Genomic DNA, 48,178 nt, shown 5'->3' with positions numbered 1-48,178 from the left:
GCCCGGTTACATTCCGAACCCGGAAGCTAAGCCTCACAGCGCCGATGGTACTGCAGGGGGGACCCTGTGGGAGAGTAGGACGCCGCCGAACAATCTTTCAAGGACCCGTGGTCCAGCGTTCACGCTGGGCTACGGGTCCTTTTTGTTTTGCCCTCTATTACCCGAAGCCACCGTCCCGAAGCGCTCGTCGGCACCCCGACTGCGCGAGAATGGCTGCGGTACCCGAAGACAGGAGCCCAACCGATGTCCCCCAATTCCTCCGACGACCGTCCTGAGCGCGACCCGCGCCGCAGCGACAGCGGCGACCGGGGCGGCTTCCGTGGCGGCCGTGACGATCGCGACCGTGGACCGCGTCGCGATGACCAGCGCGGTGGCGGGTTCCGTGGTGCGCGGGACGGCCGGCCCAGCGGGCCGCGTCGCGATGACGACCGTGGCGGCCGTCCCAACTCGGGTTCCCGTTTCGGCTCCGGCTCCGGCTCTGGGTCTGGGGCCGGCGGCAGTGGCGGTGGTTACGGTCGTCGCGACGACCGTGGCGGCCGACCGGCCGGCGGTGACAACCGTGGCGGTGGCGGTTACGCACGCCGCGATGACCGCCGTGACGACCGGCCCAGTGGTCCGCGCCGTGATGACCGGTCGGGAGGTTTCCGTCGCGATGACCGGCGTGACGACCGCCCGAGCGGTCCCCGTCGCGACGACCGGCCCGGCGGCTTCCGGCGTGACGACCGGCCCTCCGGACCGCGCCGCGATGACCGTCCGGCCTTCCAGCGGGACGATCGCCGCGATGACCGGCCTTCCGGTCCGCGCCGTGACAACGACCGTGGTGACCGGGGCGGCTTCCGTCGGGACGACCGGCGCGACGACCGGCCTTCCGGTCCGCGCCGTGACGACCGGCGTGATGACCGGTCCAGTGCTCCGCGCCGTGATGACCGGTCGGGTGGTTTCCGTCGTGACGACCGGCGTGACGACCGTCCGAGCGGTCCGCGTCGCGACGACCGTCGTGACGACCGGCCCGCCTTCCAGCGGGACGACCGGGGCAGCCGTCCCAGTGGCCCCCGTCGCGATGACCGGCCTTCCGGTCCGCGCCGTGACAACGACCGTGGTGACCGGGGCGGCTTCCGTCGGGACGACCGTCGCGACGACCGGCCCTCCGGACCGCGTCGTGATGACCGCTCCGGCGCTCCGCGCCGTGACGACCGGTCGGGTGGTTTCCGTCGCGATGACCGGCGTGACGACCGTCCGAGCGGGCCCCGCCGTGACGACCGTCGTGACGATCGACCCGCCTTCCAGCGGGACGACCGGGGCGGCCGTCCCAGTGGCCCCCGTCGCGATGACCGTGGGGCCGACAGCCGTGGCGGCGGCGGCTACGGCCGACGCGACGACCGGCGCGACGATCGTGGCGGCGACCGGGGTGGATACCGCGGCCGGGACGAGAACCGCGGTGGCGGGTACGAGCGGCGTGATGACCGGGACCGGGACCGGGAGCCCATCAAGCGGCTGCCGATCCCCGACGACGTGACCGGCGACGAGATCGACAAGAGCGTGCGGCAGGAGCTGATGAGCCTGCCCAAGACGCTCGCCGAGGATGTCGCGCGCAACCTCGTCATGGTCGCCCAGCTCATCGACGAGGAGCCTGAGCAGGCGTACGCGTACTCGCGGATCGCCCTGCGGCTCGCCTCCCGTGTCGCCGCCGTGCGCGAGGCCGCCGGCTTCGCCGCGTACGCGACGCAGAAGTACGCCGAGGCGCTGGCCGAGTTCCGGGCGGCGCGGCGGATGACCGGCAGCGTGGAGCTGTGGCCCGTCATGGCCGACTGCGAGCGCGGTCTCGGCCGCCCCGAGCGGGCGATGGCCATGGCCGGCGAGCCCGAGGTGCAGAAGCTCGACAAGGCGGGACAGGTCGAGATGCGGCTCGTCGCGGCCGGTGCGCGCAGGGACATGGGGCAGATCGACGCCGCCATCGTCACCCTGCAGAGCCCCGAGCTCGCGTCCCACTCCGTACAGCCGTGGACGGCTCGGCTGCGCTACGCGTACGCCGACGCCCTGCTGTCGGCCGGGCGTGAGGACGAGGCGCGCGAGTGGTTCGGCAAGACCATCGAGGCGGACAAGGACGGGGCGACCGACGCCTCGGACCGGCTCGCCGAACTGGACGGGGTCGAGTTCGTCGACGCCATGGGCGAGGACGAGATCGAGGCCGGGAGCGAGGTCACGACCGACGCCGTGACCGACGCCGACGCCAAGGAGGAGGGAGCGGCCGAGGCCGCTGCCCCGCCCGTGGTCGACGCGGACGCGGACGCGCTCGTCGACGAGGACATCGTGGTCCTCGACGAGGACGACAAGCGCTGAGCGACGATGACAGAGATGGGCGGTATCCCGGTCGGGGTACCGCCCATCGTCATGTCAGCCGCCCGGCGAGGCGTCAGCCGAGGGTGACGCTCCGCATGACCAGACCCGTGGCCGGTTTCGGGCCGAACGACGTCGACTTGCGCGGCATCGTGACCCCTTGGCGCGCCAGGTCCCGTACGACGTCTTCGCGCACCGGGTGCAGCAGCACCGCCGTACCGCCGGTGCGCTCCGCCTGGACGACGGCCGCCTCCGTGTCGTGGATGTACGCGATGTGCTCCGGGTCGTCCGGGATCCGCCAGACCTGGTCCAGCAGCGTGGCGTGCAGGACCGTCGCGTCCAGCCGTTGCCAGGCGTCCGGGCGGTCGGTCCGTACCGTACGGGACAGCAGTCCCTGGTCCGGGCGGTCGACGAGATGGAAGCGGCCGTCCCCGGCGAGCAGGAACGCGTTGCCCGTGGCCGCCGCGTCCGCCAGCGCGCCGAGCGCCTCGGTGAGCGGTCCTTCGACCGTACGGACCCGGAACGCGCCCGCGAGCGCGTCGATCGCCCGGCCGACCGGCAGTCCGCGCAGGAGGCGGTGGATGGAGCGGACCTGGAGGGGGTAGCGGGCCGTGTCGATCAGCAGCACCAGGCCGTACCCCCACGGACCCGTCGACCCCCGCGCCGCGTGCTCGTCGCGCAGCCGCAGATAGGTCGCCCAGCGGTGGTGGCCGTCGGCGATCAGGGCCTGGCGGTGGGCGAGGTCGTCGGCGATGTGCGCGAGATCGGCGGAGTCCGTGACCGACCAGAGGCGGTGGGCGAAGCCGTCCTCCGTGGTGGTGGTGAGGAGCGGTTCGCGGCGGAGGGCACGTGCGACGACGCCTGCCGTACCGCCCGGGGCGTCCGCGTCACCGCGGTACGTCAGCAGCAGCGGTTCCAGGTTGGCGGCCGTCGTCCGCAGCAGCGCGGCGCGGTCCTCCACCACGTCCGGCATCACGTCCTCGTGCGGCAGCACGATGCCGGCGGCGGGGGAGGAGAGCGCGAGAGCGCCGATGATCCCCCGCTGGAGCACCTCGCCCCTGCGCTGCTCGTACACGTACAGCGCGGGCTCGGGGTCCGGGGCGAGTACGCCCTCCGCCTGCCATCGCGCCAGCGTCGCCGCCGCCTGGTGGTGCCGGGCCTCGGGGGTGGCGGCCTGCGGCAGGATGAGCCGGACGATGTTGTGCGGGTCCGCGGACTCCAGGTGGTGCAGTCCGTCGGGCCTGACGACGACGTCGTACGGTGGCGAGGTCACCGCGGACAGGCTGCCGACACGCTCCGGGACGTACCGGAGCCCGCGGAACGGAATCAGCCGCAGCCCCTTGTCCACAGGACCTGTTGTGTTCATCCGAGCATCGTATGTGCATCGTATGGGCGGGGTGGGCATGAGCGATGATCGGGTGATAAGTCCCGAGCGAGGAGCGTAAGCAGCATGAGCCAGCAGAGCAGGACCAGGCCGAGCGGGAGTGCGACCGCGCTGAGCGAGGCGTACGACACGGCGCTGCTCGATCTCGACGGTGTGGTGTACGCGGGCGGCGAGGCCATCGCCCACGCGGTCGAGTCGTTGTCCACGGCCCGGGACGGGGGCATGCGGCTCGCGTACGTCACCAACAACGCCCTCCGCCCGCCGGACACCGTCGCGGCCCATCTCACGGAGCTGGGCGTGCCCGCGGAGCCCGACGACGTGATCACCTCGGCGCAGGCGGTCTCCCGGCTGATCGCCGAGCAGTTCCCGGCGGGGTCGAAGGTGCTGGTCATCGGCGGTGACGGGCTGCGGATCGCGCTGCGCGAGCGCGGTCTGGAGCCGGTCGAGTCGGCCGACGACGACCCGGCCGCGGTGGTGCAGGGGTACGGCGGCCCCGATCTGCCCTGGGCGCGGCTCGCCGAGGCGTGCTATGCGATCAACCGGGGCGTGCCGTGGTTCGCGTCCAACACCGACCTGACGATCCCCAGCGCGCGCGGGATCATGCCGGGCAACGGCGCGGCGGTGGAGGTCGTACGGATCGGCACGGGCGCCGAGCCGCAGATCGCGGGCAAGCCGCTGCCCCCGATGCACCGCGAGACGATCCTGCGGACCGGGGCCAGGAAGGCGCTGGTGGTGGGGGACCGGCTGGACACCGACATCGAGGGGGCGTTCAACGGCGGCGTCGACTCGCTGCTCGTGCTGACCGGGGTGACGGACGGGGCGCGGCTGCTGGCCGCCGAGCCCCAGCACCGGCCGACGTACGTGGACGCCGACCTGCGCGGGCTGCTCACCGGGCAGCCCGAGGTGGTGGCGCGGGACGGCGGCTTCGGCTGCGGCGGCTGGACGGCCACCGCCGGCGCGGGCGAGCTGACCCTGGACGGGGACGGTACGGCGCTGGACGGGCTGCGGGCGCTGTGCGCGGCGGCCTGGACGGACGCCGGTGAGGGCGCGTGCGCGCTGGACGCGGGCAAGGCGCTGGCCCGGCTGGGGCTCTAGGCCCTGCGAGAGGCGCCGGGCGGCGCCTCTCGCAGGGTGGGCCGGGTCAGGCGCTCTCGGTCGCCTCCATCAGGTTGTCCTCGGAGGCGCCCCGGCGCCAGTAGCCGCTGAACTTCACCGCCCGGCGGTCGAAGCCGCGGTCCGCGACGAGGTGGCGGCGTACCGCCTTCACCGTCGCCGACTCCCCGGCGACCCAGGCGTACGGCGTGCCCTCCGGGAGCGCGGCGGCGCGGATGGCGTCCGGGGCTGCGGGCGAGGCGTTCTTCACGAGCCAGGTGATGTCGGCGTCCGCCTTCGTGGGGAGTTCCTGGCGGTCCGCCGGGTCGTGGACCTCGATCCAGACCCGGGCCGGGGTGCCCGGAGCCAGGGTGCCGAGGATGCCGGCGACGGCGGGGAGCGCGGACTCGTCGGCGGTCAGCAGGATCCAGTCGGTGCCGTCCGGCGGCCGGAAGTCGTACCCGGCGTTCTCCTCCTCGACCGGGGCCAGGACGCGGATCCGGTCGCCGGGCGCCGCGGACCCGGCCCAGCGCGAGGCGGGCCCCGACGCGTCGTCGGACTCCGCGTGCAGGGCGAAGTCGATGACCAACTCGTCCGGGTCGCGGCGCAGTTCGCGCACCGTGTACGTACGCATGATGCCGCGCACCGCCGGGTCGAGCGCGCGCCACGCGCCGTACCAGTCGACTGCCCCCGCCTCCTTCTCCGGCATGACCGGCTCGCTCTGGCCGGGGTGGGGCAGGAACAGTTTGACGCGCTGGTCGCGGCCCGCGGAGGCCATGCGCGCCAGGCCGGCGCCGCCGAGGACGATCCGTGCCATGGCGGGGGTGATCCGCTCCGCGCGGAGCACTTCGACGGCGAAGAACTGGAAGGGGGACGGGGAGGGAGCGGGCGACGGGGCGGGAGCGGACGGGGCGGGCGGGGCGGACGGGGCGGTCGGGGCCAGGGACGGGGAAGCGTTGGTCATACGGGGAGCCTCTTCGACTTCTCGACGGCGGCGGCGAGTTGTTCCAGGAGCGGGGCGTACCCCGCGTGACGGAGCTGTGTTTCGTTGAGCCAGGGGCGATCCGGCCCGCCTCGGCCGCGGCGGTGGGTCGGCCATGACGAGGATGTCCCTGACCGAAGCAGGATGCGAGGGTAGGCTAACCTAACCCCGTGTTGCTCGACAGTCCCCACCACCTGGTCACGGAGCGCCCGGGCGGGACGCGGGGGAACGGCAGGCATCCGGAGGACAGACATCCGCACCACACGTCAGCATCGGCAGCATCAGCGGCATTGACACCCACGCCGGTGCCGGTACCGGCAACGAACCCCGCGGACCCCAGGAGTACGACCATGCAGCGCCTCACCGCGGAATCGGTGACCCTCGGCTACGACCAGCGGGTCATCGCCCGCGATCTGTCGGTGGAGATACCCGACCACTCCTTCACGGTGATCGTCGGCCCGAACGCCTGCGGCAAGTCGACCTTGCTCCGCGCGCTCTCCCGGATGCTCAAGCCCTCCGAGGGACGCGTCCTGCTCGACGGCTCGGTCATCCACGCGATGCCCGCCAAGAAGGTCGCCAAGACCCTCGGGTTGCTTCCGCAGTCGTCCATCGCGCCCGACGGCATCACCGTCGCCGACCTGGTGGCGCGCGGCCGCTATCCGCACCAGGGGCTGCTGCGCCAGTGGTCGCCGGAGGACGAGCGGATCGTCGGGGAGTCCATGGAGGCCACCGGTGTCGGTGAACTCGCCGACCGCTATGTCGACGAGCTCTCCGGCGGCCAGCGCCAGCGCGTCTGGATCGCGATGGCCCTCGCGCAGCAGACGCCGCTGCTGCTGCTGGACGAGCCGACCACCTTCCTCGACATCCAGCACCAGATCGATGTGCTCGACCTCTGCGCCGAACTGCACGAGACCCAGGGCCGTACGCTCGTCGCCGTCCTGCACGACCTCAACCACGCCGCCCGGTACGCCACCCACCTCATCGCGATGCGCGACGGGCGGATCGTGGCGGAGGGCTCCCCGGCGGAGGTCGTGACGGCCGAGCGGGTGGAGCAGGTCTTCGGGCTGCGCTGCCAGGTCATCGACGACCCGGAGACGGGGACGCCGCTGGTGGTGCCGGCGGGGCGCCAGGCACGGCGCAAGCCCTCGCGGGAGCAGGCCCCCGAGCCGGTCGAGGACGAGGCGCAGGGCGAGGCGCCGGTCCAGGCCGAGGCCGCCGCGGTGCTAGAGAAGTGACTTCAGGCGCAGCAGGTCGCGGAAGCCCGCCTCCAGCCTGACCCGGCCGGAGCCCCACGCGCGGGCGAAGTTCAGTTCGCCGTCGACCAGCGCCACCAGATCGTCGCCCGTCATGGCCAGCCTGATCTGTGCCTTGCCGGGCGGCGGTCCGGGGACCGGGTCGGCCACCTCGATCCGGCCGTCCACCAGACGCCCGGTGAACGTGACATCCAGATCGGTGATGTGGCAGCTCAGCGAGCGGTCGAAGCCGGCCGCGCCGCCGACCTCGCCGTCCGTCCGCGCCAGATTGCCGGAGAGCTTGTCGAGTGCGCTACGGCACTCTTCCTTCGTCGCCATCGTGACCGACGGTACCGCAGCTCTTCGCGGTAGCGTTTCCGGTATGAGCGACGTGATCGCGGACCAGCCCCCCGGCGCGCCCGACCCGGCGGCGCCCCGCCCCCTCGGCGTGGCCCGCACCCCGACCGGCGACGACGGGGTGGACCGTACGCTGGCCAGGCTCGCCGACGCCGACCACCTCCCCGCCGAGGGCCACGTCGAGGTGTACGAGGATGTACACGGGGGACTGCGTGACGCGCTGACCGCGCTCGACGTACGTCCGGCACCCCCGGGACCTCCCCGGTGACCTCTCGCGTACGACCACAGGAGCTGAACCGAACGTGGCTGGACTGGCACGCCGCCGTCTCGATGCCGAGCTGGTACGCCGTAACCTCGCGCGCTCGCGCGAACACGCGAGCCAGCTCATCGCCGCGGGCCGGGTGACGGTCGGCGGCGCCACCGCGACCAAACCCGCCACGCAGGTGGAGACCAGCGCCGCCGTCGTCGTCAAGACGGACGACGGCGACCCCGACTACGTCTCGCGCGGCGGGCACAAACTCGCGGGCGCGTTCGCCGCCTTCGTACCGCTCGGCCTGGAGGTACGCGGCCGGCGGGCCCTCGACGCTGGCGCCTCCACCGGGGGGTTCACCGATGTGCTGCTGCGCGCCGGGGCCGCCCGGGTGGTCGCGGTGGACGTCGGATACGGACAACTCGCCTGGTCGCTGCGGAGCGATGAACGCGTCACCGTCAAGGACCGTACGAACGTACGTGAGTTGACGCTTGATGCGATCGAAGGGGAGCCCGTGGATCTGATCGTGGGGGATCTGTCGTTCATTCCGCTGGGGGTGGTGCTGCCGGCCCTGGTGGGCTGCGCCGCCCCCGACGCCGATCTCGTGATGATGGTCAAGCCGCAGTTCGAGGTCGGCAAGGAACGACTCGGCAGCGGCGGCGTGGTCCGCAGCCCCGAGCTGCGCGCAGAGGCCGTACGGAACGTGGCGCGCCGGGCGGGTGAACTCGGCCTCGGGGTACGGGGCGTCACCGCCAGCCCGCTGCCCGGACCCTCCGGTAACGTGGAGTACTTTCTGTGGCTCCGCTCCGGAGCTCCCGAGCTGGACCCGGCGGATGTCGACCGCGCAGTGGCGGAGGGGCCCCGGTGACGAGAGACACGGCGGAGGAACTGATGCGGGACGGGGAAAGAGCATTGAGCGAGGAACGCGCGGCGAACGCCGACCGGACTGTGTTCCTGCTGGTCCACACCGGTCGTGCGGCGGCCATCCGCAGCGCCGAACTGGTCGTGAACGGGCTGGTGCGCAGCGGTATCGGGGTACGGGTGCTGAACAGCGAGGCGCCCGATCTGCCGCTGCCCGACTCCGTCCAGACGGCCTCCGAGGCCATCCCCGACGCGCTGGAGGGGTGCGAGCTGCTGATCGTGCTCGGCGGCGACGGCACCCTGCTGCGCGGCGCCGCGTTCGCGCGCGCCTCCGGCGTGCCGATGCTCGGCGTCAACCTGGGCAGGGTCGGCTTCCTCGCGGAGGCGGAACGGGACGATCTGGACAAGGTCGTCGACCGGGTCGTCACCCGTGAGTATGAGGTCGAGGAGCGGATGACGATCGATGTCGTCGTCCACAGCAACGGCGACGTCGTCCACGAGGACTGGGCGCTCAACGAGGCGGCCGTGCAGAAGGTCTCGCCCGAGCGGATGCTCGAAGTCGTCCTGGAGATCGACGGCAGACCGGTCACCGGATTCGGCTGCGACGGCATCGTCTGCGCCACCCCCACCGGTTCGACGGCGTACGCCTTCTCGGCGGGCGGCCCGGTCGTCTGGCCGGAGGTCGAGGCGCTGCTGATGGTGCCGATCAGCGCCCACGCGCTCTTCGCGAAACCGCTGGTGACGTCGCCGACGACGGTGCTCGCGGTGGAGGTGCAGCAGGACACCCCGAACGGGGTGCTGTGGTGCGACGGACGCCGGACCATCGAGCTGCCCCCGGGCGCGCGCGTGGAGGTACGGCGCGGCTCCGTCCCGGTACGGCTGGCGCGGCTGCACCACGCGTCGTTCACCGACCGGCTGGTGGCCAAGTTCGCGCTGCCGGTCTCCGGCTGGCGCGGGGCGCCGCACTGATCCCACCCCTGTACGGTTCCGGGTGGTTTCGCCGCGTATGGGATGAAGGGCGGACCACCCGGTCGACACCCTCCCGGGAGGTCCGGGGGTGGGGTGCGTGGCGCACCGGGCGCCAGGACCTCGTATGGTCGTCACCGTGTTGGAGGAGATGCGGATACGGTCGCTCGGGGTCATCGACGACGCGGTCGTCGAGCTGTCGCCCGGCTTCACGGCGGTGACCGGCGAGACCGGCGCGGGCAAGACCATGATCGTCACCAGTCTGGGACTGCTGCTCGGCGGGCGCGCCGACGCCGCCCTGGTGCGGATCGGCGCCAAGTCGGCGGTCGTCGAGGGGCGGGTCACGCTTGCCCCCGGCGCGCCCGCGACGCTGCGCGCCGAGGAGGCGGGCGCCGAGCTGGACGAGGGCGCGCTGCTCATCAGCAGGACCGTCTCGGCGGAGGGGCGCTCACGCGCCCACCTCGGCGGACGCTCCGTGCCCGTGGGCGTGCTGGCCGAGCTGGCGGACGATCTGGTCGCCGTGCACGGCCAGACCGACCAGCAGGGCCTGCTGCGGCCCGCGCGGCAGCGCAAGGCCCTGGACCGGTACGCGGGCGCGGCGGTCTCCGTACCGCACACCGCGTACACCGCCGCGTACCGCAGGCTGCGGGCCGTGGCCACGGAACTGGACGAACTGACCACCCGGGCCAGGGAGCGGGCGCAGGAGGCCGATCTGCTGCGCTTCGGGCTGACCGAGATCGAGTCGGTCGAACCCCGGGCCGGCGAGGACACCGAACTCGCCGCCGAGGCCGAGCGGCTGGGCCACGCGGAGGCGCTCGCCTCCGCCGCCTCCCTCGCCCACGCGGCGCTCGCGGGCAACCCCGAGGACCTGGAGGCCGTCGACGCGACCACCCTCGTCGGGGGCGCGGGGCGGGCCCTTGAAGCCGTACGGTCCCACGATCCGGTGCTGGCCTCACTGGCCGACCGGATGGGGGAGGTCGCGATCCTGCTGAGCGATGTCGCGGGCGAACTCGCCGGATACGCGGACAATGTGGACGCCGATCCGCGCCGGCTGGCCGCCGTCGAGGAACGCCGGGCCGCACTCACCGGGCTGACCAGGAAGTACGGCGCGGACATCGACGCCGTACTGGCCTGGTCCGAGGAGAGCGCGGCGCGCCTCACCGAGCTGGAGGGCGACGACGAGCGGATCGGTGAGCTGACGGCCGAACGCGACGCGCTGCGCGCCGAACTCTCCGGCCTCGCCCAGGCGCTGACCGACGCCCGTACGGACGCGGCGGCGCGCTTCGCCGAGGACGTCACGGCGGAGCTGGCCTCCCTGGCCATGCCGCACGCGCGCGTCTCGTTCGACATCCGGCAGACGGAGTCGGCGGAGGCGAGCGCGGGCGTCGATGTCGGCGGGCGCCCCGTGGTCTACGGGCCGCACGGCGTCGACGAGGTCGAACTGCTGCTGGCCCCGAACCCCGGCGCCCAGCCCCGGCCGATCGCCAAGGGCGCCTCGGGCGGTGAGCTGTCGCGCGTGATGCTCGCCGTGGAGGTGGTCTTCGCCGGGTCCGACCCCGTGCCCACCTACCTCTTCGACGAGGTCGACGCGGGCGTCGGCGGCAAGGCGGCGGTCGAGGTCGGCCGCAGGCTGGCGAAGCTCGCCAGGTCGGCGCAGGTCGTGGTGGTCACCCACCTCCCCCAGGTCGCGGCCTTCGCGGACCGGCAGCTCCTGGTCGAGAAGACGGTCGACGGATCCGTGACGCGCTCCGGGGTGACGGTCCTGGAAGGTGAGGACCGGGTACGGGAGCTGTCCCGGATGCTCGCGGGTCAGGAGGACTCGGAGACGGCGCGCGCCCACGCGGAGGAACTGCTGGCGACGGCCCGTTCGGAGTGATGCGGCGCGGTTCGGGGCGGTTCGGAGTGATGCGGAGTGATCCGTACGGCTGCCGTCGGGGCGAGCGGGGCAGGGAAGGGCGGGACCGGGAAGGGCGGGGCCGGACCGCCCTCGCGCGCACTGGGAGTCGTCGCCGCGACGGCGTACGGTGGCAGGGTCGGCCCGTGCCTTCACCCGTGTGAGTGATCCGGGCGCGGAGTTGAGGCGTCGGACACCGGAACGACGCCCCGGCGGTGCCGGAACGTGCGTACGGACTGGCATCCTTGACGTACCCCCCTCACCCCCATCGCCGCCTTCTCACCCGAATCCAGGAGCCCTGCCCACGTGACACAACTGCGTACGGTCCAGGTGCTGGGCGGTGGCAGCGCGGGCAGCAGCGCGCACGTCCGTTCGCTGGCGGCGGGGCTGGTCGCCCGGGGCGTGCGTGTGACCGTGTGCGCCCCCGCCGCACTCGACCTGGCCTACGACTTCGGCGGCGCGGGGGCCTCCCACGTCCCCGTGGCCCGGCGCGGTGACCCGGCCTCGGTGGCGGCGCTCCGGGCGGCCTGCGCCGGGGCGGACGTGGTGCACGCGCACGGACTGCACGCCGCCGTACGGACCGCGCTCGCCCTCGGCGGCCTGCGGGTGCCGCTGGTCGTCACCTGGCACACGCGTACGGAGGCGGAGGGGCCCCGTGGCCGCCTGCTGCGGATGCTGGAACGGCGCGCCGTCCGCGCCGCCTCGGTGGTGCTCGGCACGACCTCCGAACTGGTCGACGGGGCGCGTGCCAGGGGCGCGCGCGACGCCCGCCTCGCGCCGGTCGCGCTGCCCGCGCCCTGCCCGGGCAGCGCGGGCGAGGAGAACAAGTCCCGCGCCGAACTCGGCGCGGTCGAGCGGCCGTTACTGATGGCCGTCGGCGCTCTCGTACCGGATCAGGGGTACGACACGCTCCTCGACGCCGTCGCCGGCTGGCGCGACCTCGACCCCACCCCGCTGCTCACCATCGCGGGCGAGGGCCGCGAACGCGGCAGACTCCAGCGCCGGATCGAGGCCGACGACCTGCCCGTACAGCTCATCGGCCGCAGGGACGACATCAGCGAACTCCTCGCATCGGCGGACGTCGCCGTGCTCGCCAGCCGCTGGGAGGCGCGCTCCGTCCTCGCACAGGAGGCGCTGCGGCTCGGCGTACCGCTGGTCGCGACGGCGGTGGGCGCCATCCCCGAACTGGTCGGCGACGCGGCGGAACTCGTCCCGTACGGCGACGCCCCGGCCCTGGCGGACGCGGTGACGCGGCTGCTCGGCGACCCGGGGCGGCGCGCCCGGCTGGCCGCCGCGGGCCGGGCGCAGGCGGCCACCTGGCCGACCGAGGACGAGACGATCGCGCAGGTGCTGTGCGTGTACGACGAACTGACGGAGCGGGGACGCCCGCAGCGCTGAATTCGTCTAGGGTCTTTCGTTTGGGTCTGGCTGGGTCAGGGAGCGCCCGCCGCGGCAGCGGCTGATGTCACTGCGGGCACGCGGGCCCAGCAAGATCCAAACGAGAGGCCCTAGGGTGGGCAGCCGGAGCGGGCTGAGGGGAGAGCGCGTGGAGAGCCGCCGCAGTGCTGAGGGAGCCGGCCACACGGTGGACAACACCGTCTCCGGCGACGCGGTGATCATGGGGCCGCTGGTGCAGGCCGGACACATCGGCTCGATCGCCCTGCCGCCCGCGCCGCCGCCGTGGACCCCTCGCCAACTCCCCGTACCGCACGGCGGATTCGTCAACCGGGACCTTGAACTCACCATCCTCAAGGGGGTACTCGCCACCCCGCAGGAACGCTGCGCCCAGGCACTGGTGACCGGCGTGGGCGGCGTCGGCAAGACCCAGCTCGTCGCCCACTGGGCCGGCCACCCCGAGGTGCACGCCCGCTACCCCGGCGGACAGCTCTACGTCGACCTGGAGGACCTGCGCCACGGCGGCGCCGTCGACATCAGCGGCGTCCTCGGCATCCTGCTGCGCTCCCTCAAGGTGCACGAGAGCTACATCCCGCCCAGCCTCGCCGAACGGTCCGCGCTGTTCCGCTCGGCCACCGCGGGCCGCCCGACGCTGGTCGTGCTCGACAACGTGCGGCACGCCGCCGAGGTCGGACCGCTGCTGCCCGCCGCCGGACTGGCCGTGGTCCTCAGCCGCACCCGGCTGGCGCCCCTGCTGCTCGACGGCGCCGTGGACGTGCCCGTCGCCCCGCTGGACAGCGGCGCGGGCGTCCGGCTCGTACGGCGCTGGCGCAGTACGGGGACGGAGCGCGAGGCGGCCGAACTGGTCGCCCTCTGCGGCGGGCTGCCGCTCCTGCTGCGCGCGGTCGGCGAACGCCTCGTGGAACGCCCCCACACGACACTGGAGGACGTGGTGCGTGACCTGTCTGAGGACGCTGACGGACCCGGCGGCGGAAGGGCCGTGATGGACACCGTCGTCGCGGGCTTCTCCGACGCCACCCGGCGCTTCTACGACCTGCTCGGCCTGCTCCCCGGCACCACCTTCACCGCACCCCTCGCGCACGCGGCGGGCGCGGAGGGGTTCGACGCGGCGCTCACCGACCTCCTCGCCGCGCATCTCGCGGTCCCCGCCGGACCCCGGGGCCGGCACCGGCTGCACGACGTGGTCCGCGCCCACGCGCGGGCGCTCAGCGGTGGGCGGGAGGGCGCCGAGGAGCGCCGCCGCGAGGCGCTGCGCGGCGTCGTGGCGTTCCACGTCGACGCGGCGGCCCGCGCCGACCGGCTGATCCTCGGCGACCGGTGGCGCCTCCAGGAGGGCCCCGAGCCCTCCGCGGCGGGCCGCGATCCCCTCTTCACCACCGCCGCAGAGGCGCTGGACTGGCTCGACGACGAGCGGGACACGCTCCTCGCCGTGCTGCGGTACGCGGCCGGGGAACGCTGGTACGACGCCGTGTGGCGGCTCTGCGAGTCGATGTGGGCGCTCTTCGAAGGCCGCAAGCACTACGCGGACTGGATCGAGTCGCACCGCCTGGGCATCGAGGCCGCGGCCCGGGAAGGCCGCTTCGACGCCGAGGTCAGGATGCGCAACCAACTGGCCCGCGCCCACTACGGACTGGGCGAGTACGACGAGGCCAGGGACCAACTGGCCCGCGCGGAAGCCCTCCTGGAGGCGCTGGCCGACCCCCGCCTCTCCGGCGCAGTACGCGAGTCCCAGGGGCTGCTGTACCTCGCGGCAGGCCAACCGGACACCGCCGTCGACCTGTTCAGCCACGCGCTGGAGGCCAACGCGGGGGACCGGCACGGCATCGTCGTACAGAGCTACAACCTGGGGCAGGCGCTGCTCGCCGCAGGACGGGACCAGGAGGCGGCCGACACCCTGACGCGGGCCGCCGCCACGGCGGACACGACCGGGGACGACGGGATGCGGTCGAAGATCGGCATCCACCTCGCCCGCGCCCAGCGCGCCCTGGGAGACCCCGCACTCGCCCTGCGGACGGCCGACGAGGCCGCGGTGTGGGCCGGGCGGCAGGGCCAGTACGCCAAGCTCGACCAGGCCCTGGAACTCACCGCGGAACTGGCCGGCGAGACCGGCGACGACCGGCTCGCGGAGGAGCGCCTGCGCACCCTCCGCGAACTGCGCGCCCGCATGGGCCTGTCCCAGCCGCCGGGACCGGCCTGAGCCGGCCCGCCCCGAGCAGGGTGGCCCGGTTCAGTACGATCACCTGCGCACCCCTCTCCCTCCTCTCCCTTCCCGCACCTGACCGCATGGCCACGTGAACCATGAACGCAACCGTCCGGAGGTGGCCGTGTTCCCGCCGCTCAGGAGCCGCGCCCGGCACGCCGGTCCGCGCTGGGACACCTACGAGCCGCCCAAGGCCCGCGTCCTGGCCGTCGCCCGCACCCTGACCTCCGCGACCCGGCTGCGGGACGTGACACGGCTGCTGCGCCCCGAGGACGGGATCGAGGTGTCGTACACCGTCAACCCGGGCTCCGCGTTCGACGCGGGGCTGCCGGAGTACCTGGCCGGGCTCGGCGTGACCGTCCTGAGCTGGCGCGAGGCCAGACGGCGGCGCTTCCACCTCGTCGTCGCCTGCGCCGTGCACCGCTCCATGTACCGCAGGGACACCCCGCTCGTCGTGCTGCCCCACGGCGCGGGCTACAACCGGCTCGTCACCGAATCCACCGGCGACACGTCGTCACCGGCCGGGCTCTCGGCACGGGAACTGATGCGGCGCGGCAAGGTCCTGCCGTCCTGCATCTGCGTCTCCCACGACGAGCAGATCGCCCGCCTCGCCGTCTCCTGCCCCGAGGCCGTGCCGTACGCGGTCACCGTCGGCGACCCGTGCTTCGACCGGATCAGGGACAGCCTGCCGCGGCGCGACATCTACCGCGAACGGCTCGGCGTCGTCGGCGGGCGCCGGCTCGTCGTCGTCCACTCGACGTGGAGCAGGCACTCCCTGCTCGGCCGCTGCCCCGATCTGCCGGAGCGGCTGCTCGCGGAACTGCCCGCCGACGAGTACGCGGTGGCGCTCGTCCTGCACCCCAACGTCTGGGCCCGCCACACCACGGACGGCGTCCTCGAACGGCTGGCCAGGGCCATGGACGCGGGGCTCCTCGTGATCCCTCCCCAGGAGGGCTGGCGGGCGGCCGTGGTCGCCGGGGACTGGGTGATCGGTGACCACGGCTCCACCACCTTCTACAGCGCCGCCCTGGACCGGGTGACCCTGCTCGCCGCCACCGGCCTGGACGAACTGGACCCGGCCTCTCCCACGGCCGCCTTCGCCCGGCGGGCGCCCGTCCTCGACCCCGGAGGACCGCTGCTCGAACAACTCCGGGGCGCCGTGGACCGGCATGTCCCCGGTGAGCTGGACGATGTCTTCGCCCTCCAGCTCGGCGCCCGGGGCGAGGGCGCGGAACGCACCAGGCGGAAGCTCTACTCGTACCTCGAACACCGGGGCGTACGCCTCCCGCCGGAGGAGGGGACGCCGGATCCGGTCCCCGACCCCCGCCCCGTTCCGCACACCGTCTCCGCCGTCCACGACGTCGTCGGCGGCCGCCCGGCGGACGGGGTGGTGGAGCTGCGCCGCTGGCCGGTGGTCCCCGGCCGGCACGAAGCCGGCAGAGGCTTCTACGCGGCCCACGACCACGGTACGGACACCCGGTGGCGCGGATACGCCGAGGTCCTGGCCCGTACGACCGTGGAACCGCTGCTGACCCCTGCCCGCTGGGCCGCCGTACGCTTCACCGCCCTCCCGGCGCTGAACGTCGCGGTCGCCGCCCTGGGCAGCCGTACGGCGCTGGTCGTGCTGCGCGACGGGACCCTGCTGGAGGCGTCCTCGGCGCGGCCGTGGGGCGAGCACCACGCGCCGCTGGACCCGGTCCTGCTGGGCGCCGCCGTGAACGTCCTGCTGGCGGAGGGCTGTTCCGCGAAGGAGATCGCCGAAGGCGTGACCGTCCGCACCGGGACCCGCGACGTCCGGGTGGAGTTCACCACCCCGCAGTGACCGCGGGACGGGAAAAGCCCGGACGGGGTGCGGCGTGAACCGCTCCGTCCGGGCCCCGCCCGTGGCCTTCGGCCCGGCCGTGCAGGTTCCCTTCGCTGCCGGCCACTGACTGCGCAGCGATCTGCGGGATTCGACGCTGGTCCCCATGGTTTGTCCTTGGCGTAGGCGGTGGGGTGGCCCGGACGGAGGCAGGCGAGGGTGATGAGGTGGTCGCGTTGGGCGGACGGGTGTATGGACCACGGCGTTCGGAAATCTGTTGGCCAGGCGGTCTATGGCCGACTGGCCGCGATGTGAGGAGCCGTTGCCGACGATCCAGTACACGCGTTTTGCGCTGGCGTAGGGCTCGCTGGTCATCACCTGCTCGACCGGTCTCATGAACGGCACGATGCCGGTGGTCCGTTCACAACGGCCGAAGACGGGCCCGGTGGATGTCGTAGGCGGCCAGGGTGGGGTGGCAGCGGCAGCGGGCCTGGATGGAGGTCTTCTCATCCGCGGAGATGACGTACTCGTCTTCGCCGAGCGGGACGCTGTCGAAGGTGCGGGCGCAGAGGTCCAGGACCCGTTGAGCGGTGGCGCGGAAGTTCGGGTCGCGGATGAAGATCCAGGAGCGGTGCTGCCAGGGCTTGGGTGCGTCGTCCTTGAGCCAGCGGCGCACGGTGTCCACGTGCAGGTGGGTTTCGGCGGCGATCCGAGCGTTGCCGCGACCTCGTGCCGCCAGGAGCACGATCGTCGCCCGTTGGCGTGCCTGGTGCGGGGTTTTGTGGCCGTAGGCCATTTTCTTGAGTCGGTGGCGCTCGGAAGCGGTCAGCTCCACGGGCACGGCAGAGCATACGGGCATGGAAGGAGAGCGGCCCGTCTCTCGGGTCGGTGAACGGGAGGGACAGCGCCGGCTTCCCTCACCGGCACAGCCCTCGAGTCCTCGGTGGCCAGGGCGTGCCCGGTAGGCCGTTGACGAACACGCCCCTCGGGGTCAGCTGGTGACGTACTGCTCGCGGTACTCCGCGGTGGGGGCGACGGGCGTGATCAGGTCGATCAGGACACCGTTGGGATCGGCCACGATGAAGTGCCTTTGCCCGAAGTCCTCGCTGCGCAGTTCAAGGATGGGGTGCAGCCCTTCGCTGGTGACGAGCCGTTCCCATTCCGCGTCCACGTCCTCCACCTCGAAGTTGAGCAGCAGGCCCTGCGCGGGGACCCGGTGGCCTTTGGGAACCGTCGGGTGGCTGTGGTCGAGGAGGGCGAGCTCGTACCCGGGATCTCCTGGCTGGCGCAGGCTGACGTACCAGTCGGCCTCGAACGTCGTCTCGAACCCCAGCAGCCGGGTGTAGAAGTCGTGGGAATCTCGCAGCTTCGCTGTGCCGATCACGGGATAGAAGCCGGTCAGCTTCATACCTCAACCCCTTTCGCATACCATCAGTATGCGAATGACAATATTCACATACCATCGGTATGTCAATGAGGAGTTCGATGCGACAGCACGGCATCCGGGCACAGCAGCGGGAGCAGACCAGGCAGGCGCTGCTGCGGGAGAGCAGGCGCCTGTTCTCAGGCAGCGGCTACGGCGCGGTGGGCCTGGCGGAAATCGTCCAGGCAGCCGGGGTGACCAAGGGCGCGCTCTATCACCACTTCACCGGCAAGGCGGACCTCTTCCGTGCCGTCCTGGAGGAGATGCAGCAGGAAGTGGGCCGACGCGTTGCCGCGGCCGCCGACGCCCACGACGACCCCTGGACCCAGCTGACCGCAGGCTGCCAGGAGTTCCTCACCGCGACCACCGATCCGGACATCCAACGCGTCATGCTGGTCGACGGGCCTGCCGTACTGGGATGGAGCCAATGGCGGGCGATGGACGAAGCCGCCTCGGCCCGCCACCTCGCCGACGCGTTGTCCTCCCTCAGCGACGCAAGGATCATCGCCCCGCAGCCAGTCGCACCACTGGTCCACCTGCTGTCAGGGGCAATGAACGAGGCCGCCCTGTGGCTCGCATCCTCCTCCGACCCCGAAGACCTGGACCACACCAAAGCCGCGCTGACGCAACTGCTGCAGGCCCTGCGAACCGGTTGACTTGATGACCACACAACAGGGCGCCAAATTGTCGGCGGTCGGTGTGCCCGCGGGTGCGGTGTAAACCAGTAGTGGGCCGGCTCGACTTGGACTTCGAGTCCATGGATCTGCCCACCGAACCTGGCCTGCAGCTGAATGTCTACACCGCACCCGCGGAGGGGCCGGCCGCTGACAATCTGGCCCTGTTGGCGTCGTGGGCGGCTAGCGAGAAAACCTTGGCGACCGAGCTTCCAGCACCTGGCGGATAGCCCAATCCCCCTCAGCCTGTGCGTGTCAGGGATCACAACGCCGGTAAGTATCCGCCAAACCAGGGCGACGACTCGCGCCCATCCTTGAGGACGACCTCCATGCCCGTGGCCAGGCTGGCGAACTCCACGACCTCGACCGTCCCACCCTTGAGCCGGAAGTGCGTCCCGACCCCCAGCCTCGTCCCCGCCCCGCTCATGCGGCCCTCCGCAGCACGTGCCCAGCGCTCAGCGGCCGGTCCAACGCGGTTGTCACGTACTCGGACCACAGCAGATGCAGCACCGCCGACTTCACCAGCGGCCGGGGACACTTCGGCAGCAGCCGGAAGGCATCGCCCAGCGGCCTTCCGTCCAGATCCGCAGCCCTCAGAGTGGCCAGCAGGCCAGGGTCGAACAGCCAGGCGTGGCGGTAGCCGGCCAGGAACCGGACGTTCTCCAGCACATGCGGATCCGGCTCGCTCCACACCTCGTACTGCCACCCGCGTGAGGTGACCGCCTCCCGCGTCCAGGCGAACGTGAAGGCGACCTCCGGCTTGCCAAGCCGGTGGCGCGGCTTGACGTCCACGACCACCGGGCCGTCATCCGTCACCAGCAGACAGTCCGGGATGTGCTTGCGAACCTTGCCATCGGCGTCGGCCTTGAGCAGGAACGGCTGGGCGACGATGTGCCGCACCTCCGGGGCGAAGTCGGCGAACAGACAGCCGCCCCAGCTCCGGCCGCGACTCGTAGATCACGTGGTCGCCCACGGTCGCCGACCAGTACGTGCCCGAATGGTGCTGCTGCCCCTTGCACCAGCGGAACGTCCGCCACGGCCGGGCCCCCGCAGCAGCCCGAGCGGCGCCGACGGCTACTCCAGGTCCTCCACCACGGACTCGTCACCACGCCGGACACTCAGCCGTACCGGCGCGGCCACCGCTGTACCCATCGGACCACCGACCCCGCGATTTCCCAGGCGGCCCCATTGGCCGCCAAACGCCGGAGTCCTGCCCCGGCCGCGCACGCAGACGCTGACCGGGGCGGTCCTGTACACAAAGAGGGGAACTACTCGCTCACGGGGCATGAATCCCATCCCCCTGTCCTATTGGCCACGCGGTGGACATCACCGGTGGGAAAAGGACACGGGATCTGGGATCCCACACGGCCGTCAGCCGCCGTACGCGCCCGACGCCGTCAGCCGCAGCGCCGTGTCGATCAGCGGCACATGACTGAACGCCTGCGGGAAGTTGCCCACCTGGCGCTGGAGCCGGGAGTCCCACTCCTCGGCCAGCAGCCCGAGATCGTTCCGCAGCGCCAGCAGCTTCTCGAAGAGCTTGCGCGCCTCGTCGACCCGCCCGATCATCGCCAGGTCGTCGGCCAGCCAGAACGAGCAGGCCAGGAACGCGCCCTCGTCGCCCTCCAGGCCGTCGACCCCCGCGTCGTCGCCGGACGTCGGGTAGCGCAGCACGAAACCGTCCTCCGTGGACAGCTCGCGCTGGATCGCCTCGATCGTGCCGATGACCCGCTTGTCGTCCGGCGGCAGGAAGCCCATCTGCGGGATGAGCAGCAGCGACGCGTCGAGCTCCTTGGAGCCGTACGACTGCGTGAAGGTGTTCCGCTCCTTGTCGTACCCCTTCTCGCAGACATCGTGGTGGATGTCGTCGCGCAGCTCGCGCCAGCGCTCCAGCGGCCCGTCCGCGTCGCCCGACTCGATCAGCTTGATCGTCCGGTCGACCGCGACCCACGCCATCACCTTGGAGTGCACGAAGTGCCGGCGCGGCCCGCGCACCTCCCAGATGCCCTCGTCGGGCTGGTCCCAGTGCTTCTCCAGGTAGCGGATCAGCTTGAGCTGGAGGACGGAGGCGTAGTCGTTGCGCGCCAGACCCGTCATGTGCGCGAGGTGCAGCGCCTCGGTGACCTCGCCGTACACGTCGAGCTGAAGCTGGTGCGCGGCCCCGTTGCCGACCCGGACCGGGCCCGAGCGCTCGTAGCCGGGCAGCCAGTCCAGCTCGGCCTCGCCCAGCTCCCGTTCGCCCGCGATGCCGTACATGATCTGGAGGTTCTCCGGATCGCCGGCCACGGCGCGCAGCAGCCACTCGCGCCAGGCGCGGGCCTCCTCGCGGTAGCCGGTGCGCAGCAGGGACGAGAGCGTGATCGCGGCGTCGCGCAGCCACGTGTAGCGGTAGTCCCAGTTGCGGCTGCCGCCGATCTCCTCGGGGAGCGAGGTCGTCGGCGCGGCCACGATGCCGCCGGTCGGCGCGTACGTGAGCGCCTTGAGCGTGATCAGCGAACGGATCACGGCTTCCCGGTAGGGGCCGTGGTACGTGCAGTGCTCGACCCACTCGCGCCAGAAGTCGGAGGTCGCCTCCAGGGAGCCCTCCGGGTCCGGCAGCGCGGGCGGCCGGCGGTGCGAGGGCTGCCAGCTGATCGTGAACGCGATCCGGTCACCGGGTGCCACGGTGAAGTCGGAGTACGTCGTCAGGTCCTTGCCGTGCGTCTCCGCCTCGGTGTCCAGCCAGACCGAGTCGGGGCCGGCCACGGCGACCGTACGGTTGTCCACCTTGTGGACCCACGGCACGACGCGCCCGTAGCTGAAGCGCATCCGCAGCGCGGAGCGCATCGGCACCCGGCCGCTGACGCCCTCGACGATCCGGATGAGCTGCGGCGCGCCGTCACGCGGCGGCATGAAATCGGTCACCCTCACGGTGCCGCGCGGCGTGTCCCACTCGGACTCCAGGATCAGGGAGTCCCCGCGGTAACGGCGCCGCGTGGCCCGCGGCGGTACGGAGCCCGCGGGATGCGCGGGCCCCAGTCGCCAGAAGCCGTGTTCGTCGGTTCCCAGCAGAGCCGCGAACACGGCATGCGAATCGAAGCGGGGCAGGCACAGCCAGTCGACTGTGCCGTCCCGGCAGACCAGGGCAGCGGTCTGCATGTCTCCGATGAGTGCGTAATCCTCGATGCGCCCGGCCACGTGCATCTCCAGTCGAACGGCCACGTCCGCCCCGCGGGGCGCTTACTGCGGTCAAGGGTCGTTGACGAGCTCATTTTCCGGGAAATCGGGCGGGGGTGGTGCCGTTTGCCGGCCGGACTCGGCAGCGAATGTTTGAGCAGGATACGACGCACGTCGGGGTTCCGCGTCACGGTCGGAAAATGAGCGGTCCGCCGAACGAGTGGGTCTGAGGGGACGAGGGGGAAAAAGTGTGACGAGGGGGAAAGGGGAGGCGACGCGTGGCCGGAAGCGGCCTCCCGTCGTCGCTGTTACCCTGGTAGCCCGTGGACCGGTGGACTCCCTGCACAGCACAGAGACCCCGAAACCGCAGCGACGGCAGTCCCTTCGCCTCTCGGCCAGGGACACCGGCACGCACATCGAACCGCGACCACGGGAGCCCCCTCTTGGCCATGCCGACACGATCCTCGACATCCTCGACGACCAAGCACATCTTCGTCACCGGGGGTGTCGCTTCCTCCCTCGGCAAGGGCCTGACCGCCTCCAGCCTGGGCGCGCTGCTCAAGGCGCGCGGTCTGCGGGTCACGATGCAGAAGCTCGACCCGTACCTGAACGTCGACCCCGGCACGATGAACCCCTTCCAGCACGGTGAGGTGTTCGTCACGAACGACGGCGCCGAGACCGACCTGGACATCGGCCACTACGAGCGCTTCCTCGACGTGGACCTCGACGGCTCGGCCAACGTCACCACCGGCCAGGTCTACTCGCAGGTCATCGCCAAGGAGCGGCGCGGCGAGTACCTGGGCGACACGGTCCAGGTCATCCCGCACATCACCAACGAGATCAAGCACCGCATCCGGCGGATGGCGGCCGGCGAGGTCGACGTCGTCATCACGGAGGTCGGCGGCACGGTCGGCGACATCGAGTCGCTGCCGTTCCTGGAGACCGTCCGCCAGGTCCGCCACGAGGTGGGCCGCGACAACGTCTTCGTCGTGCACATCTCGCTCCTGCCGTACATCGGCCCGTCCGGCGAGCTGAAGACCAAGCCGACCCAGCACTCGGTCGCCGCCCTGCGGAACATCGGTATCCAGCCGGACGCGATCGTGCTGCGCGCCGACCGCGACGTGCCGCTCTCCATCAAGCGCAAGATCTCGCTGATGTGCGACGTGGACGAGGCGGCCGTGGTGGCCTGCGTGGACGCCAAGTCGATCTACGACATCCCCAAGGTGCTGCACACCGAGGGCCTGGACGCCTATGTCGTACGCAAGCTGGACCTGCCCTTCCGCGACGTGGACTGGACGGTCTGGGACGATCTGCTGGACCGGGTCCACAACCCCGATCACGAGGTCACCATCGCGATGGTCGGCAAGTACATCGATCTGCCGGACGCGTACCTCTCCGTGACGGAGGCCATCCGCGCGGGCGGCTTCGCCAACCGGGCGCGCGTCACCGTGAAGTGGGTCACGTCGGACGACTGCAAGACCCCGGCCGGCGCCGCGAAGCACCTCGGTGACGTGGACGGCATCCTGATCCCCGGCGGCTTCGGCGAGCGTGGCGTGACCGGCAAGGTCGGCGCGATCCAGTACGCCCGCGAGCACAAGGTGCCGCTGCTCGGCATCTGCCTCGGCCTCCAGTGCATCGTCATCGACGCGGCGCGCAACCTCGCCGGGATCACCGAGGCCAACTCCACCGAGTTCGACGCCGGCACGGCGCACCCGGTGATCTCCACAATGGAGGAGCAGCTCGCGTACGTGGAGGGCGCGGGGGACCTGGGCGGCACGATGCGGCTCGGTCTCTACCCGGCCAAGCTCGCGGAGGGCTCGATCGTCCGCGAGGTGTACGAGGACCAGCCGTACGTGGAGGAGCGTCACCGTCACCGCTACGAGGTGAACAACTCCTACCGCGCGGAGCTGGAGAAGAAGGCCGGTCTGGTCTTCTCCGGCACGTCCCCCGACAACAAGCTCGTCGAGTACGTCGAGTACCCGCGCTCCACGCACCCCTACCTGGTCGCCACCCAGGCCCACCCGGAGCTGCGGTCCCGGCCGACGCGTCCGCACCCGCTCTTCGCGGGGCTGGTGAAGGCCGCGGTCGAGCGTCGTGAAGGGCTCCGTCAGGAGGCGGGCGAGCCGGTGGCCGCACGGTCGTAAGGCACGTCACAGGCGATACGGTGGGAGCCGGGGTACGGGCACGTTCACACGGGCCCGTGCCTCGGTTTCCGCTTGTGTACCACCGTGGGAGGACGCTGCCATGACCATCGAGGACACCCCTGAGGAATGGCGGGTCACCGCGACCACGACGCCCTTCCGCGGCAACAAGACCAGTGTCCGCACGGATGATGTGGTCATGCCCGACGGCACGGTCGTGAAGCGCGACTACCAGGTCCACCCCGGATCCGTCGCGATCGTCGCCCTGGACGACGCGGGCCGGGTCCTGGTCCTGCGCCAGTACCGTCACCCCGTACGCCGGAAGCTCTGGGAGGTCCCGGCCGGACTGCTCGACGTACCGGGCGAGAACCCGCTGCACGCGGCCCAGCGCGAGCTGTACGAGGAAGCGCACGTCAAGGCCGAGGACTGGCGGGTGCTGACGGACGTCTACACGACGCCGGGCGGCTGCGACGAGGCGGTACGGATCTTCCTCGCCCGGGAGCTGTCGGAGGCGCAGGGCGAGCGCTTCCAGGTCTCCGAGGAGGAGGCCGACATGGAGCTGGCCCGGGTGGAGCTGGCGGAGCTGGTACGGGGCGTGCTCGCCGGCGAGCTGCACAACAACTGCCTCGCGGTGGGCGTCCTCGCGCTCACGGCGGCGCTGGCGGGGGAGGGCCTCGCGGCGCTGCGGCCGGCGGAGGCGCCGTGGCCGGCCCGGCCGTTCGAGTCCTGATCCCACTCATCCCCCTAGGGTCTTTTGATCTGAAGAAATGCTGATCCGATTGGGGGATGCACCGGCCGCGCTCCACCGGTTCCGTCGCAGAGAGTGAACTACGCTCGAACCGTCCGTGCGGAGACCCGCCGGGCTCGGATCGTGCGCAGGCGGACGGAGCGTGGCCCGTGACGGATCAGGCGGTGGACGTGAGTGGCCCCGGCCGTGCGCGGGCCAAGAAGCCCCCGGAGCCGGGGCCGGCCGCCGCCGGGCCGGCGGCGGATTCCGACGCACCGCCGGCCAAGCGCCGAGGCCGTGCCACATCGGCCGCGAAGAAGAAAGGTACGGCCCGGGTGACCATCCCGGAGGGTCCCGAGGATGTGACCGATGTCGTGAGCGGTACGGAGAGTGGCGGCCCCGAGCCGCGCCCGGCCACCCGGCCCGCCCGCGCGCGGCGGAAGGCCGCGCCGCCGCAGGAGGCCCGCCCCGAGCCGCCCGGGACGGGACCCGAGGAGCCGGAACCGGAGCCCGGACGGCCCGAGGCCGCCCCGGAGCCGGAGCAGGCACCCCCGGCCGCCAAACTCCCGGCCGCCACACCGTGGACCGCCACACCGCCGACCGCCACACCGCCGGCCGGTCCCGCCGAGCCGGCGCGGGAGCACCCCGGGGACGGGCCGGAGACCGCGGAGCCCGAACCGGTCGTGGAAGCCGCGGCCCCGCCCGAGCCCGCGACCGAAGCGGAACCCGAGCCCGAAGCCGTGGTCGAAGCCGTGGTCGAAGCGGCCCCCGAAGCGGCACCCGAAGCCGTGGTCGAGCCCGAGCCTGAGCCCGTGGTCGAGCCCGATCCTGAGCCGGAACCCGCCCCCGTCCTGCCGCACGAGAAGTCCGCTCCCACCCCGGCACTCGGACCCGCTCCCGAACCCGAACTCGGGCTCCGGCGCGGTGTCGAAGGCCCGCAGGAGGGGCAACACGCGGTGGCCGACGGGGAGTTCTTCGGGCGGCTGCGGGAACTCAAGGCGCTGCACGGGGACATCGAGCGCGCCGGGCTCAACACGATCTCCGGCCGGAAGGAGCCCCGCGCGCGGGTGCTGCTGATCGCCGGGCGGCCCGGTTCCGGGCGGACCTCGCTCGCGCGGGAGCTGGCCCGGCAGTTGCGGGACGGCTATCCCGACGGGATCGTACGGACCCGCCTCACCGGGTCCGACGGCGAGCCCGTGCCCACCGAGCGGACCGCCCGCGAGATCCTCGGCGCGTTCGGCGTGGCCACGCCGCCCGGCGCGGGGGAGGACGAACTCTCCGAGATGGTGCGCGAGGCGCTGGCGGTGCGCCGGGTGCTGCTGCTCCTCGACGACGCCGTCGACGCCGAGCAGGTCGACCCGCTCGTGCCGGACAACCCGGAGTGCCTGGTCGTCGCCGTCGCGCAGGGGCCGCTGACCGGGATCCCCGACGTACGCCCGTGCACCCTCGGCGGGATGGACACCAAGGCCGCCATCGAACTGCTCACCCGGTTCACCGGTGCCGTACGGATCACGGTGGACCCGCAGGCCGCCGAGTCCCTGACCGAGGAGTGCGGCGGTCAGCCCGCCGCTCTCGTCCTGGCGGGCGGCTGGCTCGCGGCGCGCCCCATGGCGTCGGTCGCCGATGTCGCCAAGCGGCTGCGCGCCCTGCCGCCGGACCTCGAGTGCCCTGTCGGGAACCGTCCGCTCGCCCGCGCCTTCCGGCTCGTGTACGAGAGCCTGCCGCAGCCCGCCGCCCGGATGCTGCGGCTGCTCGCCCTCGCCCCCGCCGGGATCACCGACGCGCACACCGCCTCGGCGCTGGCCGGCTGCTCCATGGCGGACGCCGTCGTCCTGCTGGACGACTTCGCCGCCCGGGGCTTGCTGCGCACCACCGACGACCGGACGGTCCGGCAGGCCGCGCGGCCGTACCCGCCCGCGCCCGAGCGGGCGTCCTTCGACCGGTCCCTCGACCAGTACGTCCTCCCGGGCTGCCTCGTCCCACTGCTGCGCCCCCTGCTGGCCGAGGACCGCCCCGCCGAGGTGCAGCTCGCCCGCGCCCGGATGCTGGAGCGGACCGTACGGCTGCTCCAGTCCTGCCGCGCCGTCACCGACCCCGAGGGCTCCCCGGCCCGCAAGCGGCTCGCCGGGCTGCCCCGCGCGCTGCGCTTCCCGAACGCCGCGGAAGCGTCCGACTGGCTGTACTCCCGGCAGCCCGCGCTGCTGGCGTCCGCGCGCCTCGCGGTCGCGGACGGCGAGCTGGACACCCTGGCCCGCCGGCTGGTCGCCGCGCTGGTCCGCGCGCTGGCCGCGCACCGGGGGACGGAGGCCGCCGCGCCCGAGCTGTACGGGCTCCACCAGCTCGTCCTCGACATCGCGGAGCGGCACGAGCTGTACCGCGAGCAGGCCGCTGCCCTGCTGAACATCGGCGATCTCGACGCCAGGACCGGCCGTACGCACGACGCGCTCGCCCGCTACCGTGCCGCACTGGACGCCGGACGCGCCGCGAACGACCTCTACGCGACCGGGCGCGCCATGGAATCCCTGGGCGGTGCCCACCAGGACCTGCGGGACTGGCAGCGGGCCGCCGACTGGTACGGGCGGGCCCTCTCCCAGCGGCTGAGCCGGGGCGAGCGGGCCGACGAGGCGCGGTTGTACGGCCGCCTCGGCACCGTCCACACGTACGCGGGCCGCTACGGCGAGGCGCTGCGCCACTGGCGCGCCGCCGTCGCGATCCACCGCAGGCTGGGCGATCTGCCCGGTCAGGCGCGGGCGCTCAGCGAGGCGGCCCGGGTCCAGGAGTACGCGGGCCGGCCGCAGGAGTCGCTCCGTACCTGCCAGGAGGCGGTCGAGTGGGCCCGGCTCGCCGGGGATCTGCGGCTCCAGGCCGCGCTCCAGCTCCGGGTGGCGGACACCCTGGACCGGCTCGGAGATCCGGCGGCGGCCCGGCTGCACCGCGCCGCCGCGGATCGCCTTCTCCTGGAAACGGAAGGAAACGCCTACGAAATCCGCAGCGCTTCGGCCAAGGACTGATGCTTTGTAAGGCTAGACAGCAGGAAATCCTTCATTAGACTGGCTCTGCCGCATACGTCAGCGGTGCCTTCCCGTGTGCCACCTGTGCCCGGGTATGTATGGGATTGCGCCCGGAAACCCCGCGGAATCCCCCGAGCCAAGGACCGTGATCTGTCGTGTTGGTCGGTATCCCCCGCGAGGTCAAGAACAACGAGTTCCGGGTGGCCATCACCCCCGCCGGCGTGCACGAGCTGGTGCGCCACGGACACCAGGTCGTCATCGAGCGGGACGCCGGCGCCGGCTCCTCGATCACCGACGACGAGTACACCGCCGCCGGCGCGCGGATCCTGCCCACCGCCGACGCGGTCTGGGTCACCGCCGACCTGCTGCTGAAGGTCAAGGAGCCGGTCGCCGAGGAGTACCACCGGCTCCGCAAGGACCAGACGCTCTTCACCTACCTGCACCTGGCCGCGTCCCGCGCCTGCACCGACGCCCTGCTGGCGTCCGGCACCACCGCCATCGCGTACGAGACCGTCGAGACCGCGAACCGCGCGCTGCCGCTGCTCGCCCCGATGTCGGAGGTCGCGGGACGGCTGGCACCCCAGGTCGGCGCGTACCACCTGATGAGCTCGGCCGGCGGGCGCGGTGTGCTGCCGGGCGGCGTGCCCGGTACGGCCGCGGGCCGCGCGGTGGTCATCGGCGGCGGGGTCTCCGGCTGGAACGCCACCCAGATCGCCGTCGGCATGGGCTTCCACGTGACCCTGCTCGACCGGGACATCAACAAGCTGCGCGAGGCCGACCGGATCTTCGGCACCAAGGTCCAGACCATCGTCTCCAACACGTTCGAACTGGAGAAGGCGGTCACCGAGGCGGACCTCGTGATCGGGGCCGTGCTGATCCCCGGCGCGAAGGCGCCGAAGCTCGTCACCAACGCGCTCGTCGCCCGGATGAAGCCCGGAAGTGTACTTGTCGACATTGCGATTGATCAGGGTGGCTGCTTCGAGGATTCACGCCCCACGACGCACGCCGAGCCGACCTTCCGGGTGCACGACTCGGTCTTCTACTGCGTGGCCAACATGCCGGGCGCCGTACCGCACACCTCCACGTACGCCCTGACCAACGCCACGCTGCCCTACATCGTGGAGCTGGCGAACCGTGGCTGGGCCGGTGCGCTGCGCCGTGACCCGGCCCTCGCCAAGGGGCTCAACACCCATGACGGCCAGGTCGTTTACCGCGAGGTGGCCGAGGCGCACGGGCTGGATCACGCCGAACTGAGCACGCTTCTCGCCTGACGCGTCAACCCGCGTCGTCAACATCGTGCCGACGGCCGGACCTTGCGCGGCGAGGTCCGGCCGTACGTGTCGGTCGAACCCTGTGCGAGCGCCGGTCAACTCGCCTCGAACGTAACAATTTCAACCGTTTCGTATGACGGCAAATCCTCGCCGACCTGCCTTGGTGAGAGGGCTGTGTGCCCTTGACAGAGGGGTGTTCGGTTGCCGACACATCGGGTCCGGTCCGGCGGATTGTGTTGCTGCGGAGTGGTGACACGCCATAGAGTCGCCAACCGTCGGCATGGTGCCACGCTGACCTATCGATAAGTTTCCTGGTCCCGTCCAAGGAGGTAAGACGACTTGTGAATGAGTCGACATTTACTCCCGGGGGTGGTCAACCAGGAATGCCGGTGAGGGGCCAGAGCCCGTCGTCCGGGTTCGAGGCTGTCGGCTCCGTAGCTGTCCGCACCTTCGCCACCCACCAGCACATGACGACAGCCCACCAGATGATGGACGGCCAACACGTGAACGCCATGGCCGGCAACGAGGGTGGCCGAGAGTCCACTTCGTTCGCCGACTTCGACGAAGCGCCCGAGGGGCACTTCTACGACCCTGACGCCGAATACGAGCCGGACCCCGAGTACGCGGCCACCCTCGCCCCCGACGCTGCCCGCCAGCGCCGCGAGCGCATCGGCCCGACCGGGCGTCCGCTGCCGTACTTCCCGATCCCCGGTCCGCTCACCGACCACGGCCCCGCGAAGATCATCGCGATGTGCAACCAGAAGGGCGGCGTCGGCAAGACCACGTCGACCATCAACCTGGGTGCCGCGCTCGCGGAGTACGGCCGACGTGTGCTGCTCGTCGACTTCGACCCGCAGGGAGCCCTGTCGGTCGGCCTCGGCGTGAACCCGATGGAGCTGGACCTCACCGTCTACAACCTGCTCATGGAGCGGGGCATGGCGGCGGACGAGGTACTGCTGAAGACCGCCGTGCCCAACATGGACCTGCTGCCGAGCAACATCGACCTCTCGGCCGCCGAGGTGCAGCTCGTGAGCGAGGTCGCGCGCGAGTCCACACTCCAGCGCGCCCTGAAGCCCCTGCTGCTCGACTACGACTACATCGTGATCGACTGCCAGCCCTCGCTCGGTCTGCTGACCGTGAACGCGCTGACGGCCGCCCACAAGGTGATCGTGCCGCTGGAGTGCGAGTTCTTCGCGCTGCGCGGGGTCGCGCTGCTCACCGAGACCATCGAGAAGGTCCAGGAGCGGCTCAACCCGGAGTTGGAGCTCGACGGCATCCTCGCCACCATGTACGACTCCCGCACGGTGCACAGCCGGGAGGTCCTGGCCCGTGTCGTGGAGGCGTTCGACGATCACGTCTACCACACCGTGATCGGGCGGACCGTGCGCTTCCCGGAGACCACCGTCGCCGGTGAGCCCATCACCACGTACGCCTCGAACTCCGTCGGCGCCGCCGCCTATCGCCAGCTCGCCAGGGAGGTGCTCGCCCGGTGTCACGCCGAGTGAGTCTGCCCGGCGCCGACGAACTGTTCCGTACGACCGGGGGCATGGCGCTGACGTCGTCGTCCCCCGCGGCGCAACGGCGGGGCGCGAACGGCGAACCGCGGGTGCCGGCGCCGGCCGGGGAGAGCGATCCGGCCGGCGATCGGACGGGCCCGGCCGGCTCCGGGACTGCGGAGGAGCACTCCGCGCCGGACACGGACCCCGCCCCGGCACAGCCGGCCCGCAGCCGCACCGCCGACGCGGAGCAGGCGGCGACCGCCGTGCAGGCCCGCAGGCCGCAGGAGGGCGGGCCCGCGGGGACCGGACCCGGCGGCGGTACGGGGCCGGGAACGGGCGCGCAGGGGCCGCAGGGCGGGCAGCAGCGCCGGCAGCGGCGCGGCGCCAACCGCCGCCCCAGCGGGCGGGAACGGCACGACGAGAAGATCACGGTCTATGTCTCGGCCGAGGAACTGATGGACCTCGAACACGCCCGGCTGGTGCTCCGCGGTGAGCACGGACTCGCCGTGGACCGCGGGCGGATCGTCCGCGAGGCGGTCGCGGTCGTCCTCGCCGACCTCGAATCGCGCGGCGACGCGAGCATCCTCGTACGGCGGCTGCGCGGACGCTGACGGTAGCCTGCGCGGGCCGCCCCACCGCCCGCCGCCCCCGCCGCACCCAGGACCGCGATGCCTCCGCCGCCCGACCCCGCCCGTCCGCCGCGCCGCCCGCTCGGCCGCGGCCCCGGCACGTCGGCGCCCGTACCCGATCCGGAGCCGGGGGCCGAGGCGGTGCCCGTACCGGATCCGCAGCCGGTGGCCGGGGCGGTGGCCGAGTCCGGGGCCGCGGACGAGTCGGAGGCCGCGGAGGAGACCGGGACGGCGGACGAGACCGGGGCGGCCGGTGGGGACGACCGGCGGTTCACCGTGCGGCTCGCCAACTTCGAGGGGCCCTTCGACCTGCTGCTCCAGCTCATCTCGAAGCACCGGATGGACGTGACCGAGGTCGCGCTCTCCCAGGTCACCGACGAGTTCATGGCGCACCTGCGGGCCATGGGACCCGAGGGGGACCTCGACCAGACCACCGAGTTCCTGGTGGTCGCGGCGACCCTGCTCGACCTGAAGGCCGCCCGGCTGCTGCCCGCCGCCGAGATCGAGGACGAGGCGGACCTCGCGCTCCTCGAAGCGCGGGACCTGCTCTTCGCGCGGCTGCTCCAGTACCGCGCGTACAAGCGGGTCGCGGAGATCTTCGGCGGGCGCCTGGAGACCGAGGCCCGCCGCTACCCCCGTACCGTCGGCCTGGAACCGCACCACGCCGAGTTGCTGCCCGAGGTGGTCATCAGCGTCGGGGCCGAGGGGTTCGCCCGGCTCGCCGTGAAGGCGATGCAGCCGAAGCCCAGGCCGCAGGTGTACGTGGAGCACATCCACGCGCCGCTGGTCTCCGTACGGGAACAGGCCGGGATCGTCGTCGCCCTGCTGCGCGAGCGCGGCGGGATGAGCTTCCAGGAGCTGGCCGAGGACGCCGGGTCCACCCTCACGGTCGTGGCGCGCTTCCTGGCCCTCCTGGAGCTGTACCGGGAGCGCGCCGTCTCCCTGGACCAGGACGAGGCGCTGGGGCCGCTCCTGGTCCGCTGGACGGGCGGGGACGGCGGTACGGAGCCGGCGGTGCCCCTGGAGAGCACCGAGTTCGACCGGCCGCCCGGCGACGGCGCGGCGGCCGCGGGTGCCGAGGACGAGAGCGAGGAGACGGTATGAGCGAGCGGCAGCCGGGGGAGACGACCCGGGACCTGGACCTCAAGCCCGCCCTGGAGGCGGTCCTGATGGTCGTGGACGAGCCCGCCACCGAGGAACACCTCGCCAAGGTCCTCGACCGCCCCCGGGGCGCCGTCGCGGACGCGCTGCGAGCCCTGGCCGACGAGTACACCGTCCAGGGCCGCGGTTTCGAGCTGCGGCTGGTCGCCGGCGGCTGGCGCTTCTACACGCGGCCCGAGTACGCCGCGGCCGTCGAGGGCTTCGTACTCGACGGCCAGCACGCCCGGCTGACCCAGGCCGCGCTGGAGACCCTGGCGGTCGTCGCGTACCGCCGGCCGGTGAGCCGTTCCCGGGTCTCCGCCGTACGCGGAGTGAACTGTGACGGCGTCATGCGCACCCTCCTCCAGCGCGGGCTGGTGGAGGAGGCGGGCGCGGAACCCGAAACAGGTGCGATCCTGTACAGGACGACGAACTACTTTTTGGAGCGGATGGGCCTGCGCGGCCTGGACGAGCTACCGGAACTCGCGCCCTTCCTCCCCGAGGCGGACGCGATCGAGGCCGAGAGCCAGGAAGGCGTCCCGTCGTTCGATCCGGACGCGCCTGACGCCCCGGAAACCCACGCAGACGACAAGACGGACTTTTGATGCGAAGCAACGGCAGGAACAGCGGCGGCTCCAACCGGAACGGCGGAGGCGGGAGCGGCGGTAGCCGGGACGACCGGGAGCGCCGGGACGACCGGGGTGCCGGCGGGCGCGACGACAAGCCGAAGCGGCCGTCCCGTCCGCGTCCCGAGGAGCGCCGTTACGACGTCGGCCGCTCGGGTCCCAGCGGCGGTTCCGGCGCGTCCGGCGCCCCGGGCGGCGCCCGCCGTTCCGGCGGTGCCGGTGGTTCCGGCGGCTCCGCCGACGGGCCGCGCCAGGGCGGCGGTGCCCGCGGCGCGGCGGCCAGGGGCGGCGCCAAGGGCGGCCCCAAGCCCGCGCAGAGCGGCGCACGGGGCGGCAAGGGCGGCCCCCGGCGCGGCGCTCCCGCGCGCCCCCGCGAGCTGGACGCCAAGATCGAGCAGCGCAACCGCGACCGGTACGCCGGCAAGCCCTCCGTCGTGACGCCCAGGACCAACCCGGGCGCCGAGCAGGAGGGCGAGCGGCTGCAGAAGGTCCTCGCCCGCGCGGGCATGGGTTCGCGCCGGGCCTGCGAGGAGCTGATCGAGCAGTCGCGCGTCGAGGTCAACGGCGAGATCGTGCTCGAACAGGGCATGCGCGTCGACCCGGACCGGGACGAGATCAAGGTCGACGGGCTGACCGTCGCCACCCAGTCGCACCTCTTCTTCGCGCTGAACAAGCCGGCCGGTGTCGTCTCCACGATGGGCGACCCCGACGGGCGGCAGAACCTCGGCGACTACGTCACCAACCGCGAGACCCGGCTCTTCCACGTCGGCCGGCTCGACACGGAGACCGAGGGCATCATCCTGCTCACCAACCACGGCGAGCTGGCCCACCGGCTGACGCACCCCAAGTACGGCGTCAAGAAGATCTACCTCGCCGCGATCCAGGGCCCGCTGCCGCGCGATCTGGGCAAGCGGCTCAAGGACGGCATCCAGTTGGAGGACGGCTACGCGAAGGCCGACCACTTCCGGGTCGTCGAGAACACCGGCAAGAACTACCTGGTCGAGGTCACCCTCCACGAGGGCCGCAAGCACATCGTCCGCCGGATGCTCGCCGAGGCCGGATTCCCGGTCGAGCGCCTCGTCCGTACGTCCTTCGGACCGATCCCGCTGGGCGACCAGAAGTCCGGCTGGCTGCGCCGCCTCACCAACACCGAGGTCGGCATGCTGATGAAGGAAGTCGGCCTCTAGGGAAACCGAGATGGCCCCGCACCTGTGACCACCGGTGCCTCTGACACCGGTGGTACGGAAGAGAACGGAAGAGAAGCCCGCGGCCCCCACGGCCGCGGGCTTCTCTCTTGTCGCGATGGCCCGTCCCGCTTTATAGTCAACATGACCATTAAGGAGGCGGGCGTGAGTCCAGTGCTGCCTTCCACCGGTGACCGCCGGCGGACCTGGTCCCACGGGGGTGGACCAGGTCCGTCGGCCCGGCGGGGGCGACGATGAGCACACCCGAGCGGCGCGCCGCCACGGCCGAGGCCACGCCCCCGTACGACGCCGTCCCGTACGACCCGTCCGCCTTCGAGCCCTTCGCCGTCACGGTCGACCTCGCCGTCTTCACCGTCCGCGAGAGCCGGCTGCACGTCCTGCTCGTCGAGCGCGGCGAGGCCCCCTACCGGGGCGACTGGGCGCTGCCCGGCGGCTTCGTCCAGCCGAAGGAGTCCGCCGGGCAGGCCGCCCGCCGCGAACTCGCCGAGGAGACGGGCCTGTCCGAGGAGACCGCGGGCGCGCTCCACCTCGAACAGCTCCGCACCTACAGCGCCCCGGACCGCGACCCCCGGATGCGGGTCGTCTCCGTCGCGTACGCCGCGCTCGTACCGGACCTGCCCGAGCCACGCGGCGGCGGGGACGCCGCCCGCGCCCGCTGGACCGAGTTCGGCGACCGCGGCTCGCTGGCCTTCGACCACGACCACATCCTCGCCGACGCCTACGACCGCATCGGCGCCAAGCTCGAATACACCTGTCTCGCCACGGCCTTCTGCCCGCCCGAGTTCACCCTGGGCGAGCTGCGGCAGGTCTACGAGACCGTCTGGGGCGTGGCACTCGACCGCCCCAATTTCCGGCGCAAGGTCCTCACCACGCCAGGGTTCGTCCAGGCGCTGGAGGGGCCGCCGCGCCGGACGGGTGGCCGCGGGAAACCCGCCGCGCTCTACCGTGCGGGCGCCGCCACCACGCTGCACCCACCTCTGCTGCGACCGGAAGGACGGACGGCATGATCATCGCGAGGACCCTCACCAAACAGGCCGCGACCGGCACCCTCATCGGGCTGGCGCTCGGCGACGCCCTCGGTTTCCCCACCGAGTTCAGCGACGTTCCCTCGATCCTGGCCAAGTGCGGCCCGTGGCGCGAGATGTCCCTGCCGAAGCCCGCCGTCGTCACCGACGACACCCAGATGACGCTCGCGTTCGCCCGCGGCATCAGGACCGCGATGGACCGCGGCGTCCTCGGACCGATCCGTCTGGAGCGGCCCGTACGCGACGAGTTCGTGGACTGGTACCACTCCCCGGACAACAACCGCGCCCCCGGCGCCACCTGCATGAAAGCCTGCATGCTGCTCGACAGCGAGCGGCCCTGGCAGCGCGCCAGCCAGATCCACTCCAAGGGCTGCGGGGCCAACATGCGCGTCGCCCCGATCGGTCTGGTACCCGGGCTGAGTGACGAACAGCGGGCGGGCGCGGCCCAGTTGCAGGCCGCGCTCACCCACGGGCACCCCACGGCGCTGGCCGCCTCCGACCTCACGGCCCGCGCCGTCTACCTGCTCTCGCACGGCGGCGAACCCGAGGCGCTGATGGGCCAGCTCCGCTCGTACGCGTACGAGAACCGCGAGCACTACCGCCAGCGCTGGCTCGGCGACCTGTGGACGTACGCCGACGACGCCACCCCCGAGGAGTTCATCGCCCGCGGCTGGGACGAGTGCCTGGAAGCCCTCGAACGCCTCCAGCAGGCTCTGCGTTCCCCCTCCCCGGAGACCGACCCCTGCCTGGCCACCGGGGACGGCTGGATCGCCGAGGAGGCCCTGGCCACCGGGCTGCTCTGCTTCCTGCTCTTCCCGTCCGACCCCGTCACGGCGCTGCGCCGGGCCGCCTGCACGCGCGGCGACTCCGACTCCATCGCCACGCTCGCGGGCGCCTTCGCCGGCGCCTACCTGGGCGCGGGCGCCTGGCCCAAGGAGTGGGCCGAGCGGATCGAGTACCGCAGCGACCTCATGTCCCTGGGAGCCCTCTGGGACTCTTGATCCATGCGTACCGAAGAGATGAGCGCGGACGAGCGGGACCACCCGGCGGGGCCGGGCCACGCCGAGGAGCGGAGCCGCACCGACCGCCTGCGCGCCGCCGGGCTGCCGGTCACCGACCTCGGCCCGGTCCTCGCCGCGGAGAGCGACCCGCTGCTGTTCGCCACCGTCTCCGGGGCTCATCTGTACGGCTTCCCTTCCCGCGACTCGGACGTGGACCTCCGAGGCGCCCACCTGCTGCCGGTCGCCGCGCTGATCGGACTCCGCGAACCGGAGGAGACCCGGTCGCGGATGGGCGACCGGGACGGCGTGGAGACGGACCTCGTCACGCACGACCTGCGCAAGTTCGTCCGGCTGATGCTGCGCCGCAACGGCTATGTGCTGGAGCAGCTCCTCTCCCCGCTGGTGGTCAGGACGTCCGAGGCGCACCGGGAGCTGATCGCGCTCGCGCCCGCCGTACTGACCAGCCACCACGCCCACCACTACGCCGGGTTCGCGCGGACCCAGTGGCGGCTGTTCGAGCGGACCGGCGAACTCAAGCCCCTGCTCTACACCTTCCGCGCGCTGCTCACCGGCGTGCACCTGATGCGCGGCGGCGGGATCCTCGCGCATCTGCCCACCCTGCTCCAGGAGGTGGCGGCGCCGGGCTATCTGCCCGAGCTGATCGCCGCCAAGGCCGAGGCCGAGCACGGACCGGCCACCGGACCCGGCCGGGACCGGCTGGAGCGGGACGTGGAGGCGCTGCGCACGGTGCTGGACGAGGCGCGGTCGGCCACCGCCCTGCCCGGCGCCGCCGTCGGCGCCGGGCACGAGGCGCTGCACGACTTCGTGGTCCGCGTCCGGCTGGCGGGCTGATCCGCGGGCACGGCCCTACCCGCGGGCCGAGGCGCGGCGCGTACGGATCAGGAAGTCCTCCACCCGGGCGCGGTCGGGATCGGCCGGTAGCGGGGATCGCGCGAGCGCCGCGTCCGCCTCGGCGGCCAGTCCGGTCATCCGGCGCTCCACCTCCGGCCAGGGCACCTCGCCGCGCTTGACCGCGAGCAGCGGCTCACGCTCCGTACCGACATCGATGACCAGTTCCCCGGTACGGAGCAGATCCCGGCAGGAGGCGAGCAGCCGGAGCAGATGCATGGCGTGCTTCCAGCGCGGCGCCCCGTGGCGCCGCACGTCCGTCTCCAGCTTCCTGCGCTGCCCGTCCGCGTACCGGATGAAGGTCTGGTGCGCCTGCCGGGAGAGGAACGCGTCGCGCAGCGCCAGCAGTTCACGCCCCGTGGCGTCGAGGTGCTCGACGAGCGGGGAGTGCAGGCACTCCAGCACGTTCGGGTTGGTGCTCAGGGCGAGGGAGCAGAAGCGTTCCAGCTCCCAGGAGAACTGCTCGGGCGCGGGCCCCTCGACATGGGTCGGCGGCTTCTCGAACCCCCAGTACAGCGGCGTCGGGGCGAGGAAGACCCCGCGCCGGTCCGTGTCGCTGCCCTCCGTCGCCAGCCCGAAGGCGCGCGAGCCCATGACACACGCGTAGACGGTGTGGTCACGGACGAGGGACTCCGGCGAGGGCGAGGTCATGCGCGCGAGCGTACGGAGTCGCGGGGCGTCGGGAGCCCGCTGGCTATCGTGCACCAGGTCGTTAGTCTGGACGGAGCACTCGATCATTCAGGGAGAACGTTGTGGCGGTACGAGCGGTTCGCGGAGCCGTCCAGTTGGAGCGGGACGAGTCCGGGCACATGGACGAGCAGGTCAAGCAGCTCCTCACCGCGATCATGGAGCGCAACGAACTCACCGCCGACGATCTCATCAGCATCTGGTTCACGGCGACGCCCGATCTGCACAGCGACTTCCCGGCCGCAGCCGCGCGCGGCCTCGGCATCGTGGACGTACCGCTGATCTGCGCCCAGGAGCTGGACATAGCGGGCGCCCTGCCGCGTGTGGTCCGCGTGCTCGCCCACATCGAGTCCGATCTGCCCAGGTCCGAGGTGGCGCACGTCTACCTCGGCGCCGCCGCCGCTCTGCGCAAGGACATCGCCCAGTGAGAACCGCCCTCGTCGTCGGGACCGGCCTGATCGGCACCTCGGCCGCGCTGGCCCTGGCGGGGCGCGGGGTCACCGTCCACCTCAGCGACCACGACCCCTCCCGCGCCAGGACCGCCGCCGCGCTCGGCGCCGGTACGGACGCGGCGCCCGAGGGCCCCGTCGACCTGGCGATCATCGCCGTACCGCCCCGGCACGTCGCCGTCACGCTCGCGGAGGCGATGCGCGCCGGGGCGGCCCGCGGCTACCTGGACGTCGCCAGCGTCAAGGACGGGCCCCGGCGCGAACTGGCGGCGCTCGGCCTGGACACCACCGCGTACATCGGCACGCACCCCATGGCGGGCAAGGAGCGCTCGGGCCCGCTCGCCGGGACCGCCGACCTCTTCGAGGGACGGCCCTGGGTGCTGACCCCGACCAGGGAGACCGACACCGAGGTGCTCAACCTCGCGCTGGAGCTGGTCTCGCTCTGCCGCGCCCTGCCCGTGGTCATGGACGCGGACGCGCACGACCGGGCGGTCGCGCTGGTCTCGCACACCCCGCACCTCATCTCCTCGATGGTCGCGGCCCGGCTGGAGGCGGCCGACGAGAGCGCCGTACGCCTCTGCGGCCAGGGCATCCGGGACGTCACCAGGATCGCGGCCTCCGACCCGGCGATGTGGGTCGAGATCCTCTCCGCCAACGCGGGCCCGGTCGCCGAGGTGCTGGCTGCCGTCGCCGCCGACCTGGACGAGACCGTCGAGGCGCTGCGCGCGCTCCAGTCCGCCGACGAGGCGAAGCGGCGCGGCGGCGCGGCCGGCATCGAGGACGTCCTGCGGCGCGGCAACGCGGGCCGGGACCGGGTCCCCGGCAAGCACGGCGCCGCCCCGACGGCGTACGAGGTCGTGGCCGTCCAGATCAGCGACCGGCCGGGCGAGCTGGCCCGGATCTTCGCGGACGCCGGCGCGGCCGGGGTGAACGTCGAGGACGTACGCATCGAGCACGCCACCGGGCAGCAGGCGGGCCTGGTCCTGGTGATGGTCGAACCGGCGGCGGCGCCCGTCCTCGCCGCGGCCCTGCGCGAACGCGGCTGGTCCATCCGGCAGTGACCACCAGGTGACCCGCAGTGACCCGCGGTGACCCGCAGTGGCATCGGCGAGGATCCGCAGGTGACGGGCGTACGGGGGCCGGACGGGGTCCCGTACGACGGGTGCGATCGGGGCCCTGAAGACTCGGTAACCTTGTGCGGGGGCGTGTGCGCGTCCCCGCACATCCACCCCGTGACTCAGGAAGGTGTCCGCCCCCCGTGGAAGCTACCCCCGCCCGGACCGCCCAGGCCGCTGTGATCGTCGCCATCGACGGGCCCTCGGGCACGGGCAAGTCGAGCACCTCCAAGGCCGTGGCCGCCCAGCTCGGGCTGAGCTACCTGGACACCGGCGCGCAGTACCGCGCGATGACCTGGTGGATGATCAGCAACGGCGTCGACGTCGAGGACGCCGCCGCCGTCGCGACCGCCGCCGCCAAGCCCGTCCTGGTCTCCGGCACCGACCCGGCCGCGCCCACGATCACCGTCGACGGCGTGGACGCCGCGGGCCCGATCCGTACCCAGGAGGTCACCGCCCGGGTGAGCGCGGTCAGCGCCGTCCCCGAGGTGCGCGCCCTCATCACCGGCCTCCAGCGCGAGATCGCCGCCGCCGCGCCGCTCGGCATCGTCGTCGAGGGCCGTGACATCGGGACGACGGTCCTGCCGGACGCCGACGTCAAGATCTTCCTCACCGCGTCCCCGGAGGCCCGCGCGGCCCGCCGCAGCGGTGAGCTGACGGGCAAGGAGGCGACCGACGTCGCCGCCACCCGGGAGGCGCTCGTCAAGCGGGACGCGGCCGACTCCGGCCGCAAGACGTCCCCGCTCGCCAAGGCCGCCGACGCTGTCGAGGTGGACACCACGGATCTCACGCTCCAGCAGGTCATCGAGTGCGTCGTGACCCTGGTGGAGGAGAAGCGGGCCGCGCGGTGAGCGCGGCGGGCGCGCCGCCCTCGGAGAAGGGCGCGGCGGTCGGCAGGGGCATCGGCATCGGGCTGATGTACGGGCTGTGGAAGCCGCGGGTGCTCGGCGCCTGGCGGGTCCCGGCGAGCGGCCCGGTGATCCTCGCGGTCAATCACGCGCACAACATCGACGGGCCGATGGTGATGGGCACAGCGCCCCGGCCGGTGCACTTCCTGATCAAGAAGGAAGCGTTCATCGGCCCGCTCGACCCGTTCCTGCTCTCGCTCGGGCAGGTCAAGGTGGACCGTTCGATCGCCGACCGCACCGCGGTCACCGGCGCGCTCGGGGTGCTGGCGGACGGCGGCGTCCTGGGGATCTTCCCCGAGGGCAGCAGGGGCGAGGGTGATTTCGCCTCGCTCCGTGCCGGACTCGCCTATTTCGCCGTACGGTCGGGAGCACCGATCGTGCCGGTCGCGGTGCTCGGCTCCACCGAGCGCCCCGGCCGCCTGATACGGGGGCTGCCCGCGCTGCGCAGCCGCGTGGACGTCGTCTACGGCGACGCCTTCGCGGCCGGCGACGCGACCGGGCGGCGCACCCGCAAGGCCCTGGACGAGGCCACCGTACGGATCCAGGAGCGGCTGACCGCCCACCTGGAGCACGCCCGGCGCTTCACCGGACGTACCGGGTCCACCGGGCCCTGAGACACAGCACGACTTCAGTAGTGCGCCGCGAGCCGTGGCGCACCGATCACGATGAACGAGGTACGGACTTCATGAACGACCACATCGACTCCGGCGACGAGCACGGGGAGCTCGGCGACGCCGAGTACACGGACTTCATGGAGCTTGCCGCTCAGGAGGGCTTCGAGGCCGAGGAGGTGGAGGGCGCGCTGGACGAGGCCGGTCACGGCCCGCTGCCCGTCCTCGCCGTCGTCGGCCGCCCGAATGTCGGCAAATCGACTCTCGTGAACCGGATCATCGGCCGCCGCGAGGCCGTCGTCGAGGACAAGCCGGGCGTCACCCGCGACCGGGTCACCTACGAGGCCGAGTGGGCGGGCCGCCGCTTCAAGATCGTCGACACCGGCGGCTGGGAGCAGGACGTCCTGGGCATCGACGCCTCCGTGGCCGCCCAGGCCGAGTACGCGATCGAGGCCGCCGACGCGGTGGTCTTCGTCGTGGACTCCACGGTCGGCGCCACCGACACCGACGAGGCCGTGGTACGGCTGCTGCGCAAGGCGGGCAAGCCCGTCGTGCTCTGCGCCAACAAGGTCGACGGACAGAGCGGCGAGGCGGACGCCACCGCGCTCTGGTCGCTCGGCCTCGGCGAGCCCCACCCGGTCTCCTCGCTGCACGGCCGCGGCACCGGCGACATGCTCGACGCGGTCCTCGAAGCGCTGCCCGAGGCGCCGGCCCAGACCTTCGGCACCGCGCTCGGCGGCCCGCGCAGGATCGCCCTCATCGGCCGTCCGAACGTCGGCAAGTCGTCCCTGCTGAACAAGGTCGCGAACGAGGACCGGGTCGTCGTCAACGAGGTCGCGGGCACCACCCGGGACCCGGTCGACGAGCTGATCGAGCTGGGCGGCACGGTCTGGAAGTTCGTCGACACCGCGGGCATCCGCCGCCGGGTGCACCTCCAGGCGGGCGCGGACTACTACGCGTCGCTGCGTACCGCCGCCGCCGTCGAGAAGGCCGAGGTCGCGGTCATCCTGATCGACACGAGCGAGTCCATCAGCGTCCAGGACCAGCGCATCGTCACGATGGCCGTCGAGGCGGGCCGTGCCATCGTCGTCGCGTTCAACAAGTGGGACACCCTCGACGAGGAGCGCCGCTACTACCTGGAGCGGGAGATCGAGACGGAGCTGGCGCAGGTCGCCTGGGCGCCCCGGGTCAATGTCTCCGCCCGCACCGGCCGCCACATGGAGAAGCTGGTCCCGGCGATCGAGACGGCGCTGGCGGGGTGGGAGACGCGCGTCCCGACCGGACGCCTCAACGCCTTCCTCGGCGAGCTGGTCGCCGCGCACCCGCACCCGATCCGGGGCGGCAAGCAGCCCCGCATCCTGTTCGGCACCCAGGCGGGCACGAAGCCGCCGCGCTTCGTGCTCTTCGCCTCCGGCTTCATCGAGGCCGGGTACCGGCGGTTCATCGAGCGCCGGCTGCGCGAGGAGTTCGGCTTCGAGGGCACCCCGATCCACATCTCCGTGCGGGTGCGCGAGAAGCGCGGGCGCAAGAAGTAGCGGGACGGAGCGCTCGGGAACGGAGTGCTCGCGGACGGAGCGTCCGCGGAAGAAGCGCCCGGGAACGGAGCGCTCGGGGACGGAATCGCCGTACGCGGTGGGGCCCGGCACGGATCATCCGTGCCGGGCCCCACCGCGTACGGCCGAGACGGCGACCGCTCCGGTGTGTGAAGGTCAGATCCCGCGGCGCGGCCCCGGGGGCAGCGCCGGCCGGTCGGGCCTGGCCATGTGCTGCTGCCGGGGGTCCCGCTGCCAGGACCCCGGGTACTGCGTCTGCGTATGACCGAAACCGCTGTGGCCGCCGTAGACGTGGTGGGATCCGTGCAGCCCGGTGCCGAACGCCGTGAAGCCGAGATTCTCCTCGTTGCTCCGGTCGCCCGGCAGCGCTCTGAAGGACCTGCGGAACTCGGAGTAGAGCGCGTCGTAGATCGGGGTCGTGGAGAACCCGTCCGCTCCGTCCTGCGCCGGGCGCATCGAAGGGATCTGGCTCTGGTACTGCGGGCGGGAGGGGTCGTATGAGTGCACGTACGTGCCAACGACCCCGTCGTCCGTCGGATGCGGGCTGCCCGGGGAATTAGCCGGCTGCGGGTACGGGCGCAGCCGGCGGGTGGGGCGCGTGGCCTCGGTCACGTGCCGGCCAGCGGCATCAGGGCGGCGACCAGATTGCCGTTGGCCGCGGCCTTCTCCAGGGCGTCGCGCAGCAGGTCCTCGCGGGGCTGCTGGCCGATGGAGCCGACCGGCGCGGCGAAGACCAGCACCCGCTGCGACTTGTTGGCCGCCGTCCGCCACCCCTCCGTGACCTGGAGCGGCTGGTGGGCCTGCCACCAGGCGGTCGGGGAGGCGCCGTCGCCGCCGGGCTGGAGTACGGCGTGGAGCTGGCCCATGGCGAGCAGTACCGACCAGCCCGGGTTCTGCGCGGGCACCGACTTCAGGGCGTTGACCGGCTGGAAGCCCTGTTCGATCAGGAGCGACAGGAACTCGTCGGTGGTGGAGTCGGAGCCCGGCCGGGCGATCGGGGCCGTCGGCTCGACGACGAGGGCGGGGTGCAGATCCTCCTCCAGCAGCACCAGACCGCTGGTGACACCGAGCACGGCCTGTCCGGGGGCGGCGTTGGGGGCGGCGACGACCGGGGACGGCTGGGGCTGTTCGCCGCCGGTGATCGACCGGACGGCGCCCTGGAGCTGGTCCTCGGCGACCTGGACGACCTGGGAGGGGATGCAGGTGGCGTGGGCGAAGGCGAGAACCGCGGTCTCCTCACCCACGAACAGGACGGTGCTGGTCCGCTCCTGTTCGGAGTCGCCGGGGGTCCGGCAGGAGGTGCAGTCGTAACTGCCCGGGGAGTTCTCGCCGGCGAGCAGCCGGTCGGCTTCTTCGTCGCCGATCTCGGCGCGGACGTCCTCGCTGACATCGAGCATGCGCGGCACGGGTGGCTCCTCGAACTCGGTGCGTGGGCCGGGCTGTTCCCGGCTCGTACAGAGACAACGGGCGAGCCGTGGCCCGGGTCACGCGCGCAGGCGTACAGAATCGAACCGTTCGGTGCGCCGCCCTGACGGGTGGCCGGAACCCGTACCGCCCGGTCGGCCCGGGGAACGGGCGCGTCCGTCGGCCCGTCACGCCACGTACCAGGTCAGAAGGTGTACAGATCGACAAATCGGGATGTCGGCGAGTCGTGGCGGTGGCCGGATCCCGTTGCTTCTTCCGGTGTCCTCCGTGGCCGGGACCCCGGCGGGCCGGGCGGGTGGGGGCGAGGACGGACGGCGTGCGGGTTGTGCGGGGAAAGCGTGAATTCGTTCGGCGCCCCAATGGCGCCCCCTTTATGTAACACGAGTTCGTACCCCACTCATTGAGGGGAATTCAGGGAGCGGGAATTTATGTGATCTTCGGGGCTTTGGAATTATCGACGAGTGGGGGGCGACTGGTCCGTAAGAGTGAAGTCGTTCACACCCGGAGAGTGTCGGGAACCTGTGACACAAGCGTGACCGCCGAGGGACGTGAACGTTCCTCTCCCGGTATCGGATGGGCTTCCGATACCCTTCCGCTCCGCTTCCTTCGGGGCTCCCCGGCGCCTACGGTGAGTGGCATGGCACCCATACCGACTCCACCCCGACAGCCCGACGACGCACCCGAGTCCTACGTCGGACTCGACGCCGAGAGCGCCGAGCGGCAGGCGCGCGGGCGCGGCTGGTCCCACCTCCGAGCGCTGCCCCCGGGCTCGATCATCACGATGGAGTTCGTCGTCGGCCGGCTCAACTTCGAGGTCGACGGCGGCAAGGTCATCCGCTGCTGGGCCGGCTGAGCGACACGACGCACCGGTAACTGACGCACCGGTAACTGGCACACCGGTAACTGGCACACCGGTACGGACGCACGGGTGCGACCGGTACGACGAAGCCCCGGCCGGAGCCGGGGCTTCGTCATGTCGCGGGGGAGAGGCTGTGCGTACCGCCCCCGCGGGGCTTTCAGCCGCCCGTCACGGGCCGGGAGCGGGGCGGGCGGCGGCTGCCGCCCGCCGGGGTGACCGGGGTCCGCTCCGAGCGCACCGCGTGCTGCCGGGGCTGGGTGGTGAGCGACCCGGCGCTACGGCCGCCCGCCGTGCGCCCGCCGTGGGCCGGGCCGACCGCCTCGCAGGGCGTGCCCTCCACGGACTGCTGCGCGCCCTGGGGCACCGTCTCCGGCTGCCTGGCCTGCTCGGACTCCGGCTCCGCCACCGGGGTGGTGGCCGGGCCACGGCGGGCGCGCCAGCGCTCGCGGACCGCGAAGACCATCCGCTCGGCACGGCCGATCAGCGGCTCCGCCCAGGGCAGCCCCAGCAGGATCAGCAGCCCGGCGGCCCAGCCGAGGAGTACATCGCTCAGCCAGTGCGTACCGAGGTAGACGGTTGTCGCGCCGACCCCGAGCGCCACCAGGGACGACATGACCGAGAGATAGCGCCTGGCCCGTGGCGTGGTGGCCAGGTAGGCGAGGATTCCCCAGGTCACCACGGCGTTGGCGGTGTGGCCCGAAGGAAATATATCGCCGCCCGCGAAGAGTTCGGCCGAGCCGATCTGCGTCGCGTAGTGGGGGCCGAGCCGCCCGAGGCCGAGCTTGACCGCCCCGACGGTCACGTTGAGCAGCAGCAGCGCCGCCCCGAGGGTCAGCAGCGGTCGCAGCGTGTGCTGGCGCCAGGAGCGCCAGCCCAGCCAGGCCGCGATCATCACGGCGGTCGGGCCGCGCTGGCCGAGCACCACGAAGTAGTCCAGGTAGGGGTGGATGACCGGCCACTGCTGGTAGGGCCGGAAGAGCATGATCTTCCAGTCGATGATCACCAGCGAGGACGAGACGAGCACGGCGACGACGATGGCGAGATAGAACACCAAAGTCCCGCCGAAGAGAGCCTTACGGGTGCGGCTCATCCGCGGGATCTCTATCTTCGGCGGTTCCGGCTCCCGGTCCAGGCGGGCAAAGATGTCGGTACGCACCTAAAGGACGTTACAGCGAGTGAGTGTGTGAACCGGCCGATCCGGTCCCTTCGTGATGACGATGTGATGTGGACTATGTCTCGGATCACATTTCCGTAAGAGTCGTTCCTGAAATGGCCAGGGCCCTTCGGCCCTATTCATCAGGACGCGGTTCCGGTGACTGTCTTTCCGCGGAACGGAATTAGTTCACCGAGGCGTCGCGCGGAATTTCCCTCACGCTCGTGTCGCGCCCGGGGCCCGGTCCCTGGCGCGGGCGACGTGGCGTACGCCACACTCCCTGGTCAGAGCGGTGAGAGATGCACCACGCGCCACGCGGGAACACTCGCGTACGCTGACGGCTCACTCGCCCGTCGATGCCGGGCCACCCCGAGGGACCCGTGTCCCCGTTGGCCCGCCGAGCGCGAGGGACGCATTGGGAGGTACGCAGATGTCCGGGACCACCACGGCCGGAGCGCGGCTGCGTGCGGCCGGTGGCGGTGCGAACCGCTGGGTCGTCCTGCTGATCCTGTGCGTCAGTCTGCTGCTGGTCGCGCTGGACGCGACCGTGCTGCACGTCGCCGTACCCGCCGTCACCGCGGACCTCCGCCCGAGCGGGGTCGAGCTGCTGTGGATCGTGGACGCCTACCCGCTCGTCTGCGCGGCGCTGCTGATCCTCTTCGGCACCCTCGGCGACCGCGTCGGACGGCGGCGGGTCCTGCTGACCGGATACGCGCTCTTCGGGGTCGCCTCGGCGCTCGCCGCCTTCGCCGACACCCCACTGGTCCTGATCGCGGCGCGCGCCCTGCTCGGGGTCGGCGGCGCGATGATCATGCCGGCCACCCTCTCCATCCTGCGCGCGGTCTTCCCCGACCGGCGCGAACGGGCCATGGCCATCGGGATCTGGACGGCGGTCGCCGCGGCCGGGGCCGCGGTCGGCCCGGTGCTGGGCGGCTTCCTCGTCGAGCACTTCTGGTGGGGCTCCGTCTTCCTGGTCAACCTCCCGCTGCTGGCGCTCCTGCTGCCGCTCGGCCGTTTCGCACTGCCGGAGTCGAAGGGCGCCGGTGACGGCCCCTGGGACGTCCTCGGCGCGCTGCTGGCGGCGGCCGGGGTGCTCGGGGTGGTCTTCGGCGTGAAGCGGCTCGGCGCGGGGGAGGGGCCGCTCGGACCGATGACGCTCGCCCCGCTGTGCCTCGGGGCCGCGCTCCTCGTCCTCTTCGTCCGGCGGCAGCGGCGCAGGACCCATCCGCTGATCGACGTCCGGATGTTCGCCAGGCCGACGTTCTCCACCTCCGTCGGCTGCATCGTCCTCGCCATGCTCGCGCTGGTCGGCCTGGAGCTGATCGCCGTCCAGTACCTCCAGCTCGTACTGGGACTCAGCCCGCTGCAGACCGGGCTACGGCTGCTGCCGCTCACCTTCGCCGCCATGGCCGCCGGGGTCACCGGCTCCGCCACCCTGCGCCGGATGGGGCCGCGCCGGATGGTGGCCTGGGGGTTCGTCCTCACCGCCGCCGCCGTCCTGCTGCTGGTCATGATGGGCCAGCACGACCGGCCCGCCCTGCTGACCACGGGGTTCGTGCTGCTCGGCTACGGGCTCCAGACCACGCTGTTCGGGGCGTACGAATCGATGCTCAGCGAGGCCCCGCCGGAACAGGCGGGCGGCGCCGCGGCGATCGGCGAGACCTCCTACCAACTGGGCGCCGGCATGGGGATCGCCCTGCTCGGCAGCGTGATGAACGCGGTGTACGCGCCCGCGATGACCTCGCTGAAGGGCGTCCCGACGACCGCGAGCACGGCCGCTTCGGACTCGCTCGGCGAGGCGTACCAGGTCGCCAGCCGGCTCGGCGGGCCGGCTGGGCAGGCGCTGCGGACGGCGGCGCGCGAGTCGTTCGTCCACGGTCTCCATGTGACGCTGCTGGTCAGCGCCGGGCTGCTGCTGCTCGGCGCGGTGGCCGCGCTGCGGCTGCCGCGGGCCATGGAGTGCCCGCCGGCCGCCGCCGACGAGGAGAAGGGCACGGCCTCCGCGTCCGCCGCGCCCGAGGCGCGTCCGCCCGCGCGCGGCCCCGAGCAGCGCCGTCCCGCCGACCGCCGCCCGCCCCGTATGCGCACGTCACCGGAGCGGGAACAGGCCGACACGGGCGTACCCGCGGGCCGGGGACCCGCCGCTCGGGCCGGGTCTGGACGATCGGGACGCTGAGCCGTAACGTTCGGCGCCGATGCGGTGTGTCGTGAT

42 protein-coding genes, 1 rRNA gene and 1 pseudogene are annotated in these 48,178 nt (G+C 72.5%); 33 read left to right on the top strand and 11 right to left on the bottom strand.

The window, feature by feature from the left end; all coding sequences use genetic code 11:
- From rrf to ACIBJC_RS22610, 3 genes and pseudogenes are all read left to right on the top strand, one after another.
- Positions 1–91: ribosomal RNA gene (gene rrf, locus ACIBJC_RS22620) — 5S ribosomal RNA — on the top strand; the annotation flags it as partial.
- A gap of 650 nt (positions 92–741) precedes the next feature.
- Positions 742–1,401, top strand: a pseudogene (locus ACIBJC_RS22615) (RNA helicase); the annotation flags it as partial.
- A 153-nt stretch (positions 1,402–1,554) separates the two neighbouring features.
- Positions 1,555–2,340: a hypothetical protein gene (locus ACIBJC_RS22610; RefSeq protein ID WP_399295198.1), complete on the top strand. Its 786-nt coding sequence runs from the start codon at positions 1,555–1,557 to the stop codon at positions 2,338–2,340.
- Positions 2,341–2,413: 73 nt separating this feature from the next.
- Here the strand turns inward: ACIBJC_RS22610 and ACIBJC_RS22605 are convergent, their stop codons facing one another.
- A complete protein-coding gene (locus tag ACIBJC_RS22605) occupies positions 2,414–3,703 on the bottom strand; it encodes a DUF1015 family protein (protein ID WP_399295143.1) in 1,290 nt (429 codons plus the stop codon).
- An 84-nt stretch (positions 3,704–3,787) separates the two neighbouring features.
- On the opposite strand from ACIBJC_RS22605, the gene ACIBJC_RS22600 reads away from it, so the two are divergent.
- Entirely contained in the window at positions 3,788–4,816 is a 1,029-nt protein-coding gene (locus ACIBJC_RS22600) for an HAD-IIA family hydrolase (RefSeq protein WP_399295141.1), read from the top strand.
- A 46-nt stretch (positions 4,817–4,862) separates the two neighbouring features.
- Here ACIBJC_RS22600 and ACIBJC_RS22595 read toward each other — a convergent pair whose 3' ends face one another.
- A complete protein-coding gene (locus ACIBJC_RS22595) occupies positions 4,863–5,777 on the bottom strand; it encodes a siderophore-interacting protein (RefSeq protein ID WP_399295139.1) in 915 nt (304 codons plus the stop codon).
- Between the two features lie 368 nt (positions 5,778–6,145).
- Here ACIBJC_RS22595 and ACIBJC_RS22590 point away from each other — a divergent pair, with 368 nt between their 5' ends.
- Positions 6,146–7,030, top strand: coding sequence for an ABC transporter ATP-binding protein (locus tag ACIBJC_RS22590; protein WP_399295137.1), 885 nt, complete (start codon positions 6,146–6,148; stop codon positions 7,028–7,030).
- Here ACIBJC_RS22590 and ACIBJC_RS22585 read toward each other — a convergent pair.
- On the bottom strand, positions 7,019–7,366 hold the full coding sequence (locus ACIBJC_RS22585; RefSeq protein WP_399295135.1) for an SCP2 sterol-binding domain-containing protein: 348 nt from the start codon (positions 7,364–7,366) through the stop codon (positions 7,019–7,021). The two genes, ACIBJC_RS22590 and ACIBJC_RS22585, sit on opposite strands and share 12 nt — an antisense overlap.
- 43 nt (positions 7,367–7,409) lie before the next feature.
- On the opposite strand from ACIBJC_RS22585, the gene ACIBJC_RS22580 reads away from it, so the two are divergent.
- From ACIBJC_RS22580 to ACIBJC_RS22550, 7 genes are all read left to right on the top strand, one after another.
- Positions 7,410–7,652: a hypothetical protein gene (locus tag ACIBJC_RS22580; protein WP_399295133.1), complete on the top strand. Its 243-nt coding sequence runs from the start codon at positions 7,410–7,412 to the stop codon at positions 7,650–7,652.
- A 34-nt stretch (positions 7,653–7,686) separates the two neighbouring features.
- Positions 7,687–8,502: a TlyA family RNA methyltransferase gene (locus ACIBJC_RS22575; protein WP_399295132.1), complete on the top strand. Its 816-nt coding sequence runs from the start codon at positions 7,687–7,689 to the stop codon at positions 8,500–8,502.
- A gap of 23 nt (positions 8,503–8,525) precedes the next feature.
- Positions 8,526–9,464, top strand: coding sequence for an NAD kinase (locus tag ACIBJC_RS22570; protein WP_399295196.1), 939 nt, complete (start codon positions 8,526–8,528; stop codon positions 9,462–9,464).
- 124 nt (positions 9,465–9,588) lie between these two features.
- Positions 9,589–11,337: a DNA repair protein RecN gene (gene recN / locus ACIBJC_RS22565; RefSeq protein WP_399295130.1), complete on the top strand. Its 1,749-nt coding sequence runs from the start codon at positions 9,589–9,591 to the stop codon at positions 11,335–11,337.
- A gap of 324 nt (positions 11,338–11,661) precedes the next feature.
- A complete protein-coding gene (locus tag ACIBJC_RS22560; protein WP_399295128.1) occupies positions 11,662–12,753 on the top strand; it encodes a glycosyltransferase family 4 protein in 1,092 nt (363 codons plus the stop codon).
- A 187-nt stretch (positions 12,754–12,940) separates the two neighbouring features.
- A complete protein-coding gene (locus tag ACIBJC_RS22555; RefSeq protein WP_399295126.1) occupies positions 12,941–14,968 on the top strand; it encodes a hypothetical protein in 2,028 nt (675 codons plus the stop codon).
- Between the two features lie 121 nt (positions 14,969–15,089).
- Entirely contained in the window at positions 15,090–16,793 is a 1,704-nt protein-coding gene (locus ACIBJC_RS22550; RefSeq protein WP_399295124.1) for a hypothetical protein, read from the top strand.
- A 400-nt stretch (positions 16,794–17,193) separates the two neighbouring features.
- On the opposite strand, the gene ACIBJC_RS22545 is transcribed toward ACIBJC_RS22550, so the two are convergent.
- Positions 17,194–17,631: a helix-turn-helix domain-containing protein gene (locus tag ACIBJC_RS22545; RefSeq protein ID WP_399295122.1), complete on the bottom strand. Its 438-nt coding sequence runs from the start codon at positions 17,629–17,631 to the stop codon at positions 17,194–17,196.
- Between the two features lie 132 nt (positions 17,632–17,763).
- Entirely contained in the window at positions 17,764–18,180 is a 417-nt protein-coding gene (locus tag ACIBJC_RS22540) for a VOC family protein (protein ID WP_399295120.1), read from the bottom strand.
- A 77-nt stretch (positions 18,181–18,257) separates the two neighbouring features.
- Between ACIBJC_RS22540 and ACIBJC_RS22535 the strand changes: the two genes are divergently transcribed.
- Together ACIBJC_RS22535 and ACIBJC_RS22530 are read left to right on the top strand one after the other, a co-directional pair.
- On the top strand, positions 18,258–18,851 hold the full coding sequence (locus ACIBJC_RS22535) for a TetR/AcrR family transcriptional regulator (RefSeq protein ID WP_399295118.1): 594 nt from the start codon (positions 18,258–18,260) through the stop codon (positions 18,849–18,851).
- A gap of 41 nt (positions 18,852–18,892) precedes the next feature.
- Positions 18,893–19,099, top strand: coding sequence for a hypothetical protein (locus ACIBJC_RS22530; protein WP_399295116.1), 207 nt, complete (start codon positions 18,893–18,895; stop codon positions 19,097–19,099).
- A 193-nt stretch (positions 19,100–19,292) separates the two neighbouring features.
- Here the strand turns inward: ACIBJC_RS22530 and ACIBJC_RS22525 are convergent, their stop codons facing one another.
- Together ACIBJC_RS22525 and ACIBJC_RS22520 are read right to left on the bottom strand one after the other, a co-directional pair.
- Entirely contained in the window at positions 19,293–19,769 is a 477-nt protein-coding gene (locus ACIBJC_RS22525) for a TnsA-like heteromeric transposase endonuclease subunit (protein WP_399295114.1), read from the bottom strand.
- A 471-nt stretch (positions 19,770–20,240) separates the two neighbouring features.
- Entirely contained in the window at positions 20,241–22,049 is a 1,809-nt protein-coding gene (locus ACIBJC_RS22520) for a glycoside hydrolase family 15 protein (RefSeq protein WP_329824672.1), read from the bottom strand.
- A gap of 422 nt (positions 22,050–22,471) precedes the next feature.
- Between ACIBJC_RS22520 and ACIBJC_RS22515 the strand changes: the two genes are divergently transcribed.
- The 12 genes from ACIBJC_RS22515 (at position 22,472) to ACIBJC_RS22460 (ending at position 37,149) form a co-directional block, all read left to right on the top strand.
- Entirely contained in the window at positions 22,472–24,166 is a 1,695-nt protein-coding gene (locus ACIBJC_RS22515; RefSeq protein ID WP_399295112.1) for a CTP synthase, read from the top strand.
- A gap of 100 nt (positions 24,167–24,266) precedes the next feature.
- A complete protein-coding gene (locus ACIBJC_RS22510) occupies positions 24,267–24,893 on the top strand; it encodes an NUDIX domain-containing protein (RefSeq protein WP_399295110.1) in 627 nt (208 codons plus the stop codon).
- An 848-nt stretch (positions 24,894–25,741) separates the two neighbouring features.
- Positions 25,742–27,901 carry a tetratricopeptide repeat protein gene (locus ACIBJC_RS22505; RefSeq protein WP_399295193.1) on the top strand — a complete coding sequence of 720 codons (2,160 nt, stop codon included), beginning with the start codon at positions 25,742–25,744 and terminating at the stop codon, positions 27,899–27,901.
- Between the two features lie 155 nt (positions 27,902–28,056).
- A complete protein-coding gene (gene ald, locus ACIBJC_RS22500) occupies positions 28,057–29,172 on the top strand; it encodes an alanine dehydrogenase (protein ID WP_399295108.1) in 1,116 nt (371 codons plus the stop codon).
- Positions 29,173–29,555: 383 nt separating this feature from the next.
- Positions 29,556–30,677, top strand: coding sequence for a ParA family protein (locus ACIBJC_RS22495; RefSeq protein ID WP_329824638.1), 1,122 nt, complete (start codon positions 29,556–29,558; stop codon positions 30,675–30,677).
- On the top strand, positions 30,662–31,282 hold the full coding sequence (locus ACIBJC_RS22490; RefSeq protein ID WP_399295106.1) for a hypothetical protein: 621 nt from the start codon (positions 30,662–30,664) through the stop codon (positions 31,280–31,282). The genes ACIBJC_RS22495 and ACIBJC_RS22490 overlap by 16 nt, the downstream gene beginning before the upstream one ends.
- Positions 31,283–31,339: 57 nt before the next feature.
- Complete coding sequence (locus tag ACIBJC_RS22485) at positions 31,340–32,404, top strand: segregation and condensation protein A (protein WP_399295104.1); 1,065 nt, start codon at positions 31,340–31,342, stop codon at positions 32,402–32,404.
- Positions 32,401–33,045 (top strand): SMC-Scp complex subunit ScpB, encoded by a 645-nt coding sequence (scpB, locus tag ACIBJC_RS22480; protein WP_399295102.1) that lies wholly within the window; start codon positions 32,401–32,403, stop codon positions 33,043–33,045. The genes ACIBJC_RS22485 and scpB overlap by 4 nt, the downstream gene beginning before the upstream one ends.
- Positions 33,045–34,253 carry a pseudouridine synthase gene (locus ACIBJC_RS22475; RefSeq protein WP_399295099.1) on the top strand — a complete coding sequence of 403 codons (1,209 nt, stop codon included), beginning with the start codon at positions 33,045–33,047 and terminating at the stop codon, positions 34,251–34,253. The genes scpB and ACIBJC_RS22475 overlap by 1 nt, the downstream gene beginning before the upstream one ends.
- A gap of 251 nt (positions 34,254–34,504) precedes the next feature.
- On the top strand, positions 34,505–35,278 hold the full coding sequence (locus tag ACIBJC_RS22470; RefSeq protein WP_399295097.1) for an NUDIX hydrolase: 774 nt from the start codon (positions 34,505–34,507) through the stop codon (positions 35,276–35,278).
- Positions 35,275–36,297 (top strand): ADP-ribosylglycohydrolase family protein, encoded by a 1,023-nt coding sequence (locus ACIBJC_RS22465; protein WP_399295095.1) that lies wholly within the window; start codon positions 35,275–35,277, stop codon positions 36,295–36,297. Before ACIBJC_RS22470 ends, ACIBJC_RS22465 begins: the two co-directional genes overlap by 4 nt.
- A gap of 18 nt (positions 36,298–36,315) precedes the next feature.
- Positions 36,316–37,149 carry a DNA polymerase beta superfamily protein gene (locus ACIBJC_RS22460; protein WP_399295191.1) on the top strand — a complete coding sequence of 278 codons (834 nt, stop codon included), beginning with the start codon at positions 36,316–36,318 and terminating at the stop codon, positions 37,147–37,149.
- Between the two features lie 15 nt (positions 37,150–37,164).
- Here ACIBJC_RS22460 and ACIBJC_RS22455 read toward each other — a convergent pair whose 3' ends face one another.
- A complete protein-coding gene (locus ACIBJC_RS22455) occupies positions 37,165–37,857 on the bottom strand; it encodes a DNA polymerase beta superfamily protein (RefSeq protein ID WP_399295093.1) in 693 nt (230 codons plus the stop codon).
- Positions 37,858–37,958: 101 nt separating this feature from the next.
- Between ACIBJC_RS22455 and aroH the strand changes: the two genes are divergently transcribed.
- From aroH to der, 5 genes are all read left to right on the top strand, one after another.
- Positions 37,959–38,321: a chorismate mutase gene (gene aroH / locus ACIBJC_RS22450; protein WP_399295092.1), complete on the top strand. Its 363-nt coding sequence runs from the start codon at positions 37,959–37,961 to the stop codon at positions 38,319–38,321.
- Complete coding sequence (locus ACIBJC_RS22445) at positions 38,318–39,403, top strand: prephenate dehydrogenase (protein ID WP_399295091.1); 1,086 nt, start codon at positions 38,318–38,320, stop codon at positions 39,401–39,403. The genes aroH and ACIBJC_RS22445 overlap by 4 nt, the downstream gene beginning before the upstream one ends.
- 197 nt (positions 39,404–39,600) lie before the next feature.
- On the top strand, positions 39,601–40,308 hold the full coding sequence (cmk, locus tag ACIBJC_RS22440; RefSeq protein ID WP_399295089.1) for a (d)CMP kinase: 708 nt from the start codon (positions 39,601–39,603) through the stop codon (positions 40,306–40,308).
- On the top strand, positions 40,266–40,979 hold the full coding sequence (locus ACIBJC_RS22435; RefSeq protein WP_399295087.1) for a lysophospholipid acyltransferase family protein: 714 nt from the start codon (positions 40,266–40,268) through the stop codon (positions 40,977–40,979). Before cmk ends, ACIBJC_RS22435 begins: the two co-directional genes overlap by 43 nt.
- Positions 40,980–41,050: 71 nt before the next feature.
- A complete protein-coding gene (gene der / locus ACIBJC_RS22430) occupies positions 41,051–42,511 on the top strand; it encodes a ribosome biogenesis GTPase Der (RefSeq protein ID WP_399295085.1) in 1,461 nt (486 codons plus the stop codon).
- 174 nt (positions 42,512–42,685) lie between these two features.
- Here der and ACIBJC_RS22425 read toward each other — a convergent pair whose 3' ends face one another.
- Positions 42,686–42,985 (bottom strand): hypothetical protein, encoded by a 300-nt coding sequence (locus ACIBJC_RS22425; protein ID WP_399295083.1) that lies wholly within the window; start codon positions 42,983–42,985, stop codon positions 42,686–42,688.
- A gap of 152 nt (positions 42,986–43,137) precedes the next feature.
- The gene (locus ACIBJC_RS22420) at positions 43,138–43,935 is read right to left on the bottom strand and encodes a hypothetical protein (RefSeq protein ID WP_399295081.1); all 798 of its coding nucleotides are present in this window, start codon (positions 43,933–43,935) and stop codon (positions 43,138–43,140) included.
- A gap of 656 nt (positions 43,936–44,591) precedes the next feature.
- On the opposite strand from ACIBJC_RS22420, the gene ACIBJC_RS22415 reads away from it, so the two are divergent.
- Positions 44,592–44,807: an I78 family peptidase inhibitor gene (locus ACIBJC_RS22415; protein ID WP_329824622.1), complete on the top strand. Its 216-nt coding sequence runs from the start codon at positions 44,592–44,594 to the stop codon at positions 44,805–44,807.
- A 163-nt stretch (positions 44,808–44,970) separates the two neighbouring features.
- Here ACIBJC_RS22415 and ACIBJC_RS22410 read toward each other — a convergent pair whose 3' ends face one another.
- Positions 44,971–45,969 carry a phosphatase PAP2 family protein gene (locus tag ACIBJC_RS22410; protein ID WP_399295078.1) on the bottom strand — a complete coding sequence of 333 codons (999 nt, stop codon included), beginning with the start codon at positions 45,967–45,969 and terminating at the stop codon, positions 44,971–44,973.
- 427 nt (positions 45,970–46,396) lie between these two features.
- Between ACIBJC_RS22410 and ACIBJC_RS22405 the strand changes: the two genes are divergently transcribed.
- Positions 46,397–48,142 (top strand): MFS transporter, encoded by a 1,746-nt coding sequence (locus ACIBJC_RS22405; protein WP_399295076.1) that lies wholly within the window; start codon positions 46,397–46,399, stop codon positions 48,140–48,142.
- The last annotated feature ends 36 nt before the right edge of the window (positions 48,143–48,178 follow it).

This window comes from Streptomyces sp. NPDC050509 (genome assembly GCF_044457965.1).
Taxonomy (GTDB): Bacteria; Actinomycetota; Actinomycetes; order Streptomycetales; family Streptomycetaceae; genus Streptomyces.
The sequence above is the reverse complement of the archived record's forward strand: the minus strand, read 5'-3'. Positions and strand labels throughout refer to the sequence as shown.

Bases quoted from the DNA above. Each gene is read 5' to 3' on its own strand.
- ACIBJC_RS22605 (WP_399295143.1), bottom strand. From the start codon at position 3,703: ATGAACACAACAGGTCCTGTGGACAAGGGGCTGCGGCTGATTCCGTTC.
- recN (WP_399295130.1), top strand. From the start codon at position 9,589: ATGGTCGTCACCGTGTTGGAGGAGATGCGGATACGGTCGCTCGGGGTC.
- ACIBJC_RS22470 (WP_399295097.1), top strand. From the start codon at position 34,505: ATGAGCACACCCGAGCGGCGCGCCGCCACGGCCGAGGCCACGCCCCCG.
- ACIBJC_RS22540 (WP_399295120.1), bottom strand. From the start codon at position 18,180: ATGAAGCTGACCGGCTTCTATCCCGTGATCGGCACAGCGAAGCTGCGA.
- ACIBJC_RS22515 (WP_399295112.1), top strand. From the start codon at position 22,472: ATGCCGACACGATCCTCGACATCCTCGACGACCAAGCACATCTTCGTC.
- ACIBJC_RS22610 (WP_399295198.1), top strand. From the start codon at position 1,555: ATGAGCCTGCCCAAGACGCTCGCCGAGGATGTCGCGCGCAACCTCGTC.
- ACIBJC_RS22595 (WP_399295139.1), bottom strand. From the start codon at position 5,777: ATGACCAACGCTTCCCCGTCCCTGGCCCCGACCGCCCCGTCCGCCCCG.
- ACIBJC_RS22570 (WP_399295196.1), top strand. From the start codon at position 8,526: ATGCGGGACGGGGAAAGAGCATTGAGCGAGGAACGCGCGGCGAACGCC.
- ACIBJC_RS22520 (WP_329824672.1), bottom strand. From the start codon at position 22,049: ATGCACGTGGCCGGGCGCATCGAGGATTACGCACTCATCGGAGACATG.
- ACIBJC_RS22455 (WP_399295093.1), bottom strand. From the start codon at position 37,857: ATGACCTCGCCCTCGCCGGAGTCCCTCGTCCGTGACCACACCGTCTAC.
- ACIBJC_RS22485 (WP_399295104.1), top strand. From the start codon at position 31,340: ATGCCTCCGCCGCCCGACCCCGCCCGTCCGCCGCGCCGCCCGCTCGGC.
- ACIBJC_RS22475 (WP_399295099.1), top strand. From the start codon at position 33,045: ATGCGAAGCAACGGCAGGAACAGCGGCGGCTCCAACCGGAACGGCGGA.
- ACIBJC_RS22585 (WP_399295135.1), bottom strand. From the start codon at position 7,366: ATGGCGACGAAGGAAGAGTGCCGTAGCGCACTCGACAAGCTCTCCGGC.
- der (WP_399295085.1), top strand. From the start codon at position 41,051: ATGAACGACCACATCGACTCCGGCGACGAGCACGGGGAGCTCGGCGAC.
- ACIBJC_RS22465 (WP_399295095.1), top strand. From the start codon at position 35,275: ATGATCATCGCGAGGACCCTCACCAAACAGGCCGCGACCGGCACCCTC.
- scpB (WP_399295102.1), top strand. From the start codon at position 32,401: ATGAGCGAGCGGCAGCCGGGGGAGACGACCCGGGACCTGGACCTCAAG.
- ACIBJC_RS22425 (WP_399295083.1), bottom strand. From the start codon at position 42,985: ATGCGCCCGGCGCAGGACGGAGCGGACGGGTTCTCCACGACCCCGATC.
- ACIBJC_RS22545 (WP_399295122.1), bottom strand. From the start codon at position 17,631: ATGCCCGTATGCTCTGCCGTGCCCGTGGAGCTGACCGCTTCCGAGCGC.
- ACIBJC_RS22580 (WP_399295133.1), top strand. From the start codon at position 7,410: ATGAGCGACGTGATCGCGGACCAGCCCCCCGGCGCGCCCGACCCGGCG.
- ACIBJC_RS22510 (WP_399295110.1), top strand. From the start codon at position 24,267: ATGACCATCGAGGACACCCCTGAGGAATGGCGGGTCACCGCGACCACG.
- ACIBJC_RS22590 (WP_399295137.1), top strand. From the start codon at position 6,146: ATGCAGCGCCTCACCGCGGAATCGGTGACCCTCGGCTACGACCAGCGG.
- ACIBJC_RS22600 (WP_399295141.1), top strand. From the start codon at position 3,788: ATGAGCCAGCAGAGCAGGACCAGGCCGAGCGGGAGTGCGACCGCGCTG.
- ACIBJC_RS22460 (WP_399295191.1), top strand. From the start codon at position 36,316: ATGAGCGCGGACGAGCGGGACCACCCGGCGGGGCCGGGCCACGCCGAG.
- ACIBJC_RS22495 (WP_329824638.1), top strand. From the start codon at position 29,556: ATGCCGGTGAGGGGCCAGAGCCCGTCGTCCGGGTTCGAGGCTGTCGGC.
- ACIBJC_RS22535 (WP_399295118.1), top strand. From the start codon at position 18,258: ATGCGACAGCACGGCATCCGGGCACAGCAGCGGGAGCAGACCAGGCAG.
- ACIBJC_RS22415 (WP_329824622.1), top strand. From the start codon at position 44,592: ATGGCACCCATACCGACTCCACCCCGACAGCCCGACGACGCACCCGAG.
- ACIBJC_RS22405 (WP_399295076.1), top strand. From the start codon at position 46,397: ATGTCCGGGACCACCACGGCCGGAGCGCGGCTGCGTGCGGCCGGTGGC.